Origin of the sequence: Exiguobacterium sp. s161 (assembly GCF_018619045.1) — a bacterium.
In the GTDB taxonomy this organism is placed as follows: domain Bacteria; phylum Bacillota; class Bacilli; order Exiguobacteriales; family Exiguobacteriaceae; genus Exiguobacterium_A; species Exiguobacterium_A indicum.
Genome location: NZ_JACSNH010000003.1, coordinates 172,728 through 230,398 on the forward strand (window position 1 = coordinate 172,728; position 57,671 = coordinate 230,398).

At 45.2% G+C, this 57,671-nt stretch carries 56 protein-coding genes and 2 tRNA genes (2 of these 58 cut by a window edge); 48 read left to right on the top strand and 10 right to left on the bottom strand.

The genetic code is table 11. The annotated features are described in order from the left end of the window. The 8 genes from glyS to KNQ14_RS10470 all read left to right on the top strand — a co-directional run. On the top strand, positions 1-960 hold the 3' end of the coding sequence (glyS, locus tag KNQ14_RS10435) for a glycine--tRNA ligase subunit beta (protein WP_214860966.1). Its footprint begins 1,101 nt before the window's first position; only the last 960 of its 2,061 coding nucleotides appear in the window; its start codon lies beyond the left edge, outside the window; its stop codon occupies positions 958-960. A gap of 21 nt (positions 961-981) precedes the next feature. Then, positions 982-1,611 (top strand): transcriptional regulator CcpN, encoded by a 630-nt coding sequence (ccpN, locus tag KNQ14_RS10440; protein WP_029341036.1) that lies wholly within the window; start codon positions 982-984, stop codon positions 1,609-1,611. Between the two features lie 12 nt (positions 1,612-1,623). Continuing rightward, positions 1,624-2,433, top strand: a complete 810-nt coding sequence (locus tag KNQ14_RS10445) for a pyruvate, water dikinase regulatory protein (RefSeq protein ID WP_047396410.1) — start codon at positions 1,624-1,626, stop codon at positions 2,431-2,433. 146 nt (positions 2,434-2,579) lie between these two features. After that, positions 2,580-4,376, top strand: a complete 1,797-nt coding sequence (dnaG, locus tag KNQ14_RS10450) for a DNA primase (protein WP_023467510.1) — start codon at positions 2,580-2,582, stop codon at positions 4,374-4,376. A 34-nt stretch (positions 4,377-4,410) separates the two neighbouring features. Continuing rightward, positions 4,411-5,496, top strand: a complete 1,086-nt coding sequence (gene rpoD / locus KNQ14_RS10455) for an RNA polymerase sigma factor RpoD (RefSeq protein WP_023467512.1) — start codon at positions 4,411-4,413, stop codon at positions 5,494-5,496. A gap of 153 nt (positions 5,497-5,649) precedes the next feature. Next, positions 5,650-5,991, top strand: a complete 342-nt coding sequence (gene cccA / locus KNQ14_RS10460) for a cytochrome c550 (RefSeq protein ID WP_023467513.1) — start codon at positions 5,650-5,652, stop codon at positions 5,989-5,991. A 117-nt stretch (positions 5,992-6,108) separates the two neighbouring features. Beyond that, positions 6,109-6,828, top strand: a complete 720-nt coding sequence (locus tag KNQ14_RS10465) for a tRNA (adenine(22)-N(1))-methyltransferase (RefSeq protein ID WP_326937793.1) — start codon at positions 6,109-6,111, stop codon at positions 6,826-6,828. Then, a complete protein-coding gene (locus KNQ14_RS10470) occupies positions 6,828-7,940 on the top strand; it encodes a Nif3-like dinuclear metal center hexameric protein (RefSeq protein WP_214860968.1) in 1,113 nt (370 codons plus the stop codon). The genes KNQ14_RS10465 and KNQ14_RS10470 overlap by 1 nt, the downstream gene beginning before the upstream one ends. 83 nt (positions 7,941-8,023) lie before the next feature. Here the strand turns inward: KNQ14_RS10470 and KNQ14_RS10475 are convergent, their stop codons facing one another. Further along, the gene (locus KNQ14_RS10475; protein WP_214747538.1) at positions 8,024-8,971 is read right to left on the bottom strand and encodes a 4-hydroxy-3-methylbut-2-enyl diphosphate reductase; all 948 of its coding nucleotides are present in this window, start codon (positions 8,969-8,971) and stop codon (positions 8,024-8,026) included. Positions 8,972-9,115: 144 nt separating this feature from the next. Between KNQ14_RS10475 and KNQ14_RS10480 the strand changes: the two genes are divergently transcribed. The 8 genes from KNQ14_RS10480 (at position 9,116) to KNQ14_RS10515 (ending at position 17,444) form a co-directional block, all read left to right on the top strand. Continuing rightward, positions 9,116-10,879 carry an ATP-binding protein gene (locus tag KNQ14_RS10480; protein WP_214747540.1) on the top strand — a complete coding sequence of 588 codons (1,764 nt, stop codon included), beginning with the start codon at positions 9,116-9,118 and terminating at the stop codon, positions 10,877-10,879. Further along, positions 10,876-11,829, top strand: a complete 954-nt coding sequence (locus KNQ14_RS10485; RefSeq protein ID WP_035398353.1) for a sugar ABC transporter substrate-binding protein — start codon at positions 10,876-10,878, stop codon at positions 11,827-11,829. The genes KNQ14_RS10480 and KNQ14_RS10485 overlap by 4 nt, the downstream gene beginning before the upstream one ends. 47 nt (positions 11,830-11,876) lie before the next feature. After that, positions 11,877-13,229, top strand: coding sequence for a DEAD/DEAH box helicase (locus KNQ14_RS10490; protein WP_023467520.1), 1,353 nt, complete (start codon positions 11,877-11,879; stop codon positions 13,227-13,229). Between the two features lie 98 nt (positions 13,230-13,327). Next, positions 13,328-14,230: a deoxyribonuclease IV gene (locus tag KNQ14_RS10495; RefSeq protein WP_214860971.1), complete on the top strand. Its 903-nt coding sequence runs from the start codon at positions 13,328-13,330 to the stop codon at positions 14,228-14,230. A 20-nt stretch (positions 14,231-14,250) separates the two neighbouring features. Beyond that, a complete protein-coding gene (locus tag KNQ14_RS10500; protein WP_214860972.1) occupies positions 14,251-14,868 on the top strand; it encodes a hypothetical protein in 618 nt (205 codons plus the stop codon). Between the two features lie 168 nt (positions 14,869-15,036). Continuing rightward, positions 15,037-15,273 carry a FeoA family protein gene (locus KNQ14_RS10505; RefSeq protein WP_214747546.1) on the top strand — a complete coding sequence of 79 codons (237 nt, stop codon included), beginning with the start codon at positions 15,037-15,039 and terminating at the stop codon, positions 15,271-15,273. Further along, positions 15,270-17,249, top strand: a complete 1,980-nt coding sequence (gene feoB, locus KNQ14_RS10510; protein ID WP_214747549.1) for a ferrous iron transport protein B — start codon at positions 15,270-15,272, stop codon at positions 17,247-17,249. Before KNQ14_RS10505 ends, feoB begins: the two co-directional genes overlap by 4 nt. Positions 17,250-17,261: 12 nt before the next feature. Beyond that, positions 17,262-17,444: a FeoB-associated Cys-rich membrane protein gene (locus KNQ14_RS10515; protein WP_087679837.1), complete on the top strand. Its 183-nt coding sequence runs from the start codon at positions 17,262-17,264 to the stop codon at positions 17,442-17,444. Positions 17,445-17,499: 55 nt separating this feature from the next. On the opposite strand, the gene KNQ14_RS10520 is transcribed toward KNQ14_RS10515, so the two are convergent. From KNQ14_RS10520 to KNQ14_RS10530, 3 genes are all read right to left on the bottom strand, one after another. Beyond that, on the bottom strand, positions 17,500-17,670 hold the full coding sequence (locus tag KNQ14_RS10520) for a XapX domain-containing protein (protein WP_087679838.1): 171 nt from the start codon (positions 17,668-17,670) through the stop codon (positions 17,500-17,502). A 65-nt stretch (positions 17,671-17,735) separates the two neighbouring features. Continuing rightward, positions 17,736-19,889 carry an RNA degradosome polyphosphate kinase gene (locus KNQ14_RS10525; RefSeq protein ID WP_214747555.1) on the bottom strand — a complete coding sequence of 718 codons (2,154 nt, stop codon included), beginning with the start codon at positions 19,887-19,889 and terminating at the stop codon, positions 17,736-17,738. Continuing rightward, positions 19,886-21,424: a Ppx/GppA phosphatase family protein gene (locus tag KNQ14_RS10530; RefSeq protein WP_023467525.1), complete on the bottom strand. Its 1,539-nt coding sequence runs from the start codon at positions 21,422-21,424 to the stop codon at positions 19,886-19,888. The genes KNQ14_RS10525 and KNQ14_RS10530 overlap by 4 nt, the downstream gene beginning before the upstream one ends. Before the next feature lie 215 nt (positions 21,425-21,639). On the opposite strand from KNQ14_RS10530, the gene KNQ14_RS10535 reads away from it, so the two are divergent. From KNQ14_RS10535 to KNQ14_RS10555, 5 genes are all read left to right on the top strand, one after another. Beyond that, positions 21,640-22,407 carry a metal ABC transporter ATP-binding protein gene (locus KNQ14_RS10535; RefSeq protein WP_023467526.1) on the top strand — a complete coding sequence of 256 codons (768 nt, stop codon included), beginning with the start codon at positions 21,640-21,642 and terminating at the stop codon, positions 22,405-22,407. After that, on the top strand, positions 22,404-23,273 hold the full coding sequence (locus KNQ14_RS10540; RefSeq protein WP_023467527.1) for a metal ABC transporter permease: 870 nt from the start codon (positions 22,404-22,406) through the stop codon (positions 23,271-23,273). The genes KNQ14_RS10535 and KNQ14_RS10540 overlap by 4 nt, the downstream gene beginning before the upstream one ends. Beyond that, on the top strand, positions 23,245-23,676 hold the full coding sequence (locus tag KNQ14_RS10545; RefSeq protein WP_023467528.1) for a Fur family transcriptional regulator: 432 nt from the start codon (positions 23,245-23,247) through the stop codon (positions 23,674-23,676). Before KNQ14_RS10540 ends, KNQ14_RS10545 begins: the two co-directional genes overlap by 29 nt. Before the next feature lie 94 nt (positions 23,677-23,770). Beyond that, complete coding sequence (locus KNQ14_RS10550; RefSeq protein ID WP_214860973.1) at positions 23,771-25,201, top strand: NAD(P)H-hydrate dehydratase; 1,431 nt, start codon at positions 23,771-23,773, stop codon at positions 25,199-25,201. 151 nt (positions 25,202-25,352) lie between these two features. Further along, on the top strand, positions 25,353-27,182 hold the full coding sequence (locus KNQ14_RS10555; RefSeq protein ID WP_214747564.1) for a GGDEF domain-containing phosphodiesterase: 1,830 nt from the start codon (positions 25,353-25,355) through the stop codon (positions 27,180-27,182). A gap of 59 nt (positions 27,183-27,241) precedes the next feature. On the opposite strand, the gene KNQ14_RS10560 is transcribed toward KNQ14_RS10555, so the two are convergent. The 4 genes from KNQ14_RS10560 to KNQ14_RS10575 all read right to left on the bottom strand — a co-directional run bounded on the left by KNQ14_RS10560 (position 27,242) and on the right by KNQ14_RS10575 (position 30,851). Further along, the gene (locus KNQ14_RS10560; RefSeq protein ID WP_214860974.1) at positions 27,242-28,321 is read right to left on the bottom strand and encodes a GGDEF domain-containing protein; all 1,080 of its coding nucleotides are present in this window, start codon (positions 28,319-28,321) and stop codon (positions 27,242-27,244) included. Between the two features lie 98 nt (positions 28,322-28,419). Continuing rightward, positions 28,420-28,989: a 5' nucleotidase, NT5C type gene (locus tag KNQ14_RS10565; RefSeq protein WP_023467532.1), complete on the bottom strand. Its 570-nt coding sequence runs from the start codon at positions 28,987-28,989 to the stop codon at positions 28,420-28,422. A 99-nt stretch (positions 28,990-29,088) separates the two neighbouring features. Further along, positions 29,089-30,198, bottom strand: coding sequence for a flavodoxin-dependent (E)-4-hydroxy-3-methylbut-2-enyl-diphosphate synthase (ispG, locus tag KNQ14_RS10570; RefSeq protein ID WP_023467533.1), 1,110 nt, complete (start codon positions 30,196-30,198; stop codon positions 29,089-29,091). Between the two features lie 167 nt (positions 30,199-30,365). Next, complete coding sequence (locus tag KNQ14_RS10575) at positions 30,366-30,851, bottom strand: hypothetical protein (RefSeq protein WP_214860975.1); 486 nt, start codon at positions 30,849-30,851, stop codon at positions 30,366-30,368. A 207-nt stretch (positions 30,852-31,058) separates the two neighbouring features. Between KNQ14_RS10575 and KNQ14_RS10580 the strand changes: the two genes are divergently transcribed. From KNQ14_RS10580 to KNQ14_RS10685, 22 genes are all read left to right on the top strand, one after another. Then, positions 31,059-32,702, top strand: a complete 1,644-nt coding sequence (locus tag KNQ14_RS10580; RefSeq protein ID WP_035398342.1) for a Na/Pi cotransporter family protein — start codon at positions 31,059-31,061, stop codon at positions 32,700-32,702. 128 nt (positions 32,703-32,830) lie between these two features. Continuing rightward, positions 32,831-32,904, top strand: a tRNA-Met gene (locus tag KNQ14_RS10585). 11 nt (positions 32,905-32,915) lie between these two features. Beyond that, positions 32,916-32,989 (top strand) — tRNA-Ile (locus tag KNQ14_RS10590). A gap of 116 nt (positions 32,990-33,105) precedes the next feature. Continuing rightward, positions 33,106-34,566, top strand: coding sequence for an alpha-amylase (locus KNQ14_RS10595; RefSeq protein ID WP_064300302.1), 1,461 nt, complete (start codon positions 33,106-33,108; stop codon positions 34,564-34,566). A 93-nt stretch (positions 34,567-34,659) separates the two neighbouring features. Then, positions 34,660-35,268 carry a superoxide dismutase gene (locus KNQ14_RS10600; RefSeq protein WP_214747577.1) on the top strand — a complete coding sequence of 203 codons (609 nt, stop codon included), beginning with the start codon at positions 34,660-34,662 and terminating at the stop codon, positions 35,266-35,268. A gap of 135 nt (positions 35,269-35,403) precedes the next feature. Next, positions 35,404-37,476 carry a peptidoglycan D,D-transpeptidase FtsI family protein gene (locus KNQ14_RS10605; RefSeq protein ID WP_214860976.1) on the top strand — a complete coding sequence of 691 codons (2,073 nt, stop codon included), beginning with the start codon at positions 35,404-35,406 and terminating at the stop codon, positions 37,474-37,476. A gap of 225 nt (positions 37,477-37,701) precedes the next feature. After that, positions 37,702-38,646, top strand: coding sequence for a PstS family phosphate ABC transporter substrate-binding protein (locus KNQ14_RS10610; RefSeq protein WP_214747583.1), 945 nt, complete (start codon positions 37,702-37,704; stop codon positions 38,644-38,646). A 90-nt stretch (positions 38,647-38,736) separates the two neighbouring features. Continuing rightward, positions 38,737-39,678 carry a phosphate ABC transporter permease subunit PstC gene (gene pstC / locus KNQ14_RS10615; protein WP_058265098.1) on the top strand — a complete coding sequence of 314 codons (942 nt, stop codon included), beginning with the start codon at positions 38,737-38,739 and terminating at the stop codon, positions 39,676-39,678. A 1-nt stretch (position 39,679) separates the two neighbouring features. Next, positions 39,680-40,588, top strand: coding sequence for a phosphate ABC transporter permease PstA (gene pstA, locus KNQ14_RS10620; protein ID WP_023467540.1), 909 nt, complete (start codon positions 39,680-39,682; stop codon positions 40,586-40,588). Between the two features lie 99 nt (positions 40,589-40,687). Continuing rightward, positions 40,688-41,464: a phosphate ABC transporter ATP-binding protein PstB gene (gene pstB / locus KNQ14_RS10625; protein WP_305798065.1), complete on the top strand. Its 777-nt coding sequence runs from the start codon at positions 40,688-40,690 to the stop codon at positions 41,462-41,464. 18 nt (positions 41,465-41,482) lie between these two features. Next, complete coding sequence (phoU, locus tag KNQ14_RS10630; RefSeq protein ID WP_023467542.1) at positions 41,483-42,145, top strand: phosphate signaling complex protein PhoU; 663 nt, start codon at positions 41,483-41,485, stop codon at positions 42,143-42,145. Positions 42,146-42,252: 107 nt separating this feature from the next. Further along, positions 42,253-42,975 (top strand): DUF4912 domain-containing protein, encoded by a 723-nt coding sequence (locus KNQ14_RS10635; RefSeq protein ID WP_214860979.1) that lies wholly within the window; start codon positions 42,253-42,255, stop codon positions 42,973-42,975. A 32-nt stretch (positions 42,976-43,007) separates the two neighbouring features. Continuing rightward, positions 43,008-45,191, top strand: a complete 2,184-nt coding sequence (locus KNQ14_RS10640; RefSeq protein WP_023467544.1) for a 1,4-alpha-glucan branching protein domain-containing protein — start codon at positions 43,008-43,010, stop codon at positions 45,189-45,191. Between the two features lie 104 nt (positions 45,192-45,295). Beyond that, positions 45,296-45,445, top strand: coding sequence for a 50S ribosomal protein L33 (gene rpmG, locus KNQ14_RS10645; RefSeq protein ID WP_012369771.1), 150 nt, complete (start codon positions 45,296-45,298; stop codon positions 45,443-45,445). Between the two features lie 57 nt (positions 45,446-45,502). After that, positions 45,503-46,048: a 5-formyltetrahydrofolate cyclo-ligase gene (locus KNQ14_RS10650; protein WP_214860981.1), complete on the top strand. Its 546-nt coding sequence runs from the start codon at positions 45,503-45,505 to the stop codon at positions 46,046-46,048. After that, positions 46,042-46,821: a DUF92 domain-containing protein gene (locus KNQ14_RS10655; RefSeq protein WP_035398327.1), complete on the top strand. Its 780-nt coding sequence runs from the start codon at positions 46,042-46,044 to the stop codon at positions 46,819-46,821. Before KNQ14_RS10650 ends, KNQ14_RS10655 begins: the two co-directional genes overlap by 7 nt. Positions 46,822-46,986: 165 nt before the next feature. Next, positions 46,987-47,943 (top strand): L-lactate dehydrogenase, encoded by a 957-nt coding sequence (locus tag KNQ14_RS10660; protein WP_023467547.1) that lies wholly within the window; start codon positions 46,987-46,989, stop codon positions 47,941-47,943. 257 nt (positions 47,944-48,200) lie between these two features. Further along, on the top strand, positions 48,201-48,710 hold the full coding sequence (locus KNQ14_RS10665) for a GNAT family N-acetyltransferase (RefSeq protein ID WP_023467548.1): 510 nt from the start codon (positions 48,201-48,203) through the stop codon (positions 48,708-48,710). A 161-nt stretch (positions 48,711-48,871) separates the two neighbouring features. Beyond that, the gene (locus tag KNQ14_RS10670) at positions 48,872-49,909 is read left to right on the top strand and encodes a M42 family metallopeptidase (protein WP_214860983.1); all 1,038 of its coding nucleotides are present in this window, start codon (positions 48,872-48,874) and stop codon (positions 49,907-49,909) included. Then, complete coding sequence (locus tag KNQ14_RS10675) at positions 49,893-50,096, top strand: YqgQ family protein (protein WP_023467550.1); 204 nt, start codon at positions 49,893-49,895, stop codon at positions 50,094-50,096. Before KNQ14_RS10670 ends, KNQ14_RS10675 begins: the two co-directional genes overlap by 17 nt. Before the next feature lie 83 nt (positions 50,097-50,179). Next, complete coding sequence (locus KNQ14_RS10680; RefSeq protein ID WP_023467551.1) at positions 50,180-51,130, top strand: ROK family glucokinase; 951 nt, start codon at positions 50,180-50,182, stop codon at positions 51,128-51,130. 216 nt (positions 51,131-51,346) lie between these two features. Then, on the top strand, positions 51,347-53,272 hold the full coding sequence (locus KNQ14_RS10685) for an LTA synthase family protein (protein WP_023467552.1): 1,926 nt from the start codon (positions 51,347-51,349) through the stop codon (positions 53,270-53,272). Positions 53,273-53,821: 549 nt separating this feature from the next. On the opposite strand, the gene KNQ14_RS10690 is transcribed toward KNQ14_RS10685, so the two are convergent. Further along, complete coding sequence (locus KNQ14_RS10690) at positions 53,822-54,001, bottom strand: DUF2759 domain-containing protein (protein WP_023467553.1); 180 nt, start codon at positions 53,999-54,001, stop codon at positions 53,822-53,824. A 168-nt stretch (positions 54,002-54,169) separates the two neighbouring features. Between KNQ14_RS10690 and KNQ14_RS10695 the strand changes: the two genes are divergently transcribed. Further along, positions 54,170-54,787, top strand: a complete 618-nt coding sequence (locus KNQ14_RS10695; RefSeq protein WP_023467554.1) for an MBL fold metallo-hydrolase — start codon at positions 54,170-54,172, stop codon at positions 54,785-54,787. A gap of 42 nt (positions 54,788-54,829) precedes the next feature. Here the strand turns inward: KNQ14_RS10695 and KNQ14_RS10700 are convergent, their stop codons facing one another. Beyond that, a complete protein-coding gene (locus tag KNQ14_RS10700; RefSeq protein WP_023467555.1) occupies positions 54,830-55,093 on the bottom strand; it encodes a DUF2626 family protein in 264 nt (87 codons plus the stop codon). 224 nt (positions 55,094-55,317) lie between these two features. On the opposite strand from KNQ14_RS10700, the gene KNQ14_RS10705 reads away from it, so the two are divergent. The 4 genes from KNQ14_RS10705 to KNQ14_RS10720 form a co-directional block, all read left to right on the top strand. Next, positions 55,318-55,704 carry a Spx/MgsR family RNA polymerase-binding regulatory protein gene (locus KNQ14_RS10705; RefSeq protein WP_023467556.1) on the top strand — a complete coding sequence of 129 codons (387 nt, stop codon included), beginning with the start codon at positions 55,318-55,320 and terminating at the stop codon, positions 55,702-55,704. Between the two features lie 62 nt (positions 55,705-55,766). Further along, positions 55,767-56,609 carry an ATPase, T2SS/T4P/T4SS family gene (locus tag KNQ14_RS10710; protein WP_023467557.1) on the top strand — a complete coding sequence of 281 codons (843 nt, stop codon included), beginning with the start codon at positions 55,767-55,769 and terminating at the stop codon, positions 56,607-56,609. Between the two features lie 14 nt (positions 56,610-56,623). Further along, positions 56,624-57,565 (top strand): type II secretion system F family protein, encoded by a 942-nt coding sequence (locus KNQ14_RS10715; protein WP_058265105.1) that lies wholly within the window; start codon positions 56,624-56,626, stop codon positions 57,563-57,565. A gap of 17 nt (positions 57,566-57,582) precedes the next feature. Continuing rightward, positions 57,583-57,671 carry the 5' end (the start) of a competence type IV pilus major pilin ComGC gene (locus KNQ14_RS10720; protein WP_023467559.1) on the top strand. 223 nt of this gene lie beyond the right edge of the window, so the window shows 89 of its 312 coding nt (coding positions 1-89); its start codon is at positions 57,583-57,585; its stop codon lies off the right edge, out of view.

The following is a 57,671-nucleotide window of genomic DNA, read 5'->3' on the forward strand; positions in this document are numbered from 1 at the left end:
GCACTTGCAGATCGTGTCGGTGCAGACAAAACACGTGTCGAACGTGCAGGACAGATCTATAAATTCGACCTCGTCAGTCAAATGGTCTATGAATTCACAGAATTACAAGGTCTGATGGGTGAGCGTTATGCGAACATGAAGAATGAGGATCCAGAAGTCGCGGCTGCGATTCGTGAACATTACATGCCACGCTTCGCGGGGGATGCAAGTCCGGAAACACCAACAGGAACACTCTATGCGATTCTCGATAAGATGGACAGCGTCGCTGGATTCTTTGGTGTCGGTATGATTCCAAGTGGATCAGCGGATCCGTACGCATTGCGTCGTCAAGCACAAGGGATTGTTCAGATTTTATCAGATCGTAAGTTGAATCTGACATTGACTGAATTGATTGCCTTCGTCGTTTCAGAACAGGTGGCAGCAGGTCTTTACGCGAAGGATGCCGAAGAAGTTCAAGCTGCATTACAAGACTTCTTTGCACAACGCTTGAAATACCGTCTATCGGAAATGAACTTCCGTCATGATGTCGTCGAAGCCGCTCTTGATCATACGTTGACAGTCGAAGCGAATGAGCAGCGTGCTGCGATGCTTGAAAGTGCGACGAAAAAAGAATCGTTCAAGAAAACGGTCGAACAACTCAGCCGTGTCTTAAACATCTCGAAAAAAGCAGAAGACGTCACAACTGTTAATCCAGCGCTCTTTGAAAATGATGCGGAACGCGCGTTACATGAGGCGATTGAGAAGACCTTACCAGAGGTCGATCAAGCGATCGCGTCACTTGATTATGAACGAGCGCTTGAGGCACTTGAGGCAACCGTTCCGTCGATCACAGCATACTTCGACGGTACGATGATCATGACGGACGACGAAACGGTCCGTACGAACCGTCTTAGCGAAATGAAACGATTTGCGCAAGCCATCGAATCAGTCGCCCGGTTCAATGCACTTACTTTAGCGTAAAGAAAAAGGACGGATGAGCCGATGAAGTTAAATGAACGGCAAAAAAAGATACTCCAAATCGTCAAAGAGAATGGTCCGATCACGGGAGAGCAGATTGCTGCAGCGCTCTCCCTGACACGGGCGACATTACGACCCGATTTGTCGATTTTAACGATGACCGGCATGCTAGAAGCGCGTCCACGTGTCGGCTATATGTACGTTGGAAAGAAAAATGCGTCCATGCTTCATGAGAAACTCGACACCTTGACCGTCGGCGAATTCATGTCGTCGGCAAAGGTCATTCATGAAGGGATGACCGTATACGATGCGATCGTTCACTTATTCCTTGAAGATGTGGGTTCGCTGTTCGTCGTCAGTAAGGACCATGCGTTAGTCGGTGTGTTGTCACGTAAGGATTTTCTACGTGCGGCAATCGGTAATCAAGAATTAGATTCGTTACCGGTCAACATCATCATGACACGGATGCCGAATTTGACGGTCTGTGAAAAATCGGAGACGTTGATTGGTGCCGGTATGAAACTGATCGAAAAACAGATTGATTCAATGCCAGTCGTCGAAGAGGAGAACGGCGTCTTGAAAGTCGTTGGTCGAATGACGAAGACGAACATGACGAAAGTGTTAGTAGCTTTAGCACGTGATGAAGAAATTTAAGGAGGGTTCCTGATGCGTCAACGGATTTATGTCGTGAGTGACTCTGTCGGAGAGACGTGTGAACTCGTCGTCCGCGCAGCTGCAATCCAATTCCCGGAACAAGCCATCGAAACGGTCCGCATTCCGTTCGTCGATGATGATCAAGTCATTTATGACTTGGTTCTTCATGCGAAAGAAGAACAAGCGACGATCGCTTTTACGATCGTTCATGCGACCCATCGTCGTCTGCTTGCAGACACAGCGCGTGCCCACGGTGTAAAAGCGATTGATCTACTTGGTCCATTGCTTGATACGATGGAAGATCGCTTGCAGATGCAACCGAAGGAAGAACCAGGATTAATCTATCGCTTAGATGAGGAATATTTCCGAAAAATCGAAGCGGTCGAATTTGCTGTCAAGTATGACGATGGACGTGATCCAAAAGGTATCAAACGTGCGGACATCGTCTTGATCGGGGTGTCGCGTACATCAAAGACACCACTTTCGCAGTATCTGGCCTTGAAGCGATATAAAGTAGCGAACGTACCACTCGTACCTGAATCGATCCCGCCAGCGGAGCTATTCGATATTCCAAAAGAAAAATGTTTTGGACTACTCATCTCACCGGAAAAGTTGATCGACATCCGAATGGAGCGCCTGCGTTCATTAGGACTCAAACCAGAAGCAGCATACGCGCAGATGGACCGAATCAACCGGGAACTCGAATACGCACGGAATTTATACGAACGAATCGGTTGCCAAGTCATCGACGTGACGAATAAAGCAGTCGAGGAAACGGCGAACCTGATTTTGACCGGAATTTCTGGGAAAGCGCATGACTAGTCAAGCAGTCAGGAACATAGTATACTTGTTTAGCTGATAAATGAGATAATGCCCTTTTTCTAATGAAACGGAACGAGTCATCGTTCCGTTTCATTGCGGGTATGGTCATGTAAGGATAAGTTCTCAAGGAAAGGGGAGAGGACGGAATGAAGCGAATTCCTGATGAAATCGTCGATCAGGTCCGCCAAGCAACGGACATCGTCGAATTGATTTCAGAACGTGTAGAATTAAAAAAACAAGGGAATCGATATTCAGGGCTTTGCCCGTTTCATTCTGAGAAATCACCTTCCTTTTCTGTTTCTCCTGATAAAGGGATGTACTACTGTTTTGGATGTGGTGCAGGTGGAAACGCGATCACTTTCGTCATGGAAACAGAAGGAATGAGTTTCAAGGAAGCCGTCTCTAAATTAGCGGATCGCAGTGATGTCACACTTCCGGAACTGGAGCCGGACCGATTCGAACAATCGGAATCGACACCTGAACAGGAAAAGAAGTTCCGGATGCGCGAAGCACATCGAATCGTCACCGAGTTGTATCATGAGGTGTTGATTCAAACGGAAGCAGGCGACGCGGGGCGGATCTATTTAGAGAATCGCGGTATCCGTGAAGGTGCAATGCGTGAGTTCCGACTCGGGTATGCACCGGATCAAGATCGTTTTACAGTGGATTCCTTGGCACGACGTGGGTTTGATTTAGATGAGATGGTCGAAGCGGGATTGATTTCAATCGGACGCGATGGCGATTATCGAGATCGATTCAACGGTCGAGTCGTATTCCCTATCTCCGATCGTGATGGCACGATCGTCGGATTTAGTGGACGTTCGATTGATGGTCGTGATCCGAAGTATGTCAATACAGCGGAAACACCTTTGTTCAATAAAAGTGAACTGTTATTCGGATTTGCTCAAGCACGAGGAGCGATGCGCAAAATTAAACAAGTCGTTCTCGTTGAGGGGAATCTTGATGTTGTGCGTGTCGCTCAAGCGGGTATACCTTATACGGTAGCTTCTTTAGGAACAGCCTTAACACCGGTTCATGCCCAAAACCTAGCACGTATCGTCGATGAAGTCATTATTTGTTATGACGGAGACAAGGCAGGACGCGCTGCGACGTTAAAAGCCCTACAGTTGCTTGAAGCCGTTGCCGTCGACTGTTCCGTCATCCGTTTACCGGATGGCGAAGACCCGGATTCCTTCATTGGTAATCAGGGCGAAGAGACGTTTTTACACTGGATCGAACAAGAACGGGTTTCAAGTCTTGAATTCAAATCTTTTTATTTTCGACAAGGAAAAAACTTGCGATTAGAAGGAGAACGCGTTCGATATATTGAAACTATGCTTGAAGAGATTGGTCGAACATCCAATCCGTTGTTACGGGACATTTATTTAGGAAAACTTTCTGAGGAGTTCAAACTCTCGAAAGACTCCTTGATCGCACAAGTGCGTCCAACCGTCCAACAACCGAAGAGAGAACAAATCGTTTCCGATCGCCCAGCTGCTCTACCGACAGCACCTCCTGACCGAACGTTCGCGAACTGGAAGAAGGCAGAACGCTTCTTGCTTGCCTACATGATCCGTTCAGAAGAAGTATGTCTTGAAGTGCGAGAGCAACTAGGTGTCCAATTCAATGATCCGGCACACCAATTGATTGCCGGCAAGCTATATGAATTTTACGGAGCAGGTACGCAAGGAAGTCCTGATCGTTTTTTGACGATGTTGCACGACGCCTCTTTGCAACGAATCGTAGCGGATTTAGAGTTCATGCTAATGCCTGAATATGATCCTGATTTACTCAGTCACTACATTCGTGCCGTCCAAAATGAACAGCAACGTCGGTTGTTAGAAGAAGAAAAGTCACGATTGAATCAACAAACAGATATCCGTGCTCAAGCGGAGCTGATGCAGGCGATCATAGAACGGAAGCGTCGTTTAAAAGATCGATGACCTGCTGCATGATGTGGAAGGAGTGTATGGTTCGATGGCAGAAAAAGCAAGATCAGAAGCTGAATTACTCCGTCTCGCGAAAGAGGAACTCATCGCGCTCGGACATAAAAATGGTGAATTGTCACACCAAAAGATCGAAGACAAACTAAGTTCGTTCGAATCAATGGATGCTCAGCAATTCGAGGAATTCCTTCAATTGCTTGAAACAGAAGGTATCAAGGTCAACAATGACGGTACAGGGGACGAAAAAGAAGAGGCGGATCTAAACGATTTGTCTGTTCCTCCTGGTGTCAAGATCAATGACCCTGTCCGGATGTATTTAAAAGAAATTGGTCGCGTTGATTTGTTAAATGCAGAAGATGAAGTCGAACTTGCTAAACGAATCGAACAAAACGATGAAGAAGCAAAAAAACGATTGGCGGAAGCAAACTTACGTCTCGTCGTTTCGATTGCGAAGCGTTATGTCGGACGCGGTATGTTGTTCCTTGATTTGATTCAAGAAGGCAACATGGGTCTGATTAAAGCGGTCGAGAAATTCGACTATACGAAGGGATATAAATTCTCGACGTATGCAACATGGTGGATTCGTCAGGCAATCACACGTGCGATTGCTGACCAAGCGCGGACAATCCGAATTCCGGTTCACATGGTTGAGACGATCAATAAATTGATTCGTGTCCAGCGTCAACTCTTGCAAGATCTCGGACGTGAACCATCACCGGAAGAGATTTCAAAAGAGATGGAAATCACGCCAGAAAAAGTCCGTGAAATCCTGAAGATTGCGCAAGAGCCGGTTTCTCTTGAAACTCCAATCGGGGAAGAGGATGATTCACATCTCGGAGATTTCATCGAGGACCAAGATGCGACAGCACCACAAGATGCTGCAGCATACGAACTCTTGAAAGAACAACTCGAAGATGTGTTAGATACACTGACGGATCGTGAAGAAAACGTCCTCCGTCTTCGTTTTGGTCTTGACGATGGTCGGACACGGACACTTGAAGAAGTCGGGAAAGTATTTGGTGTTACACGTGAACGAATTCGTCAAATCGAAGCAAAAGCACTTCGGAAATTACGTCATCCGAGTCGTTCGAAACGCCTGAAAGATTTCCTCGATTAATTCAAAGTGTGAAGAATATATGAAATTTTAGTGGGAAGGAAGAAAAAAGTTTCGTTTTTTTCTTCCTTCCCTGTTTTTTTTACAGTAGAATAGTAACGGGGAATACCATTCAGTCACCAACTTGGTTGGGTATAGAATATGGGGGGAATCCAAATGCGTAATCCATTAGTACCGTTCGCGGCGATCGCAGTCATCGCCATCATCGCTATGATTTCATTGTCTTACTTTGGGGTCGATCAGGTGAAGGAAGCTCGAAAAGGGCCGTCAACTGCAGAAATGAAGCCAGAAGACTTGTTTGCATCTAAAGGATGTACAGGATGTCACGGTGGAAACTTAGAAGGCGGAACAGGTCCGAACTTAACAAAGATCGGCGCGAAGCTGAAAGAAGATGAAATTAAGAACATCGCAATGAACGGTAAAGGGCAAATGCCTGGCGGTCTTGCGAATGACGAAGAAGCAGCTGTTCTAGCCAAATGGTTAGCTGCTAAGAAATAAGAACAAGGGCATCTATCTCGTTACGAGATGGATGTTTTTTTGTGGTGTATGGTATCTTTTTTAGCGTAAATCCGCTATTTTTAAAAGAGAGTTTTTCGGAAAATAGGAAGGATGAAGATGATGCAAATGAACGTCGTATTGGATCAACGACTCCAAAAAGTCGTGTCGTATATTCCACAAGGAGCTATCCTCGCAGATATTGGATCAGATCATGCATTCGTACCATGTTTTTGTATCCAGCAACAGAAAATCGAACGCGCGATCGCGGGAGAGGTAAACGAAGGACCGATGGAAGCGGCAAAAGGACAAGTGGCGCTTGTCGGGCTCGAGTCACAAATCGATGTCCGCCTTGGAAGTGGACTATCGGTTTTAAAGCCGGGCGAAGCAACAGCGATTACGATTGCAGGAATGGGCGGAACACTGATTGCCTCAATCCTTGAAGAAGGCAAAGATCGGCTGTCGGGGGAGGAACGTTTGATCCTTCAACCAAATGTTGATGCAGTCGATGTTCGGAAGTGGTTGCTGACGAATTCATATGCGTTATTGTCTGAAGCCATCGTCGAGGAGAACGGAAAGATCTATGAAATTCTCGTTGCAGAACGTGGAGATGAAACACTGTACTCAGAGGACGAAACAACACGTCAGTGGGAATTGTTCTTTGGACCACAGTTAATGCGGGAACGTGCACCAGAATTCATTGAAAAATGGCAGATTGAAAAACAAAAGCGAGAGTATATCCTAGCTCAGATGAAACAAGGACAAGCAACGGAGGTTTTATCTGAAAAAATCGAAGCCATCGAACGATTGATTCAAAAGATGGAAGAGGTGACGAACTAATGGCGAATGGGAACCATGTCATTGAGCAGTTTGAAACATTTGCTCCGAAAAAATTCGCACTCGAAGGTGATCCGATTGGTCTACAAATCGGAACATTGAACAAGGACGTCAAACGTGTGCTCGTGACACTTGATGTCTTGGAGTCTGTCGTCGATGAAGCGATTGAAAAGAAGGTCGATCTCATCATCGCGCATCATCCACCGATTTTTAGTAAATTAGCAAATGTGACGGATCGTTCTGCAACAGGACGGATCGTCACAAAATGTATCAAACACGATATTGCGGTGTATGCTGCACATACGAACCTTGACGTAACACCAGGCGGGGTCAATGACTGGATGGCAGATGCGCTTGGTCTTGAGTCTTGTGAAGTACTAGCACCGACGTTTGAAAACACGCAATATAAACTAAGTGTCTATGTACCGACCGAGGCTGTAGAGCGCGTTTCAACAGCCCTTGCACAAGCGGGAGCAGGAAAAGAAGGAGACTACAGTGATTGTCAATTCCACGTCGATGGAACAGGTCAATTCCGACCGTTGACGGAAGCTACCCCGTATATCGGTGAAGCAGGGCGACTCGAACGCGTTTCAGAAGTCCGAATCGAAACGATCGTCACGGAACTGAATCAGAAACAAGTCATTCGAGCGATGAAACAGGCTCATCCATATGAGGAAGTCGCCTATGATCTCATTCGCCAAGAACGCCCGGCAACATCACTTGGTCTTGGACGGATTGGTCGGTTACCGGAAGCAATGACGTTACGAGAATTTGCAGAACATGTTCGCGATGCGTTTGGTGTACAAAACTTACGCTTCGTCGGAGACGAATCGCGCCATATCCAAAAAGTAGCGGTCCTTGGTGGTGACGGCAATAAGTACGTCTCGACTGCAGCATTTGCAGGAGCAGATGTCCTTGTGACAGGAGATCTCTATTTCCATGTAGCGCATGATGCGATGGCACTTGGACTAGCAGTCGTCGATCCGGGACATCATGTGGAGTCGGTCATGAAAGAAGGCGTCGTCAACGAATTAAGCAAACGATTCAAAGAGAAGAAGATAGATGTGGAACTCATCGTCTCGACAGCCAATACGAATCCCTTTCATTTTTTGTGATATGTAAAGTAAAAAATGAGATAAAACACCGGACGGCGATGATTCGCTGTCCGGTGTTTGTTATTACTTCTATCATATTCAGGTTAAAGGACTTTTACTTTTGGTAAAATCCGTCGTAGTTCAAGGAATGGTGTCTTGTCATGTGTACTGATGTCTGATGGATCATATTGCTGTAAGAAATCAATGACCTTTTTCGTGATTGGTGTTGGTGTTGATGCACCTGATGTGACACCAACTTGCTGTACACCTTTAAGCCATGATAGATCGAGTTCTGTTAAATCACCAATCCGATGCGCTGGAGTTCCTGCGATATCGAATGATACTTGTGCCAATCGGTTCGAGTTGTTAGAACGTGGATCACCGACGACGATGACAAGGTCACAATCTCCTGCTTGATCAGCCACCGCTTCTTGCCGGACTTGTGTTGCGTTACAGATTTCATTGTGTACTTCTACATGCGGATACTTTTTACGCACGTGTTCCATCAAAGCTTGGACATCCCATTGGCTCATCGTCGTCTGATTCGTGACGATGATTTTTTTATGAGCGAGCTGAGGCGGGAGTTCATCGATATCTTCGACTTTTTCGATGAGGTGCACATGCTCTGGTGCTACACCGACTGCACCTTCAGGTTCCGGGTGTCCATGTTTGCCGACGTAGATGACTTCATAATCATCCGCGACGACTTGTCGAATCAAATCGTGTGTACGCGTCACGTCAGGACATGTTGCATCGACGACGTGCAGATTTTTTTCGGCGGCGCGTGCATAAACAGCAGGCGAAATACCATGCGCTGTAAAAATGACAGTTCCTTCTTGAATCGTCTCAAGTGCTTCGAGGCGATCGGGACCATCGACTGTGATGACACCCATACTTTCGAATTCACGTGTGACATGAGCATTGTGAACGATCATACCAAGAATATGAATCGGGCGTGGCAAGTCTTTATTCAATGCCGCTTGTTGTGCAAGTTTCATTGCATCGACGACACCGTAACAATAGCCGCGGGGGCTGATTTTTTTTACTAGCATAGTTGTAGATTCTCCCTTTGTGAAAAAGAATGATTAGTTAGAGTGTACCATTGTTTAGACGGGAATGAAAATAGAGGAGTCTGTTTCAGAAACAGAACATGGTATACTAATGAAGTTGCAATTATTTAATAAGGGGGCGAAAGGGTGGAGTCTAAGAAAATGATGCGGTCGTATTTTTTTCAAATCACCGCCATCTTATTCATCCTGTTATGTCTTGTCATTTCAGCGCTTGCCTTTACTGCGGATCGAGTCACGATTTCACGAGTCGAACAGCAAACGGAAAAGCAGAGTGAGAAAAGTGTCGAAGTTTCTGGAAACGCGATCCGTGATAACATTGGGAATTTACATGAGGAAATCATGAGTTTGCAGTTAAACGTCGAAAATCCTGATAAGCTAAGTCGAAAAATTGAAGAATCAAATCTTCTTGATATTGATACTGGATTTAAAAGTCTTTTTTATTTTGACAGAAAGACGAAACAGATTACTTGGTTCTCAAGTGAAGATCGTCGCGTACCAGATAGTACGATAGTAAAGGATGATGATTTTCTACAAACTCTGACAAGTACGGATTTTCATATGAGTAAGCTGTACTCAATGGAATCAGATGCCGTCACATATATGTTCGTGCCAGTTCGAGATGGTAACGAACGTGTAGGTGTGTTTGGTGGTGGACTAAGTGCGATGAATTCAATCATTTTCCGGAAATCATTAGAATCTTTTGATGATCAAACGATTGCCTATTTATTTAATAGTAAAAAAGAATTGCTAGCAACGTCGAGTAATCTTGTGACAGACGAAGAACGACTATTGTCGAGAAGTGTGATCGATCGTGCATTTCAATCCGTCGAACCATCTGAAATCTTTAGTACGAATCAAGATATGTATTACTTTGCAAAAGATTTAAAGGTGACGGATTGGAAAATTCTCGTTCGAACGCCGCGAAACGTTTTTTATGAACCTGTCTACACGACACGGCAGCAGTATTTGATCATCGCCGCTTTGACGCTCGTCCTTAGTCTGATTGTTGGCTATTTAATGTCACGACAATTGACATCTCCTTTACTTGAGCTTGTTCATAAAATTGAGAAAAGTAGTTCCCCGAAACCGATCGTCCTTGAACGTGCCGGATCAAACGAAGTGAAGACATTGGTCGCTGCTTATAATGAATACTCACAGCGAATGGAACATGCGCGACTTGAGCAGTTAAGTCAACAGCAAACCATGTTGCAGCAAGAGAAGCTAGCGTCACTTGGTCAATTAGCGGCGGGCATTGCTCATGAGATACGTAATCCATTAACACCAGTCAAAATGACCTTACAGTTATTAGCCGCAGAAAAGGATCGAGATACAGAGATGTTGATGTTAGCTTTATCTGAGCTTGATCGAGCGAACGGCATGATTCAGACGATGCTTGATTTATCCAAAGGCGAGAACAATGCGCTTCAAAAAACGACGATTGATATGAATGATTTAATGAAGAAGCTGACATATATCTTAGAAGCGGAAGCTCATCTTTACGAAGCGGATTGTAAAATTTATACACCTTCCTTTATGCCAAAGATTCATGCATCAGAAGAGGGGATTTTGCAGATTTTAGCAAACTGTGTTCGAAATGCCCTTCAAGCTGTCGCGTTTAAAGGGCCAGATGGGATTTGTCATTTGCATGTGCATATCTATCCGGAAGAGGTTGTCTTCATCATCCAAGATAATGGTGTCGGAATGGACGGTGATCAGATTGATCATGTTGGTCAAGCATTCAAGACGTCAAAAGTGGATGGAAATGGTCTTGGACTGTTCATGTCAAAACAAATCGTACGCGATCACAAAGGGAAGATGATTTTTGACAGTAAACCTGGAGTTGGCACAACGATTCAAGTTCACTTACCTCGAAAGGAGAAAACGGAATGAAATTCAATAAAGCGTGGCTATTCGTCTTAGTCATTTGGATATCATCCGTTCTTCTTATATCCAATATGTTCGTGAATACGGATTCGAATCCGCGTCGTCATCTCATCGGTTTTACGATCGTCAATGATAAACATGAATTTGCGCAGCGGCTCGTTGATGCGTTCAAGACACAAGCGAAACTGAATAAATATGAAGCAGTCGTCGCGACGTCGCATAATTCACGCATTAATGAAAGAGAGCAGATTGAAGAATTCATTCGAATGAAAGTGGATGCAATTTTCGTTACCACACTCGACGATGTTTACATCGCTGAATCTTTAGAAAAAGCTGCCAAAGAAGATATCCCTGTTTTTGCGATCGATCGATTGATTCGCTCCGATGCAGTCGTCAGTTCGATTACCTCAAATAATCAATTGATTGGTGAACAACTTGCATCATTCATCAAACACGAACGCATCAAGCAGACGGGACGAGCCACCGCTAATATCATTGAAGTCGCAGGTACGGCAAACGTCAACACGACGAATGAACGACACCGGGGATTTTTGACTGGTCTTGAGCGGGAGTCGGATCTGAAAATCGTCGAATCCGTGAATGGAGATTACGACCCCGTCACTTCAGAACAGGTCATGACACAGGTGATTGAGTCGGGAATTCCGTTTGATGCAGTCTATTGTCACAATGACGATATCGCGCTAGGTGTCCTCGAAGCATTGAAAAAAGCAGGGATCAAAGGAAAAATAATTGTCGGCATAGACGGGAATCGTGCTATATTAGAAGCTGTTGACATGAAATCGATGGATGCGACGGTCGTCCAGAGTGCTGATGAGATGATGAAAGTCGCCTTCAGTGCATTGAAGCTTCATACGAAAAACAAAAAGATTCCAACTCGTTTTTATACGTACTCCTATCTGTATGACGGTAGTAGACCCATAACCATGTTGAACTAATCGAGAGGCAGAAGCCTCAGCAAATAAGGAAAGGACGGTGTCAATTCATGAATGGATTCAGCCATTATCAATTACACCCGTTCGTCATCGAAGCACTCGATGACGCCCGCATCACAAAACCGACCGACATTCAGTCGCGGATCATCCCAGCTGCAGTAAAGGGACGCGATATCATCGGTCAATCACAAACAGGAACAGGAAAAACGTTATCGTTCCTTCTTCCAATCGTTCAAAACGTCGATCCAAAGCTTCAAGAATTACAAGCCATCATCGTTGCTCCAACGCGCGAACTTGCATGGCAAATTCATGAAGAACTGAAATCGTTACTCGTGAAGGAACCAGACTTCATCAAGACGAGTCTTATTACAGGTGGAATGGATCGCGAACGTCAAATCGGTCGTGTGAAAGTCTCGCCCCAAATCGTCATCGGAACACCAGGACGTATTTTAGACCTATTCAAAGAACAGGCTTTAAAACCGCATTTCGTGAAGCACTATGTCATCGATGAAGCGGATCAAATGCTCGACATGGGCTTCTTGCCAGAAGTTGACCGGATTGCGCAAGCTCTTCCAGAACAGCTTCAGATGATGGTCTTCTCAGCAACGATTCCTGAGAAATTGCAACCGTTCTTGAAAAAATATATGAATAACCCGCGTTATGCGCATGTGGATCCAAAACAACAGACAGCGAAGAAAATCGTTCATCATACGATTCCGGTCAAACATCGTGAGCGCTCACAATTGACGTTGAAAGTCGCGAAAGCGTTAAACCCTTATATCTGTTTAATTTTTACGAATACAAAAGCAGAAGCAATCGAAGTCGAAGCTTTGTTCCTAGAAGCAGGACTGAACGTTGGTTCTCTTCACGGAGATCTTCCAGCACGTCGCCGTAAGCAAGCCATCAAAGAAATCAACGATGCGAAGTATCAATATGTCATCGTGACGGATCTTGCTGCACGCGGAATTGATATTTCAGGTGTCTCGCACGTCATTAACCACGGCATTCCAAAAGATTTAGACTTCTACGTCCACCGTGTCGGTCGGACAGGTCGTGTCGATCAAGATGGATTGGCATATACACTGTTTGAAGATCACGAGAACGGCATGATCAATCGTTTAGAGGACCGTGGCATTCAATTCACAAACGTTGATGTCAAAGGAACTCAAATCGTCGAAGTCAAAGAACGTCGCCGTGCGAAGCCGCACATGAAGACTGCCGTCTCGAAGACAGCACATAGCCGTCTTTCGGGTGAAGCAGCAAAAGCGAAAAAACGTGTTAAACCAGGTTATAAGAAGAAACATCAATACAAGCTGAAAGAAACAGCAAAACGTGAACGCATCAAAGAACAACGTGGTGTCGGTCGCGCGCAACGTAAAGAAAACGCACGTAAATCAAAATAATTCCATTGATGACACCCGTGAAATGAAAAAACATTTTTCGGGTGTCTTGTCGTTTTCAAGATTTGGTACACTGTAAAAAGAGAAAGGTGGAAAAGAACATGAAAATAGGTTCACACGTCTCCGTTTCGGGGAAAAAAATGCTATTAGGTGCAAGTGAGGAAGCGGCATCTTACGGTGCAACGACGATGATGGTCTATACAGGAGCACCTCAAAATACACGCCGTAAGCCGATGGAAGAGTTACGGATTCAAGAAGCATTGCAACATATGAGCGCTAATGGAATAGAGGAAATCGTCGTGCATGCGCCGTATATCATCAACTTAGGGAATACGACGAAACCCGAGACATTCGAACTCGCCGTTTCGTTTTTAGCAGCAGAAATTAAACGAGCAGAAGCGCTTGAAAAGGCGCAACACATCGTATTACATCCTGGTGCGCATGTAGGTGCTGGGGAAGAAATCGGAATCAAACGGATCGTCGAAGGACTCAATGAAGTACTGACAGGTGACGAACAGGTCAAGATCGCGCTTGAGACGATGGCTGGAAAAGGATCGGAAATCGGAAAAACTTTTGAGGAACTTGCTCAAATCATCGAAGGCGTCACATATCATGATCGTCTGTCCGTCTGTCTCGATACATGTCACGTGCATGATGCAGGATACGATATCGTGCACGACTTAGATGGTGTCCTTGAACAATTCGACCGGATCGTTGGACTGGATCGTCTTGGTGTCATCCATGTGAATGACTCAAAGAATATCCGTGGTGCTCGAAAGGACCGTCATGAAAATATTGGTTTTGGTGAGATTGGATTTGATGCCTTACATCGTGTCGTGCATCATCCTGCTCTGGCACATTTACCGAAAATCTTAGAGACGCCATACATTGGTCTCGATCCAAAGAAAAAAGTGGCACCGTATAAACAAGAAATCGATATGTTACGTTCGGGTGCGTTTGATGCAGACTGGCGTCTACCGATTCTAGGAGCACCAGTCGAATAACTCATAAAGGGGTGTCTGTGATGTGTCATATACTCGTCGTCGATGAGACTAGTTTTGCGATACGACAAGCTGTTGTCCACTACTATGAAACAAAGGAACCGTTTTATTTGCCGGCAGAACTGGTAGAGGGAGAAGAAGTGTTTCTTGCGACGACTGACGGTATCCTGGCGTATGCTGAAGCCTTGTTCACCGAGTATACGACACGTCCAGAAGATCCATTTTGGTTGACGAATGCTGACGACTCAGAAGGGTCATATGTGTGCCTTGATCTCATCAGTGTGGATTTACGTCATCCCTTACTTGGACGACCACTCGATCAACTTGGTCTTAAAACTGGACCGGTCGAAGGAGTGTTTCGCACGCGTCTGCTTGATTCATGGCAGTATGGGTATTTCGAAACGGATGTACTGACACTCGAACAATCTAAACAACGTCGAATCGAGCGCTTCAAGGAGCGAAATCATCTGGAACAAGTCGCGCGTCAATGTATGCATTGTGAGGAGTCTAGGCAGTCGTTACTTGAATGGCATTTGACACCAGAAGGATATCAGACGGTTTGCCCGACCTGCCATCGATGGTTACATCAACAGATGCTTCATGCTGTAGATACGGCAGCAGCCACGGAAGAAAGAGAATGAAAGCTCTGCTTTTCCTGATCTTGGTCAGGAAAGCAGAGTTTTTTTATTAAGACGGACATATCTAGTTGATTCATTTGTTGAATTCCTATGTAACTAAGGAATCGATGGTGTTATAATCAGGAATGATAATTGTTATCAATGAATGAAAAGATAAATGGGGGAGCAGCTATGATGGATTTAGCTACGGTTCCAATGAACCAGCCTGTCGTGATGACGAACATGAATCACATCGATGATCGATTACGTCGGCGGTTACTTGCGCTTGGTTTTTATGAAGGGTGTCCGATCATCGTGCGACGAAAAGCGATATTTCAAGGTCCTATGACAATCGAACAGCAGGATCATCACCAAATGGTTGCCATCCGCCGCAGAGATGCAAAACGAATCGAGGTGTATGTCCCATGACGACGCAACGTATTGCCTTGCTCGGAAATCCGAACACTGGAAAAACGTCTTTGTTTAATCGGTTGACGAATTCCTATGCTCATGTTGGGAACTGGTCGGGAGTTACAGTAGATAAAAAAATTGGACAGTTGCGTGGCGATCGTGGGCAATTGATTGATTTACCGGGTGTATATGACTTAGATCCATTGTCTGCGGATGAAGCAGTCGTCGCCCGATTTTTAATGGAGGAGTCGTTTGACTCGATGATCAACATCATCGATGCGTCACAGCTCGAGCGAAATCTACAATTAACCGCCCAGTTGCTTGAAATCGGAAAACCGCTTCAAATTGGGCTGAACATGATGGATGTAGCCGATCATCGTGGAATGAAAGTTGATCCAATGCGTTTAGCAAACGTCTTACACGTTGACGTTTTCCCCATCGTTGCCCGCACGGGTGATGGGTGTGATGTATTATTATCTTCCTTAGAACAAAAACCACATCCTGTCCTTCGAATTGATTATGGTTCAGAGACCGAGCAGGCGATTGAGGATATCCTCGAAATCGTCGATATGCCGGAGATGGAACGGTGGATGGCTGTTCAATATTTAGCGGGGAATCGTGTTTTTGTTGACGTGTTAGAGCAACGGACACCACAGATCGCAACGATTCGTAAACAGCTAGAACAACAGCTAGGACGATTCGTTCATGCGCATATCACGGAATGTCGTCGACACTGGGCAGTGGCGACGAGGGCAGCTGTCGTAACGGAAGAACAGACGACAAGAACGAACTGGACAGAACGGATTGATGCCATCGTCACACATCCGATTTTAGGATTACCCATTTTCTTTGCGATTCTTTATCTTTTGTTCCATGTGACGTTCAACTGGATTGGATCGCCAATGTCGGATTTACTGGATGGATTCATCGCTGGACCACTCTCCAAAGGGCTCGTCAGTTTGTTGAGTACGCTTGGTGCCTCACAGTTCATTCAAGATTTACTTGTTGAAGGTGTCGTGGCTGGGGTTGGTGGGGTACTTGTATTCGTCCCGCAAATCTTCGTCCTCTTTTTCTTCATCTCATTTTTGGAGGATTCGGGTTACATGGCACGTGTCGCAATCGTCATGGATCGATTCATGCAGATGGTCGGATTAAACGGAAAAAGCTTCATTCCAATGATTATCGGCTTCGGTTGTAATGTGCCAGGAATCATGGCTGCTCGTTCTGTAGAAGAAGAACGGGAGCGCTTAGTGACGATTTTTATCTCGCCATTCATGTCTTGTTCTGCTCGTTTACCGATTTACGCTGTTTTTGCGGGAAGCTTCTTTGCGACGAATCAGGCACTCGTCGTTTTATCGCTCTATATCCTTGGAATCGTACTGGCGCTCATTGCAGCAAAAGTCTTTTCGAAAGTGTTAGCTGCAGAAGATGCGACGAGCTTATTTTTGGTCGAACAACCACCATACCGGATTCCGCAAGGGTTAACGCTATGGCGGAGTACATGGCAAAAAGGAAAAGGGTTTGTTCGAAAGGCGGGAACGTTCATCTTCGGTGGATCAGTCGTCATTTGGTTGCTCGCCTATACAGGACCTGGTGGACTGGACGTCAATATGAATGATAGTTTTCTTGCGATGATTGGCGGCGTCATTGCCACTGTGCTCGTACCGCTTGGATTCGGAACATGGCAGGCGGGTGCTGCCCTTATTACCGGATTTCTTGCGAAGGAAGTGGTTGTCTCAACGATGGCAATCATTTATGCTGTCAATGAATCGGAACTGGGACGTCATATCGCGCAACAGTTCACACCGCTCAGCGCGTATAGTTTCATGGTCTTCGTCTTGCTTTACGTCCCGTGCTTAGCAACGGTCGCTGTCATTCGTCGCGAAGTCGGAAGTGCGAAGTGGACGTGGATTGCTAGTTTATATGGCTTATTCGTTGCTTACGGGGTGGCGTTCATCATTTATCAAACAGGACATTGGTTGGGATTCGCTTAAGGGGGAGAACAGATGCATTTCATCGATATACTCATCGGACTCATCGTCTTTGGTTATGCTGGTTTTTCACTTGTTCGCTTTACGAAAAAAGCGAAAAAAGGGAAATGTGCGACATGTGAAGTAGAGCCGACATGTGAGACGGCATGTGATGAGGTCAACTGGGATCGTGTGATCGCTGAAGCCTTAAAAAAATAATCAAAAACCCGTTCTCTTTCTGCGCGAGGCAGTTAGAGAACGGGTTTTGTTTGGATTAGAAAAAGCGTTCTACTATAAATAAATAGATTTTCATCCCAAGGAAGACACCAAAGATTCCGACGACAGCTGGAAAGACGGGTGGAGCAGGAATCGGCAATTTCAGTGCGGTAAACACGACGCCGCAGATGACGCCGGCGAGAAGGGATAATAAGATTTGCTGAAGCATACATTTCGTCCTTTCTGCTTTAAATCAGCATTTGAAGTAGAGTACGTGGTAAAACATGACCAGAATCATGTAGCATTTTGATCAAGAATGACTTTGTCCTCTTTCTTTTCGATCGTAATCCACTTGTGTGTTAATGGAGTTGTAAAACTAGGTTTTTGTTTGAGTTTGCCGCTCGTATAGTCTTGAATCAGCAACTGGGATTCACAGCTCTGTTTTCCATCCTTCACGTAATGATAGGATCCATCGGCTGCCTGCTCACGCGACTTTACATTATCAGCAAGGGCGAGGGCAAGACAATCCTTTAAATACTCCTTATGTTCTTCGTCCATGATCGGGAACAAGATTTCAATCCGTTTTCGCATGTTGCGTGTCATCCAGTCCGCGCTTGACCCATACATCAAATCCTGACCGTTGTGATGGAAGTAGAAGATGCGTGAATGCTCCAAGTAACGGTCGACGATCGAGATGACGCGAATATTCTCCGAAACATCTGGAATTCCAGGACGTAGACAACAGACACCCCGAACGATGAGTTCGACTTGGACACCGGCGCGCGATGCCTTGTAAAGCCGTAAAATGATGTCTTTTTCCGTTAGACTATTCATCTTAGCAACGATTCGACCATTTCCGTGCTTTTTGTGATGATGAATCTCTTCATCAATTAATGACAGAAACTTCTCAAGCATCGCGTTCGGTGAAGTTTGGATGACGTTCCATTCCGGCTGTTCCCCGTATCCGGATAACCAATTGAAGAAGTTCGTCGCATCCTCGGCAATCTCTTCCCGAGCGGTCAATAATCCGACGTCCGTGTATAGTTTCGCTGTCGAATCATTATAGTTGCCGGTACCAAGATGGACGAAACGCTGAATCTTGCCTTCGTGGAGTCGGACGACGAGCGTGATCTTCGAGTGTGTCTTTAAGTCACTATATCCGTAAATGACATGAGCGCCAGCTTTCTCTAGTTGCTTTGCCCACTCGATGTTTTTCGCCTCATCGAATCGAGCCTTCAGTTCAACGAGGACGGTGACCTGTTTCCCGTTCTCCGCTGCCGTTTTTAAGGCCTTGATGATCGGAGAATCACCAGATACACGATAAAGTGTTTGTTTGATGGCAAGGACGTTCGGATCATTCGCCGCTTGGACGATGAACCGGACGATCGGATCAAACGTATGATACGGATGATGCAAGAGATAGTCGCGTTCGAGTAATTGATTAAACAGATTTTTTGAACTATCGAGTGCTGGTGGGTCGACTGGCATGATCGTCTGATAAATCAAATGATCATATTCAATACCGATTTGACTGTAAAAGGCAAAGGAGAACGTTAAATCAATCGGACCATCCACGGCAAAGATGTCGCGTTCCTGTAAATCAAGTACATCGCGCAACATGTTGAGCAGTTCGGTATTGATGGCAGCTTTTTGAACTTCGAGTCGAATCGCGACTCCCCAACGCCGCTTTTTTAATTCTTTCTCAATCAGCTTTAATAAGTCATGCGTACCTTCCTCGTGAAACGGAAGGTCGGCATTCCGCGTAATTCGAAACGGCATCGCAGACAACACACGATAGCCTTTGAATAGACTATCGATGAAGGCGATGATGACGTCTTCGAGTAAGATGACAGCGGTCGTCTCATCATCTTCTACCGGTAAATCGACGAATCGTGGCAAGACAGCAGGTACTTGTACGAGCGCCAAATTCCGTTTTGTCCCGTCTTCTGCCTCGAGTACCGTCGCGATGTTGAGTGACTTTGACGAGAGCATCGGGAATGGACGATAGGCATCGACGGCGACAGGCGTGAGTACCGGAAAGACTTGTTCACGAAAAAAGGATTTTACATAGGTCGTCTGATCCGAAGTCAGGGCATCATATTTTAAGAATGTAATGCCTTCATCGGATAACGTCTGATTGATTGATTGAAATGCTTCGTATTGCCGATCGACTAACTCCTTTGTTTTCGCTGCGATCGCACGTAACTGCTGTTTGGGTGTCATTTGTTGTTTATTTTCCGGTTTATTGAATCCGGCGAGTACTTCATCCTTTAAACCACCGACTCGTACCATATAGAACTCGTCTAGATTGGAACTAAAGATACCGAGAAACTTAAAACGTTCCATTAACGGATTGCGTGTGTCAAACGCTTCATCCAGTACACGTTTGTTGAATTGGAGCCAGCTAAGCTCACGATTATTGAAATGTTCCGGTATGTCGAGCTTCATGAAGGAAGATCTCCTTTCGTTTCGAAGGTAATCGTACAATCAATGATTCGTTCCAGGTGTTTCTTTTGTTTTTCCGCTTTTTCGACTTCGAATCCATAATCATGATCCCCTGTATCGAGGACGAATTGGAGTTGATCCTTTTGAAGGAATAGCTCTAAATGATCGACAGCTTTTCGCTCCGTCACGTCGAGCGCATGACTTAATTTGAGGAGAGAACCAAGTAGATCAAAGCGATCCAGCGATTTTTCCGTAAACCAGTCCTTGAAAGGTTTCGCAAGCTGGTTCATCCGTTTGGCAGAAGAATAGGAGCTGACAAGCGAGAGAGCAACGCGATCCTTGTGCGTCATGCCATTCAATTCGGTATTCGTCAACAGGTAGAACGTCTGGTCCGATCGTGTATCTGGATTAATGTATTGTCCACAATAAAATAAGCGACTTGCTGAATCGAGCAGTCGTAGATCAGACGCGCGTTCTGAAATCAAGTCGAGCGTGACGAGCTGCCGGTACATCGATTTGGCGAGAGTTCCAATATATGACGCACGATCTCGATTGACCTTATAGTCGCTTTCGAGCTGATAGAGACTTTGCTCACGTACGTTTTCAATCCGACGGTATGCTTCGTCCTGCACATCGAACTCGTAAACAAGACCTTCGCGAAGACCGAGATTACTCATGACGAATTCTTCCGCTTCGATGTGATGAGCTAACTCTTGAATCGCAATCAATGCCGGCAGGAAGATATCAATTCGATCCTTTGAGAGTCCTTCGATTTTCGATAGTTGTTTCGCCGACTTGCCTTCGAGATCGTCCACCATCTTCGCGAGTTCCTTCGCTTTGATTTGATATTGGTGAACACTTCGTAGGGGATAGTCCTGATTCGACTGATGGATCCGAACGAAATTTCGGGCAGAACCACCGACACCGATTAAAGGAAGCTTTTTATCACTCAGCCATGGAATCGATTCGAATTGCTCCCGTAGGAACTTCACCAATTTTTTCTTATCGCTGGTATTTAGTGTCTCGTCCGAAACGAATTGCCGTGTCAAAGTGACGGCACCAAATGGAAAGCTGTGATACGCCACCATTTCGCGATTTTCAATCAAGGTGACTTCCATGGAACCACCACCGATATCGACAGAAAAGCCATCAGTCAGGAAGGTCGAATTGATGATGGCAAAATAGCCATAGTATGCTTCTTGTTCATCTGTCAGAACCTGAATGGAAAAAGGCGTGTTTTCTGTAACGGATTCAACGATGGCATCTCGGTTCGTTGCATTACGGATGGCTGCTGTCGCGACACAGATCGTTTCTTCGACTTCATGGGTGACACCAACTTCATAAAAACGATGTAACGTTTCTTCGAGTAAGGCGATGCCTTCATCATCGAGTGCTCCATCCTCGTTGATGTGAGCAGATAACCGGGCGACGACTTTAATATTAATCTTCTCGATATAGCGACCAGAAGCGATCGGATGGAAGATGACATAACGAATCGAGTTGGAACCGATATCGATGACTGCAAGTTCTTGTTTCAAATGACTCCGACTCCTCTCTGCGATGCGTGCACTAAAAGAATTCCCTCTCTGAACAAGCCGGAAACAGCTAGCTTCTTTCTTTATTGTACCTTGAATGTTTTCTAAGGAGGATAGGAAGTTGCTAGAGTTGCACCAATAATTGGCGGGCGCTATAATAAGACAGTTGATTAAGGCGTAATTATTCCGTTTTACGAAAACGGAAGGAGTGAAAATACATGGAAACACCAATCATCGAGATTGATCAAGTCAGCTATGATTACCCGGATCGTCGGGTGTTGAATCAAGTCTCGTTTCAGGTCGAGCAAGGGCAATTTTTAGCCATCGTCGGTGAAAATGGATCCGGAAAATCGACGCTGATCAAATGTATATTAGGGTTATTGCAACCGAAAGGAACGATTCGTTTATTTGGACAATCCCAATCACAATTCAATGAATGGTGGCGGATCAGCTATGTTTCGCAAAAAGCGGCAGCGTTCAACTCCGGTTTTCCGGTGACTGTCGCAGAAGTCGTTGAGATGGGACTGTACGCTAAAAAAGGACTCTTTCGTCGCTTGTCTCGCGACGATCGAGACAAAGTACGAACGGCCCTCGAAACGGTCGGCATGTGGGAGCGACGCGATTCAAAAGTCGGCGACCTATCCGGTGGTCAACAACAACGTGTCTTCATCGCACGTGCGCTCGTCAACGATCCTGATTTAATGATCTTGGATGAACCAACCGTTGGTGTCGATCAGCGATACGTGAAAGAATTTTATGAGATCTTAGAAGAACTTCGTCGAGATAAGCGCCGGACATTCGTTCTTGTCACACATGATATTCATTTCGTTAGTAAACTTGTCACGGATGTGATTCATCTGGTCGATGGACGTTTAGGATGTAACTGTGGCATCAAGGAATACTGGGAACTAGATGAACAGACGATCCGCTCCCTCTATCCGGTTCCGGGACGTGTCCTCGTTCATGAAGGGAAGAGTGTCCAATGATTGAAGCGTTCATGACGTTAAAGTTTTTACAGTACGCTTTGGTGGCTGCCATTCTGATCGGATTCACGGCACCATTGATCGGTTCGTTCGTCGTCGTCCGGCGGATGAGCTTAATCGCAGATGCACTATCACACGTCACGCTAGCTGGGATTGCGCTCAGTCTCTTGATTTCTGGAATGGTCGCACAATTAGCGGACTTGAATCCACTGTATTTAGGAATCGTGACGTCGGTCATCGCGGCACTTACGATCGATTGGTTGCGTGCGAAGTACAAGCACTTCCAAGAACTCGCAATCCCGATCATCATGGCGACGGGAATGGGGCTTGGGGCAACATTCATCAGTCTCGCGAACGGCTTTTCAATGGATCTCGTCTCCTTCTTATTTGGAACGGTTTCGGCTGTCGCCTTGACGGATGTGTACACGATTCTTATCGTGACGATCGTCGTCGTCATCTTCGTCTTTGCTTTTTACAAGGAATTGTTGTTCCTCTCCTTTGACGAGGAGCAGGCGCGCGTTTCCGGGATTCGCCTTCGCTTAGTGCATATTCTCTTTATGATCGTCGTTGCGCTTGTCATTGCGATCAGTATGCGAATCGTTGGGATTTTGCTTGTCTCAAGCTTAATCACGTTACCGGTTGCGGCAGCACTTCGAATTGCGAAGAGTTTTAAGATGACAATCTTTTTAGCAATCATCTTCGGCGAAATCGCTACAGTACTTGGACTCATCCTGGCTTATCAGTTCGATTTGGCACCCGGCGGAATGATCGTCTTGATTGCGGTACTTGAGCTGATCATCGTGATGCTGTTGGAACGTTTTTGGATAGGAGGGAAAACACATGAAGACGAACATCGAACAAGCGCGTGAACGCATGAAGGCTTCTGGGTTTAAAATGACACCGAAGCGTCTCGATTTGCTATCGTATCTGTTTGAAGTGAATCGTTATGTCAGTGCGCGGGAAGTAGCAGAAGCTCTTCGAACGTCTCATCCTTCGTTAAGTTATGATACAATCTATCGAAACTTGAATGACTTTTCGGAAATCGACTTATTAGAAGTGACGGAATTAGACGGTGAGATGAAATACCGAGCAGCTTGTGCTTCAGGACACCATCATCATCATTTGATATGCCGAATCTGCGGCAAGACGGAAACATTGAATGTCTGTCCGATGGAATGGGTTTCTCCGGTCCAAGAGACTGGCTTTGAAGTCGAGGATCATAAGTTCGAAATTTATGGACGCTGTGCGAATTGTCAACGCATGACATCTTAAATGAAAGAGGATGCCCGGTCGGGCGTCCTCTTTTTGCGTTTTAAAAGACTAGTCCTGTTCAAAACGGGAATAGTCGAACAGAGGTGATGAGAAGATGATTTATGATACACAAGAAGCGCGACAAATCGATGAGTGGGCACGGACATCCGGACTGCCACTTGAAGTGCTGATGGAACGAGCTGGAAGTCACATCGCAACACGTATCAAAGAGCGTCATAGGAAGACGGAGCGAATCTTGATTTTATGTGGGACAGGCAATAACGGTGGGGATGGGTATGTCATTGGACGCGAATTGATACGCGACGGATTTGATGTCACACTACATGCACCAATTGGAGAAAATCGTTCGGATACATCCATCGTTCATGTTCATTATGCAGAAGCGTTTGGACTCGTGACCGAACAACCGTGTGGTCAATATGATGTCATTCTAGATGCCTTATATGGAACGGGATTTGATCCAAAGCGGATGAATCAGGTGTTCGAAGCGCAATGTGAATTCGTATCGGAACAAAAGCGACAAGGGGCACGTATCTATGCAGTGGATGTACCGAGCGGAGTACCGACGGATCATGCAACGGAATTTAAGGAGACAGCGATTCGCGCAGACGTGACATTCCAATTACATGCAATGAAACGATCTGCCTTTTTAATACGAACAGCACCGTTTTATGGCGAATTAGAAACGATTGATATCGGATTACCGACATTCGGTGAATGGCGCGTATCACCTAAGGGTGTGACCGCCTTGTTCAAGCGGGAACCATACGGTCATAAAGGAACGTACGGGACGGCGCTATTGATTGGTGGAAGTGAGACGATGCCGGGTTCCATCCAACTCGCTACACGGGCAGCCTTACGAACAGGAGTCGGTAAACTACAAGTGGCAACGACGGCACTTGCGAAACATGGAATCATCGCCCAAGCGCCGGAAGCGATGGTCATTGATCAGACGTTACTAGCAATTCAGGAGATGATTCCCTCCGTCTCAGCAGTTGGAATCGGTCCCGGATTATCGCAAGAGGCAGTCGAAACATGGGTGGACTATCTGCTTGAGAGTGATTTGCCGGTTGTACTAGATGCTGCAGCTCTAGTAAAAGAAAGTTATCCCGAACGAACCGCGCCAATCATCGTCACACCGCATATCGGTGAATTCGCCCGAATGACGAATCAGAGTGTCGAAAGTATTCAAGATGATCTTTTTGGTCAGGCAACCGACTATGCCATCTTGCATCAAGTAACTGTCGTCTTGAAGTCTCATGTCATCTTAATCGCGAAACCAGATGGAGGCGGATTCGTCGTCTCTGGTGCATCAAGTGGTCTCGCCAAAGGAGGAAGTGGGGATACGCTGTTTGGCATATTAACCAGCCTTCTTGCACAACATCCAACAGGAGATATCGAAAGAACACTAGCGCAAGGAGCGGAGTGGTATGCACGTGCTTCAAAACAAGTTGAACGACGGTTACATCCCAGTAGTTTGTTAGCAACGGATGTCATCGAAGAGTTAGGACGACTTGAGTTATAGAACACTGGATGTGAGAGAAAAGTCTTCCGCAGCAAGTATAAGGGAAGACTTTTCTTTTTAAGGAATAATTGACACATTCTATATGACAGGAGTATCATCAAGCGATGTCGAAACCTATATACGGAAAATCTACTGGAAAGGAGGGGGATACATGGAGGACATTGTCCGGAAACAACAATGGTGGATTGGAAACTTTGCTCTTTTCATGATGCTTGTTGGTGCTCTAATCATTTATACGACGACGGAAGAGACAATCAAGAATGCATATTTGAGTCGTTCTGTCATTATTTCATTTTTAGTCATCATGGGAATTTTTATTTTTTATATCAGTCGTCGTAAGATGGAAATCGTTTTGCAAACGCACTTATTGTCCTTGATGTTGCTCGTCGTTCCGATTACATCGATTAGCTTTTTACCTTACGCGGCAGTTACCGTTTGGGCAAGTAGCTTTTTGTTTTTGATGATCGCTTTAATCTCCTATCAACGCATCATGATGTGGTACGCCATCATTGTTACCATCGCAACTAGTTTGTACGTCATGGGGAATGTCGATACCGTAACGGTGGAAATTGATCCGACCGACCATTATGGGCGGATTGGTATGATTGTGATTGGCGTATCGATTGCACTTGTCATCAATCACTTGCATATTCGCAATTTAAATCGTTTGAATGACCTTGCGATACAATTACACGATACGGCGCGACGTGATGAAGAAACAGGTGTCTTGAATCGCCAAGGATTAAACGAAATTGATTTTCCAAGATCCGAACAACAGCTCATTTTTGTCGGGATTCATTTAGAAAACTACTATGAGCTGGCACGTTATTTTGGAGAAGATATTCAGTTACAAGTACTACGCGCCTGTATCGAGCGACTCAAGAGACAACTACCTCCTTATCAAGCGTTTGCTCGGATTGAAGCAGGGACGTTATTGATCGTCATGGAAAAGCCGGACGAGGTGGCATGTAAGGAAGCGATGGAAGAATTGAGCCAAGAAATTTCCGTACCATACGAAATCGAGGGGCATCATGTCTATGTCAACATATCCATCGTCATTGATAATGGCGATGGGGCGACCGACAATCGAAAGCGTCGGGTGCAGCAATTATTGACTGCCTTACAAGAAGCAGCGCAACAAAACGAACGTGTGATGTGTATTGACCAAGAATGGCGTAAGGATCAAGAATTACGAGTCAAAGCAGCACAATCGTTAGCACAGGCTAATATTGAAACGGATTTTCACCTCGTCTATCAACTGCAATACGATGTTCGATCAGAGCAATTCATCGGTCTCGAAGCATTGGTTCGATGGAAGACCCCGCTACAGGGAGCCGATCGACCATCCGTGTTCATCCCGATTGCTGAAAAAAGTGACTTGATCATTCGTCTAGGTGAGTGGATCTTTGAGGAAGGATGTAAGACGCGTAAAGCATTGGTCGGTCTGGTTCCGGATGAGTTTACGTTGTCAGTCAATGTATCACCACGACAGTTGACGAGTGAGTCGTTCATGCCATTCATTGAACGAACGTTACTCAAGTATGCATTAAAGCCGCAACAGATTAAGATTGAGATTACGGAAAGTCAGTCGCTCGATTTTGAGAGTCAGTCGATTCATCGAGCGCTCAAGCGCATCAAAACGCTTGATTTCCCAGTTTCGCTTGATGATTTCGGTACTGGTCATGCGTCTTATCACGTCCTCGAACGTTTATTACCGTTACGTCAATTAAAGATTCCGAAGCAATTCATTGAACAAATTGGAGCATCGGATAAACGACAATCGATTCTTGAGTCGATTTTTCAATTGAGTGAGTCGATGCATGTCGAATGTATCGTTGAAGGAGTAGAGACAGGAGAGGAAGTACGCATTGCCAAAGAAATCGGGATTCATTTGTTCCAAGGCTATTTCTTCGCTAAACCCGTACCACTTAAAGAAATCATCTGTCTGCTACAAAAAACGAATGAAGGAACGATTCATTAATCAAAAAAAGCCACTTCAGTCCGAATTTTTCGGAGAGAAGTGGCTTTTTCATACAATACTTATGATTGGTACAGTCGATATTGATTTCGACCTTGCGTTTTTGCCTCATATAAAGCGGCATCTGCTTGCTTAAAGACCATTTCAGCAGGCAGATGATGAGCGTAAGCAATTCCAGCGGATACGGTGATTGATACGGCATGATCCTGCATCACGAACGGTGTTTGCTGAACGGCTGTTACGATCGTTTCCGCTATGATAACAGGAGTATATTGTTCGCTATCCGGAATGATGATGATGAATTCTTCACCTCCATATCGGCCGACCGTGACTGGTACAGGACAATATTCATTCAATATAATCGAAAAATGGCGTAAGACGGCGTCACCGATGGCGTGACCGTGTGTATCGTTCACAGTCTTGAAATGATCCAAATCGAATAGAATCACACTCCAAGAGGCGTTACTTTTTTCGAGCGTCGTTACTTTTTCTAAAATGACATGTCGATTCGCAAGCCGTGTCAACTGATCGGTCGATGCGAGGTAGGATTGATAGGAGTACAGAACAAAGTGCTGTTGAAGGAGCGAGGATAACCGATAAAACAAAATCGCTCCACCAATCGTTAGGATAAAATAGGGAATATAGATCGTTTCCCATGCATCGACAGGAGAATTGCTTATGATCAGTCGCCAAAGAACAAGTAATGAACCGACCGTGACGATGGCGGAAAAGAAGTACCCTTGTCGTGTGATAAATCGGCGACAAATAAACGAAAGAATTAAAAAACCAAGTAGTGTGATGACAGAACTAAGTAGAACATTCAGTGAAGCGCCGTCATGAATCAAGAACCGATAAAATAGAAGCATCGTTCCTGTCACTGCGATACTGACGTTACCGCCAAATAGGGCGGATAAAGCGAGAGGTAACAATCGTAAATCGATCAGTGCCCCATTTAAATCGATGGCGTGGTGCATAAGGAGAATTCCTGTTACTCCATTCGAGAGTCCGAAATACAGGCGAGTGGACATCATCGAGTCTGGTTGAATCGGTAAGCGATCACGCAACAGATAAAAAGTGAATGTAGAGACAAGAAAGATAATACAGATATTGACGAAAAAGATATTCACTGTCGTAAGCATCATGAAACCCTTTCTATTAGAAAACCTAAATCTAATGCCATTGTATGCTATCTCATCGGATAATGGCATAGAAAATGGAAAAAACAGCCTAATCGGCTGTTTTAACGAATTGGTGCAAATTTTTGAATCTCTTGAACGGCCTCATTCCAGGAAGCGACACGAATGACATTATTCGGTACGGCTTTACGGTTATAAGGTGCATCGAACAAGATTACAGGAATAGAGGTGTCTTCTGCGATTTGTACAGCATTCTCTAATCGATCTTCCATGAATAAATCGAGTGATAAATCACGGACGACTTGTACTTTGTCGTGTGATCCCGTCATGATCAAGGAATCAAGAGGAAGTTCGTGTTGTTTGATCCACTCTTCTGTTACAGGACGAACGAGCTCCGATCGTGCTGTTACGTAATGGAGATCATATTGCTTCCGCAAATTCCATAAGTGATGACGAACATGTTCTTGAGGGATGGATTCACGATAAATGCCTGTCTCGTGACCAGAGTTCACCATGTAGTCCCAAAATTCGATTTGATTCATATCGGTATACGTATGCAATTCATACTCGGACGCCTGATTGAAGTCAATCGACGTTCCGAGATGTTTATTCATGTAAGTGAAGCAAGAGGATGGATGTGTGATCGTTCCATCAATGTCGATTCCAATTTTCATTTACAGTCACCCACGTTCTAAAAATTTTTCTTCACTTAGTATAACATAGTCGAAATCGAGATAGGAAAAAAGACTCCTCGCGAGGGAGGAGTCTTCCACTTATGCGTGATTTGCTTTCTCGGCTTCTTTTTCAGCCTGTTTCTCGAGAACGATTGCATCGATCTCTTTCTTCAATTCTTCGACCATCGTTGCTTCCGGTACTTTACGGATGATTTCTCCGTGACGGAACAATAATCCTTCGTTACGTGCACCAGCGATACCGATATCAGCTTCACGTGCTTCACCAGGACCGTTGACCGCACATCCGAGAACCGCAACTTTGATGTTCGCTTGGATGTTTTCGATATAGTCTTCGATTTCTGCAGCGATCGACATTAAATCGATTTCGATCCGACCACATGTAGGGCATGAGATCAATGTCGCCGCGTTCGCCGCGAGACCAAATGATTTCAAGACTTCTTTTGCGACTTTTACTTCTTCGACAGGGTCCGCTGAAAGAGATACACGAACCGTGTTTCCGATTCCGCGTGACAAGATCGCGCCAAGTCCCGCTGCTGATTTTAATGAACCAGAACGAAGTGGTCCTGATTCCGTGATCCCGACGTGAAGTGGATAGTCGAACGATTCAGAAGCAAGTTGATACGCTTCAAGCGCCAACTGTACGTCTGATGCCTTAAGCGAGACGATGATGTCATGGAAGTCGAGATCTTCAAGAATCTTGATGTGGTGCAACGCACTCTCGACCATACCACGTGCTGTCGGGTAGCCGTATTTTTCAAGAATGTGCTTTTCAAGTGAACCGGCGTTTACCCCGATCCGGATTGGGATGTTTTTCGCTTTTGCAGCTGTAACGACAGCTTCGACCTTTTCGCGGCGACCGATGTTACCCGGGTTGATCCGGATTTTATCAACGCCAGCTTCGATTGCCATGAGCGCAAGTTTATAGTTGAAGTGGATGTCTACGACAAGCGGAATGTTGATTCGGCTTTTGATTTCTGCAAGTGCGAGCGCATCACGTTCTTCTGGACAAGCGACGCGGACGATTTGGCAACCAGCTTCTTCAAGGCGTAGGATTTCAGCGACTGTCGCTTCGACGTCGTGTGTTTTAGTTGTCGTCATACTTTGAATGATGACTTCATTATTTCCACCAATGACAAGGTCCCCTACACGAACAGGACGAGTCTTAGAGCGATGGACCATTTTCGGCATATCGAAAATCTCCTTTTGTGGCATACCGCCATATTGTTTATGTTTACCTTTTCTATCATATCGAACTATTCCCTAAAAATCGAGAAACAAGAACGAAAATCGAACATTTACAATTGTTTAATGAAAGAAGGGCGTCCGTCAATCCGTCGGACGCCTGATTTTAATACTCATTGAGGTTTACGTGAAGAACGTGGCTTCGAGGAACGGGCGATCCATAATGGAACTAATGTGTAGATGAAATGTCCGATTACGAGTATCCCGATTCCGAAGCGAGGATAATCGAGTTGGTATAGAAGCATACCGATTGGGAAAGACCAGAGATTCGTTGCGACTGTGTAAGGAAACGTTTGGCGATACGCCCACGGACGGGGAAGTAACAATCGGACAAACCCTTTCGTTATATACGCCATAATTAATACGTAAAGTAATACAGCGATTGCGATAAAGATGAAATGAAGGATGAACCAGACGACGATCGGGATGTTTTTTTGTAAAAAGAAGGAATCAATAACCGTCGTCCAAAATGAAATCCAAGCTAATCCACAAAAATAAAGGGAAACATCTGCCAAACGAAGACGCAAAAACGGACGATTTGGAATTAAGGAAGTTTGTAAGTAATTAATCAGTTGACGTAAAAATGACAAGTGAATCACTCTTTCTACTGTTTTATAACAGATTTTAATAGTTTGATTTTTGTTGGTAATAAATGAATTTTGTGTAGTGATACAGATTAATAAAACCTTAACAAACGGATATAGTAAAAACTGTTTACAAGTTCATTAGACCTTTACATAATAGGGGAGTCGAAAAAATAAACTTTACAAACACATCAATCCACATCAAATAAAGGAGCTGGCAAGATGAATTATGATTTGCAGGAAATGATTTTCACCTTCATCGGTGGACTTGGGATTTTCCTATTCGGTATTAAGTATATGGGAGATGGGCTCCAAAAAACAGCAGGGGACCGATTACGTTATATCCTCGATAAATATACGACGAATCCACTATTAGGTATCTTAGCAGGTATTGTCGTCACGATATTGATTCAGTCGTCGTCAGGGACGACCGTCATCGTTGTCGGACTCGTTAGTGCAGGCCTGATGAATTTACGACAAGCGATCGGTGTCGTCATGGGGGCAAACATTGGAACAACGATCACGGCCTTCATCATTGGCTTCAACGTCAAGGAAGCTGCGCTTCCGGCAATCGCCATTGGTGCTTTCTTGATCTTCTTCTTCAATAAAGAACGGGTTCAATACATCGGACAGATTTTCTTTGGCTTCGGTGCATTATTCTATGGTCTCACATTGATGGGCGACGGAATGGCTCCACTCGAGTCAAGTGTCTGGTTCCGTGAGTTGACGGTCTCGATGTCGGATAACCCATTGCTTGGTGTATTCGTCGGAACGATCTTTACCGTTCTTGTTCAGTCGTCGTCAGCAACGATCGGTATCTTACAAGAGCTATACGCTGGTGGCATGATCGATATCAAAGCGGCACTTCCCGTCTTGTTCGGTGATAACATCGGAACGACGATCACAGCAGTACTCGCAGCACTTGGTGCGTCGATCGCAGCTAAACGAACAGCAGCGGCACACGTCATCTTCAACATTATCGGGACGATTTTATTCTTGATTGCTTTACCGATTTTCTCGAATTTCATTACTTGGATCACGGGCGCGCTTGATTTAGGTCCAAAGATGCAAATCGCCTTTGCACATGGAACATTCAACGTCGTCAATACGTTGATTCAGTGTTGGTTCATTGCGCAAATCGCATGGCTTGTACAAAAAATCGTACCGGGTACGGATACGACGATTGATTCAAAACCGCGTCATCTGGATCAAAATATCTTGAACCAATCTTCAGCACTCGCATTAAACCAAGCAAAGCTCGAAGTATTGCGTATGGGTGAATTCTCGAAAGACGCACTTGCAAAAGCACAGCGTTACACACAATCGCATGATAAGAAAGATGTATCGGAATCACAACAGATTGAATATGCGATCAACCATTTAAATACAGAAGTCACGAGTTATCTCGTTAAAGTAGCGGCACACGATTTATCAGAACGTGAATCAAATGAGCACTCGTTACTGATGCATGCCGTCAATGATTTTGAACGGATTGGTGACCACGTTGAAAACATCGTCGAATTGGTTGACTTCCAAATCGTCAACCGGATTCAGTTCACATCATCAGCGAAGCAAGAACTTGATGACATGTATGCCTTAACGCAAGAAATCGTCGATTGTGCTGTTCGCGCTGTCGAAGAGGACGATGTTACACGAGCTCGTAAGGTTCTGGAACTCGAAGGAAAACTCGATGCGCTCGAACGTTCATTCCGGAAGCATCATGTCCTTCGCGTGAACGCTGGCGAATGTACGGGACAAGCAGGGATGATTTTCGTCGATCTCTTGTCGAACCTCGAACGAATTGGCGATCACGCTGTCAACATCACGGATCTCGTCCTTGAACAGCGGACGGCATTAACGAACTAAGTGAAATACGATTTTCTTATGACAGCTGATTTCAAAAAAATGAAATCAGCTGTTTATTTTTTTGAAATAGCATATTGACAAGTTTCGCCACATCTCGTAATCTAGTAAGAGTAAGAAACATACATCATGGCGGTGTAGCTCAGCTGGCTAGAGCGTACGGTTCATACCCGTGAGGTCGTGGGTTCGACTCCCTCCGCCGCTACTATTACTTAAGGACCCTTAGCTCAGCTGGTCAGAGCAGACGGCTCATAACCGTCCGGTCGCAGGTTCGAGCCCTGCAGGGTCCATTCAGTAGAACGCTTCTCGTTGAAAAACGAGGAGCGTTTATTTTTGTTCCCCCGGGGAATAGTAAAGATATTGTAATAATATTCATACTATAGTAACTAAGGGAGAGCGAAGAGAGATGGAACGTAACCATACGATGATGCAGTTTTTTGAGTGGCATGTAGAGAATGATGGGAAGCACTGGCAACGCTTGAAAGAGCGGGCGCCTGAATTACGTGCTGCCGGCATCACGTCCGTGTGGATTCCACCGGCGTCAAAAGGTCAATCGGATGAAGATACAGGATATGGCATCTATGACGTCTATGATTTAGGCGAATTTGATCAAAAAGGAACGGTCCGTACGAAATACGGTACGAAAGATGAACTCGTCGAAGCGATCCAGGTTGCTCGTGAGAACGATATCGCTGTTTACGCGGATGTCGTCATGAACCATAAAGCAGCAGCCGATGAACTCGAGACGATCAATGTCGTCGAAGTCCATCCGGAAGATCGTTCGAAAGAAATTTCAGAAGAGTTTGAAATCGAAGCTTGGACGAAGTTTACGTTCCCGGGACGTAACGGAAAATATTCAGATTTCATCTGGACACATGAATTTTTCAATGGAACGGATTTTGATGCCCGTGAAGAAAAGACGGGTGTCTTTAAAATTTCCGGTAAAAATAAAGATTGGAATGATCAAGTCGATGATGAATTCGGAAACTATGACTATTTGATGTTCGCGAACATCGATTATAATCACCCGGAAGTACGTGAGGAGATGATCCGTTGGGGGCACTGGTTCCAAGAAACAATTGATTGCCAAGGTTTCCGACTCGATGCCATCAAACATATCAACTATGAATTCGTTCATGAATTCGCAAAATCAATGATTGAAAAAAGTGAAGGTGACTTCTATATGGTCGGTGAGTTCTGGAAATCAGATCTCGATGATTGTCGTCATTTCCTCGATAGCGTCGACTATACGATCGATTTGTTCGATGTTCCGCTTCATTATAAGTTCCATGAAGCTTCGAAGCAGGGACAGGACTTTGATATGACGACGTTGTTTGCAGATACCCTTGTCGAATCACACCCGACGAATGCCGTCACGTTCGTCGACAATCACGATTCCCAACCAGGTGAATCGCTTGAGTCGTGGGTAGATGACTGGTTCAAACAACATGCTTACGCAGCGATTTTACTTCGTAAAGACGGTTATCCATGTGTCTTCTACGGTGACTATTATGGTGTACAAGGACCGCATCCGGTAGAAGGAAAAAAAGAAATGATCGATGCCTTACTCTATGCACGATATCACAAAGCGTACGGTGAACAAGAAGATTATCTCGATGACCCACATTGTGTCGGTTGGGTTCGCCGAGGAGTGGAGGAAATTGAGAACTCTGGCTGTGCGGTCTTATTGTCGAATGCCGACATGTGTGAAAAACGAATGTTCGTAGGCGTTGAGCGTGCGGGTCAAGAATGGTTCGACTATACGAACCATCAAGATCATCCTGTCGTGATCGACGATGAAGGATTTGGTGTCTTCCCGGTTCCGGGTGGTGGTGTCTCAGTTTTTGCTCCACGAGAAGTCGAGTAAATCCGAGGGTCTTGACTTGCGTCAACACAGGTTCTTTTGCTAGTCTTAAAGGGTATTGAAGTTTTCGAAAATAGTACAAAGGGGGACATGAACATGTCAAAATTTGAATTACCAGAACTCGGCTACGCTTATGATGCGCTTGAGCCACATATCGATGCTCGTACGATGGAGATTCACCACACGAAACACCACAACACGTATGTCACGAACGTGAATGCGGCGCTTGAGGGTACAGAACATGAAGGAAAGTCACTTGAAGAACTTCTTCAAAACTTGGATGCTCTCCCAGCAAACATTCAAACTGCAGTCCGTAACAACGGTGGCGGTCACTGGAACCACTCATTCTTCTGGAAACTGTTGAAGAAGAACGATGGTGCTGCTCCAACAGGGGAACTCGCGGTAGCGATCGACGAAGCATTCGGATCATTCGATGCATTCAAAGATGCATTCGCGAAAGCAGCAACAACTCGTTTTGGTTCAGGTTGGGCTTGGTTAATCGTTGATGGTGGAAAATTGGCAGTCGTTTCGACACCGAACCAAGATACACCAGTCATGGAAGGCAAAACACCAATCCTCGGTCTTGATGTTTGGGAACATGCATACTATCTCAACTACCAAAACCGTCGTCCTGATTACATCAATGCGTTCTTCAACGTCGTTGATTGGGATCACGTAGCGAAGCTTTACGCTGACGCGAAGTAATGTGAAAACGAGCGTATCGTTCAATTGTGAACGATACGCTTTTTTTAATGCGGAAAATGATGGGATAGGTTGTTATGGAAAGTTTCCTTCTATATAATGAAACAAGATGACTTTTGAACGATAGGGGAGTACGCCATGGCTAAACGAATCACCGTACGAGGAAGACGGCGTAATCATCTGCCGCTTCGTCTGAATTTAATGTTCTTCGTCGTTTTTTTATTGTTTGCGATTTTGATTTTCCGTTTAGGAGTCGTGCAAATCGTCAATGGTGAGAAAATTTCGCGGGAAGTTCAAAAAACAGAAATGATCGCATCAAAATATGAAGTGCCACGCGGAAAGATTTATGACCGGGATGGTCGTCTTTTGGTTGATACGATTTCTAAATACTCCATCGTCTACCGTCGCGCACAAACGACGAAAGTCGATGAACGCATTGAGATTGCACAGCGTCTTGCGGCAATCATTGATCTACCGAAAAAAGATTGGAAAGTCACAGAACGTGATATTAAGGATTTCTGGATCGCGACGAACACGAAAGAGTCTGATCGTCGTTATCAAGAAGCCGTCAAACAGAAATATCCTTCAGCAGAAGCACAAAGTAAACTATCAATCGCAGAACAGGATCAAATCCGATTAGATGCGATTACGAAAGACGATATTGATTATGACGATCAAACAATGGAAGTCATTGCGATCAAACACAACATGGAAGTCGGTTACGCGCTTGATCCACAACTCGTCAAACTCGGTGCTTCCGCAAAAGAGATGGCAATCATCGATGAAAATCTAGAAGATTTAAAGGGTGTATCGGTGGAACCGTTCTACGAGCGATCTTATCCATATGAAGGAACACTTCGGAATATCTTCGGGAAGTATTCGAAGATTCCAGCAGAACAACAAGCGGAGTTCAAAGCAAAAGGCTACAGCTTGAATGACCGTGTCGGAACATCATTCCTTGAACAACAGTATGAAGATCTACTGCGAGGGAAACCCGCATACGATGTGTATGAGACGTTTAACGGAGAGCCGGTCGGTGATCCAAAACGCGAGGAAGGCGAGTCCGGTAAAGATCTCGTTCTGACCGTGGATGCGGAATACAACAAACAAGTCGACCAAATCATGCAACAAGCCATTAAAATGGGACGTGGCATGGGTAGTCGTTATCTAAAAGAAGGTTACGCCGTCGTCATGAATCCACAGACAGGTGAGATTCTTGCGATGTCTGGTCAAAAGTTGGATCCAGCAACCGGTAAGTTCTCAGATGTCGCAATCAATAACGTCTTAACGTCGCTTCAAATCGGTTCGACGATCAAAGGTGCAACGGTTGCGATGGGGCTCGAGGAGGGCGTCATCCGTCAAAACGAAGTCATCAATGATGCTCCGATCACGATTGGTGGTACGAAAAAAGCATCGTACGTCAACATGGGAGCAATCACGGATTTGACGGCACTTGAGCGTTCATCAAACGTTTATATGTTCAATATTGCGATGCGGATGGCGAAATATCATAGTAATGGTATCGCTGGAGCAAGTGTAGATGCAGCGGCTGCGATCATGCAGAATTACTACAGTCAGTTCGGGCTCGGAGTGACGACCGGTGTCGATTTACCTTACGAAGCGAAAGGAGTTCAAGGGACACCGGACCGTGTCACGTTACTGATGGACCGAGTCATCGGACAGTATGATGCCTTTACGCCGCTACAAGTTGCACAGTATATTTCAACACTTGCCAACGGTGGCTATCGTGTTCAACCTCACTTTTTAAAAGAAGTTCTCGCGTCGAATTCGATTGAAAAAGGAACGAAACAAGTGGATTATAGCTTCAAGACGAATTACCTGAATCGGATTGAGGTCAGTCAAGATAACATCGATCATGTCCGTGAAGGATTACATCGTGTTGTCAAGGGAGAGCGTGGTACAGCAAAAATCATTGCCCAAACCGGTATTGATGCAGCTGCGAAAACAGGTACAGCGCAGGTCAGTGTCTATGGTGATGATGGAATTGCCTTACGTGACGGCAGTGGTCAACCGGTTCGTTCATTGAACTCGAACCTTGTCGGCTGGGCACCGTATGATAATCCAGAGATGGCATGGGCCGTGTTCCTTCCTTATATGGAACAAGAAACCGTCAACTCAAAAATCGGTCATGATCTTGTCAAAGCGTATTTCAATGTGAAGGACGTCCCATGGCAAACTAAGCCAAATTAACTAGAAATAAAGCGAGAGTGAGCAATCACTCTCGTTTTTTTGTTTGTATTGACCTTTTTTTCTAATGGATTTCGAATTGTAAACACTAAAAAACACGCCTTTACAATTCTTTTACGTTGGATTCATTTCGTTTTAATAGTTCATCCGTAGTATAAGTCTTGTAAGGAAAACGGATAAAAAGTCGTGACATCGTCAGCGACATACTTTCGAGGAGGAAAATTAATCATGTCTTGGATGAAAAAAACAGCACTCATCACAACGGTAGCATCAATCGCAGTAGTGGGGGCAGCATGTGGTAACGATAAAGGCGGTTCTGCTAGTTCATCTGATTTAAAAGGAAAAATCGCAATCGACGGTTCTTCTACAGTCTTCCCGATCATGGAAGCTGTCGGTGAAGAATATTCGATGGAACAACCTGACGTAGATGTCACAGTCGGTGTCTCTGGTACAGGCGGTGGATTCAAACGCTTCGTCGTTGGGGAAACAGATCTTTCAAACGCATCGCGTGAAATTAAAGAAGAAGAAGCAGCTGAAGCGAAAAAGAACAACATTGAATATACAAAACTTTCACTCGCATATGATGGTTTGACTGTCGCAGTCAGCAAAGAAAATACATGGGTAAAAGAACTCTCAATGGAGCAACTCGAGAAAATCTGGCTCGATCCTAACGTCAAAACATGGAAAGATGTCGATTCTTCTTACCCAGCTGAACCATTGAAATTCTTCAGCCCAGGGAAAGATTCAGGAACATTCGACTTCTTCTCTGAAAAAGTACTTGAGAAAAAAGATATGCGTAAAGATGTTCAATTATCAGAAGACGATAACGTTCTCGTCAAAGGTGTTGAAGGAACGAAAGGCGCAATCGGCTACTTCGGTTACGCGTACTACGCAGAGAATAAAGATAAGTTGAAGGAAGTACCACTTTCAGCTGAAGGAAAAGACGCAGTTGATCCAACACCTGAAACGATCAAAGATTTATCTTACCCGCTTTCACGTGAAATTTACACGTATGTCAACAACAAATCAATGAAAGATAAAAAACAAGTCGCTGATTTCGTTCAGTTCACGAACGAAAACGCTGGTGATCTCGCTGAAGAAGTTGGATACATTAAAATGCCACAAGATCGTTATGATGAAAACGCAAAAGCAATTGAAGACGCAATGAAATAAATCATCGAGTCATGAGGATGGCCCAACCGGGGAAGTCTGTACCGGTTGGGTCCCGTTCTCATGTCAAGAAGGAGTAGGGAGTGAAGAAGGATGAGTTCAACACAAAATAAATCGGTTCGCGAGCTGATTCAACAGAACCGACAACAAAAATACAGTATGAAAAACGTCATGGAACGCGTCATGCCGATCGTGTTATTCCTTTGTGCGTTCGTCTCGGTCGTTACGACCATCGGCATCATTCTCACGTTAGTCATTGAAACAGAGCACTTCTTCGAAGTCGTTCCGTTCAAGGAATTCTTCGGCAGTACGAGCTGGTATCCACTCAACTCACAACCAGAGTATGGAATTTGGCCGCTTGTCGTCGGGACGCTTGAGATTACCGTGATTGCGATGCTAGTTGCCGTGCCGATCGGTCTCACATCAGCGATTTATTTAAGTGAGTACGCGTCAGACCGCGCACGCCGTATCTTAAAACCAATTCTTGAAGTCTTAGCTGGTGTTCCGACAATCGTTTTCGGATTCTTCGCGTTGACGTTCGTCACACCAGTACTCGTAAAATTGATTCCAGGAATTCAAATTTACAATGCGCTTAGCCCAGGGATTGTCGTCGGGATCATGATCATTCCAATGATCGCTTCGATTTCTGAGGATGCGATGAGCTCTGTCCCGAAAAAAATTCGTGATGGTGCGCTTGCGCTAGGTTCGACACGTCTTGAAGTCGCTTTGAAAGTCGTCGTTCCAGCTGCTTTATCAGGTATCATTGCGTCGATCGTACTCGGGATGTCTCGTGCGATCGGTGAGACGATGATCGTTACAATCGCTGGTGGTTCGAATCCAACAGCTGCTGTTGATCCACTCGAACCAGTTCAAACGATGACAGCTTACATCGTTCAGGTTGCCTTAGGTGATGCTGGATTTGGAACTGTCGAATATTACAGTATCTATGCGGTTGGTACGCTCTTGTTCGTCTTCACATTAGTGATGAACTTACTTGCGAACTGGATCACACGCCGCTTCAGAGAGGAGTACTAAGATGGCCTTACCAGAAAAGCAACCTGTCTCAAAAAAATTCATTGATCCTGTCGCGGTGAAGAAATCCATTAGCCAGCGACTCATCGTCAACAACGTCACAAAAGTCATTTTCCTTGCTGGACTGTTCTTCGGTCTCGTCGTCTTAGGTATTCTCTTGTTCGGCGTCATCCGTGACGGTGCGTCATGGTTATCACTTGAGTTTCTACAAAATGCACCATCACGCCGTTCGGAACGTGCCGGGATCTATCCGGCGTTAATGGGCTCCATCTTCTTGATGCTCCTCATCATCCCGATGATTTTCATCATTGGTGTCGGGGCAGCGATTTACCTAGAAGAGTACGCGAAGAAGAGTCGGATGACTTCATTCATCGAAGTCAACATCTCAAACCTTGCAGGTGTACCATCGATCGTCTTCGGTTTACTTGGTTTGACGTTCTTCGTACGTAACATGGGCTTCGGTTCAACATTGATTGCAGGAGCATTGACACTCGCGTTGATGAGTCTTCCGGTCGTCATCGTCTCGTCCCAAGAGGCAATCCGTGCCGTTCCACAAGCGATGCGTCATGCATCACTTGCACTCGGTGCGTCAAAATGGCAAACGACGTTCAAAGTCGTTCTTCCGGCATCACTTCCGGGTGTCATTACTGGGATCATCTTGGCTGTATCTCGAGCGATTGGTGAGACAGCACCACTCATCATGGTCGGAGCTGCGATTTTCATTGCTCGTGCGCCTGAAAGCATTTTCTCAGAATTCACAGCATTACCGATTCAAATCTACAACTGGACAAGTCGTCCGCAAGCGGACTTCCAAGGACTTGCAGCGGCAGGTATCATCGTCTTAATGGTCATTCTCTTGACGATGAACTCACTTGCGATCTGGATCCGGAACCGTTTCTCAAAACGTTATTAATCGAACGAGATAGATAGAAGGGATTTCTTTTAAGGAGGAAGACAGATGATGGATACGAAGCTGAATACGAAATCAGTCGTTACAGAAGGGACAGAGCGTATGAACCAACCAGTAGCAGCACGTGAGAGCGTCTATAACGTCAAAGACTTAAACTTATGGTACGGTGACGATCATGCGTTAAAAGATGTCAATCTCGACATTAAGAAAAATGAAGTCACGGCAATCATTGGACCGTCTGGCTGCGGGAAGTCGACATTCATCAAAACATTGAATCGAATGGTCGAACTCGTTCCGATCGTACGGACGAATGGTGTAATCGAGTATCACGGACGTAATATCTTTGATAAAGAATACGGTGTCGAAGAATTACGGACATCGGTCGGAATGGTCTTCCAGCAACCGAATCCATTCCCAAAATCAATTTATGATAACATCGCTTACGGTCCCCGTGTCCACGGTGTTAAAAACAAAAAAATCCTCGACGAGATCGTCGAACGCAGTTTACGCCGTGCGGCGATCTGGGATGAAGTCAAAGATCGTTTGAACGAAAATGCCTACGGTCTTTCTGGTGGTCAGCAACAACGTCTTTGTATCGCACGTTGCCTTGCAATCGAGCCGGATGTCATCTTGATGGATGAGCCGACATCGGCACTTGACCCGATTTCTACATTAAAAGTAGAAGAACTCGTCCAAGAATTAAAATCAGACTACTCGATCATCATCGTGACACACAACATGCAACAGGCTGCACGTGTTTCGGACAAAACAGCGTTCTTCTTGAATGGTGAAGTCGTCGAGTTCGATCAAACAGACCGGATCTTTGGAAATCCGAGTGACAAACGGACGGAAGATTACATTTCAGGACGATTCGGATAAGAAGGGGAGACGAGACGAATGGCAGCGAACCGTACGATTTTTGGAGAAAATTTGGCAATACTCGATCAAAAGGTCTTTTTACTGGCTCGCAAGACGATGCAACAGATCGCAACAACGGCTGAAGCACTCGAAAAATATGATCAAGATATCGCGCGTAGTGTCATTGAAAACGATAATGAACTCGATGATCTTGAACTTGAAATCAACGATGATGCTATTTTATTAATCGCGAAGCAACAACCCGTTGCGACGGATTTACGACGAATCATCACCGCGATGAAAATTTCGTCGGATCTCGAACGGATTGCAGATTATGCGGGGAATATCTCAAAAGCGGTTCTTCGTGTTGAAACATTCCCGTATGTCATCGATATCTCTTTGTTGAAGGAAGCATTCGAGACATTACTGGATATGACGGAAACTGCGATCGTCGCCTATCGTGACGGAGATGTCGAGAAAGCAAAAGCCTTGTCTGATCTCGATAACGTCATTGATGAGACGACATATAAGGCACTTCGCCAGTACATGCGTCATATGTCACTTCAGCCGATTGTTGTCGATGAAGTGATGCAATTCACGAACATTTGCCGCTACATCGAGCGGATGGGTGATCACTTGACGAACGTCGGGGAGCATCTGATCTATCTCGAAAAAGGAAAACATTATGATTTAAACGGATGAATCAAGTAGGCAGGAGGAATTTCCTCTGCCTACTTTTTTTGCAAAGGGATTCGAAACACGTTTGTAGAATAGGAAAGAAGTGAATAATGACAGAGAGGTGATTGGGAATGCTTGAGCAAATCATTAAATTGAAAGAACAAGGGCTGACAACAAAACAAATCGCAGCTCAATTGGATACGACTGAAGGAAAAATCAAATATGCTTGGACTAAATATCGTAAATCGTTAACAGAACAACCTGCAGCAGCGCCGAAAGTAGAATCAAAAACGGTCAAGCAGACGAAAAAGTCGACTGCACCGGTATTAGACGTCGTACCGTCTGTGCAAGTGGTACCTTCGCTCGAACGCGACGCGTTTGGAATGGCGACACATTACGAGGATGACATCCTCCACGCCATCGTTCAGTCACCGACAGCGTTATACGTCTACTGGGAATTGTCTGAACTGTCGAAACAGTTGCTAGAGACGCACTATCACACGACGTTTGATTCGTTCCGTAAAGAATTACGCATTATTGATGTCACGCTTGTTGAATATGAACAAGGACAGGCAAATCGGACGTATCAATTCGAGCTACCAGAAATGACGAATGCTTGGTTCGTTCGACCAGTCGCCCCGAATACTACATACATCATTGAATGGGGCATTCAAACGATCGACGGGGACTTTGTTCCAGTACTGCGTTCAAAACCAGTCGAAACGCCACGTGACGAGCCAGTTACGGACGGACGGTTCGCGGAAGTCGTGCATCATTGGCAATACGGAGAGGTCGAACAACCGGAATGGGTCGAAGTATTACGTCCTTACTCCTATTTCGATCGCGTCCGATAATGGAATTAGAGAGAGGGAAAGGAAGAGAAGCTATGCGAAAAGGATATTTTTCACTCGTCTTACATGCACATTTACCATATATCCGTCATGAAGAGGCGCATCGTCTAGAAGAACGGTGGATGTATGAAGCGATTTCAGAAACCTACATCCCATTATTGTGGGAGGTCGATCGCTTGTCACGTCCGCTCGGCTGGACGGTCAGCATTTCACCACCCGTCATCGAGATGCTTGCCGACCCATTGATTCAAGAGCGGTATATCGAGCATATCGAGGATACGTTACGTTTGATTCGCCAGGAACTAGAGCGAGAGCTTGCTCAAAAGGAACGAGATGCGCTTCTATTCTATCAAGACCGCTATCAAGATTTATTGAATACGTTCCTTCACTGGGAAAAAGATTTGAACCGCGCATTCCGTCATTACAAGGAGCAAGGTTATCTCGATTTGATTACGTGTACGGCGACGCACGGATTCAGTCCGCACATGTTGTCTGAACAAGCGGCACGTTCTGAAATTCAGACGGGATTGAACTGTTTCGAACGTCATTACGGATTCCGTCCATCTGGTCTTTGGATGCCAGAGTGTGCGTATACGCCCGGACTTGATCGTATTTTGTATGAAGAGGGCATTCGTTATACATTCGTTGACGAACATTCAATCTTAAACGCGGATCCGTCACCGAAACACGGAATCGGAGCACCTGTCTATTCGCCGCACGGTGTGGCACTGTTCCCGCGTGATCAAATCATTTCCGGGAAGATTTGGAGCTCTGTCATCGGATACCCGGGTCATCCGGATTACCGCGAGTTTTATCGTGACCTTGCGTACGATCGAGAGTGGGATCAAATCGCTGAGTTCATGCACCCGGAAGGCTTACGTTATGATACAGGATTGAAATTGCATCGTGTAACAGGAGAAACGGATCAAAAAGACTATTACGTTCGTGATTGGGCATGGCAACGGACAAGTGAGCACGCAGCAGACTTCGCACAAGCACTTGGTGAACATTTAGATGCGCATCAAGGACAAGACTTCCCACCGTTCCTTGTCACAGCACCATTTGATGCCGAATTGTTCGGTCACTGGTGGTTTGAAGGTCCCGACTTCCTCGGTAAAGCGATGGAACGTTTAGAAGATCAAGGAATTGAGTCGATTTCACCGGCGATCTTCCTCGAACGTCACTTCCAAGACATTGACACGGCGCACGTCGCGATGGGAACATGGGGACGAAAAGGCTACGCGGAAGTCTGGATCAATGAACGGAATGACTGGATGATTCGTCATCTCCATCAGCTTGAGAAGAGACTAGCAGGAATCGTAGCTCGAAATCGTCATCAAGATGCGTTGACTGTCAAAGCGAAGCGTCAACTCATTCGAGAATACCTCCTCGCTGTCTCGAGCGACTGGCCGTTCATCCTTGATGGACAGACGACAGCGCAGTATGCTGCGAATCGTTTCCGGGAGCATATCTTACGTTTTGAAGAAACCGAGCGTCGACTGGATGCTGAGGAGCTGACGGTGGAATGGTTGGATGCTCGATATCGCGAATATCCTTTTCTTCAAGATTCAGATATTGAACCGGATGTCTTCTTGACGGCACATGATTACTACGTGGCAGTGAAGCGTGAGAAATCTTGGAATACAGACGCCATCTTATTGTTCGTCCGACAATATGATGCGTCAGACCGACCAGCTTCGGAGCTCGCTCGACGGCTCGCTGCTGCTGGTGAGAACGTCTATGTCGTCACGGAACATCCGGAAGCGTATCGATTTGAAGAAGGTGTTCACGTTTACGGAGTGCAAGTGACAGGTCTACCGCTCGTTCAGACCTATAACCAACTGGCGGCACTAAATTTAGCCTTCTTACGCCAAGCGCAAGCTTTGAGTAAGATCGTTGATTTCGCAGTCATCCACAACTTCAACATGGAGACCGCATCAGCTGCCCAAGCTATCGCGAAGATCAAAGAGTTGCCACTCGTCAGTAACGTCTACGATGTCGAAAGTGAGCGTTCTCCTGATCGTTCAGGTGGTCTGGTCGTTGCCTTAAAACGACTTGAAGGAGATGCGTTGCGCCAATCAGCGGTTGTTTATCTAGAACGAGAAGAGTCACGTCACGGGGTGGAACAAGAGTATCACGTCGAAAAGAAGCCACTGCGTTTTGAAGAGAACCTTGAAAAACCATATCAACACGTGACGAATCCGAAAAAGAACGGATGAACAGTTGCAATTCCTTTCCTTTCTTGGTACGATACTTGAGTATGCTTAACCTTATGTAAAGCAAAATCACTTGATACATCGAGAGCTAGATAGGAGGGAATCCCATGCGCGTTAAAATCACATTAGCTTGCACTGAAACTGGTGACCGTACTTATATCACTAAAAAGAACAAGCGTAACAACCCAGAGCGTCTTGAGTTGAAGAAATACAACCCACGTCTCCGTAAGCACACACTTCACCGTGAAGTGAAATAATTGAGATGGAAGCCGTCACTTCGTGTGATGGCTTTTTTTGTGGAAAGGAAGACATTCATGAATAAACAAGAAGTACGCCGTCTGATCAAAGAACGACTCGATATGATGGAGAACCGTGCGGAGAAGGAACGGTTGATTCACGAACATGTATTATTATTACCTGAATGGCAACAAGCGACTTGTGTCGCGATCACATTAGCTTTTCGAAATGAATGTGATACAAGAATGCTGATTGAACAGGCGTGGCAAGAGGGCAAGACGGTCTTGATACCAAAAGTAGTCGGAGACGAGATGATCTTTTATGAACATGGACCAGAAGATCAACTGCAAGTAAATCAGATGGGGATTGCTGAACCGATCGCTTCAGCACGTCGCGCCTCACTTGATCAAGCAGAGCTTTGCCTCGTTCCAGGTCGCGCCTATCGTCGGGACGGCTATCGTTTAGGATGGGGAGGAGGCTATTACGATCGTGCACTCGTGCCATATATAGGATGTAAAGTATCGATTGCCTTTTCTGAACAACTTCTTCCAGATTTCGAAGTGGAAGCCTTTGATATCCCCGTTGACTTGATCGTCACTGAATTAGAGGTCATCCGATGCTAAGCGCGACCATTTTGTTTTGTCTATTGCTTGCTTGGACCGGACGATCTTTTCGTTTATTGACGACAAGTGGTGCGATCATGACCCTGCTCGTCGGTAGTGGTGTCTCATTCGGATTCGGTTGGCAAGGATTAGTAGTACTCTTACTCTTCTTTGGTAGCTCGAGTCTGTTATCGAAGGTCGGACGATCTAGAAAACAATCGGTCGACTCCATCGTTGAGAAAGACGGCGCGCGTGACGGATGGCAAGTCCTTGCGAATGGAGGGGTAGCGTTCGTTGCTGCCTTAGCGTATGCCATGACGATGGATTTTGCGTATCTCTTGTTGTTTCTATTCGTCATCGCAGCATCGAATGCTGATACGTGGGCATCCGAAATCGGACCGCTCTCAAGACGTGATCCATGGTCGCTCAAAACGTTACGACGGGTACCAGCAGGAACAAGTGGAGCGATGTCGCTGATTGGAACGGTCGGTACGATCGCAGGAGCTGCGTTCATCGCGATAGCAGCGCATTGGATATTTTCTCTTTCTTTAAGAGACGTCTTACTCGTAACAAGCATCGGTGTACTCGGGAGCCTGCTGGATACACTATTTGGAGCAGTAGGGCAACGCGTTTACCGATGTACAGTTTGTGGGGAATACACAGAAAAGCGAAAGCACCATGGGCAACCGACAGCTTATGTTTCAGGTATTCGATTTTTAGGGAATGATGCTGTCAATGTCTTAACGAGTGGTTTGGCAAGTGGAATCGGGTTTATCATCGTTCGATTCTGGTAACTGGAAAGTATATGAGTATGTAATTCCTTATGTTAGGATATCAATGACACAAAACGGACAAATGTGATTAATTTCACATGGTACAAATAATGTGAAAGATGTTACAATTTATTTGTGAGATAGTTAACAAACTCTTAGGATGAATGAAAGGGTGGACATAACGATATGGAATTACATGCGAAAGTGACACGGGTAGCCCTCATTGGAGCTGGTGCAGTCGGCTCAAGCTTTGCCTATCAGATGTCAACAGCTGGGCTTTGTGAAGAACTTGTCATCATTGATGTCAACAAAGCCAAAGCAGAGGGCGAGGCAATGGACTTAAACCATGGAACACCATTTAGCTCTTCACCGATGCGAATATGGGCTGGCGACTACGCGGACTGCCGCGAAGCGGAAGTCGTCGTCATCACGGCAGGCGCTCCACAAAAACCAGGTGAGACAAGACTCGATCTCGTTGCAAAGAATGCGTTGATCATGAAAGAAATGATTCGTCAAATCATGGATTCTGGTTTTGATGGGATCATCGTCGTGGCTTCTAATCCGGTTGATATCATGGCTCATCTTGCCTGGAAATATTCCGGTCTTCCGAAATCCCGCGTATTTGGATCAGGAACGGTGCTTGATACAGCACGTCTGCGTCAAATGCTTGGAGAATACTTTCACATTGACTCCCGAAATGCCCATGCCTATATTCTTGGAGAACATGGTGATACGGAATTCGCTGCCTGGAGTAACAGCCGTATTTATGGAAAAACGATTGATGAACTACTTGCTGAAGACGATCGTTATTCTCAAGCAGATCTTGATCAAATTTACATCAACGTCCGAGATGCTGCTTATCATATCATCGAGCGCAAAGGGGCAACCTACTATGCGATCGGGCTTGGGCTTGTTCGGATCGTTCGTGCCATCCTCGGAAATGAGAACTGTCTATTAACGGTCGGTGCGCATGTCGATGGGCAGTATGGCATTTCCGGTATCCACATTGGAGTTCCCGCCATCATTAATCGTCAAGGTGTGCGTGAAATCATTGAAGTCTCATTGACGGAAGAAGAGTTGAAGAAATTCCATCATTCTGCTGATGTATTGCGTCAGACGCTTGAACCCGTCTTGCAAGGATAAGCGTACGCATCATGCTGAAGGTATTACCGAAATAAAGTAGTAAAAAAACTCAAGTGTCGGACTTGCTTTATATTGTCCACACTTGAGTTTTTTTGATGTAAAGAACGAATACATAAAAAATCACATCTATTCGTCCAGTAGTAAAAAGAGAAAAATCTAGGTTTTATTTTACTAGAAAAGGGTTAAGTAAGAGATAGAAGCATTTTTACGTCATTTTTTGTACGTCATGATACCCAAAAAGGAGAGAACCGACAGTCATGTATACTTTTCGAAAACTTACTAAAGAGGATGCAGAACAATACTGGAATCTACGCCTTGAGGGATTAAAAAATCATCCAGATGCATTCGGTCATTCGTTTGATGATGAACAGCAAACCCCGCTCCGCGAAGTACAAGAAGGACTTGAGGGAGAACCCGACTCCGATGAGGTTTGGCTTGGTATGTTCGACGGTGATACGTTGTTTGGGTTTGGTCAGGTCAAACCATATGAATTGTCACGTGAATCGCATAAAGCGATGATTTCTGGAGTATACGTATCACCTGAATATCGCGGGGGTACTGGTCGCGCTTTAATGGAAGCCTTAATCGAGGAAGCGAAAAAGTTACCGGACGTCGAGCAAGTCATTCTTGCCGTTTTATCAGGAAACGAAGCCGCACAAAATCTTTATGAGTCGCTCGGTTTTGAAGTATATGCCGAAGATCCAGATTCCGTAAAATTAGAAGACGGCACATATCGTGATGATATTTGGATGAAGAAGTACGTCTAAGTTCTTCAGAGGATGTAGATTAGAAGCTGTAGCAAAAAAAGTGCTACAGCTTTTTTGCATGGTATCCGTAGGATATCAGTATCGGCAAAGAATGAATATTTGTTATCATGAGAACAAAGCGGATGTCACATCGTAGTCCGATTGAAAGGGAGCGAATGAACATGAAAGAAGTCATACGTACGATTGAAGAGCTTGTCTCGATTCCGAGTCCAACAGGTTCGACAAAAGAAGCGATTACATATGTAGAAAAGCGATTGGTATCAGAAGGAATCATGTATCGAAAACTTGAGAAAGGAGCGATTTTAGCGATACTACCTGGTGCTTCAACGCGTACACGGTTACTGACGGCACACGTCGACACACTAGGAGCGATGGTGAAAGAGATTTTACCAACAGGACGACTTCGTTTATCACAACTGGGGGGATATGCTTGGACAGCAATTGAAGGTGAGAACTGTCTCATTCACAAGATGGACGGTCAAACGATTTCAGGTACGATCGTGTTCCACCATTCGAGTGTTCATACGTCGCGCGAGACGAATAAGACGGAACGCTCCGCTGATAATATCGAAGTACGGCTCGATATCCGTTCAACGACAGCAGAAGAGACGCGCGTTGCGGGGATTGAAGTAGGAGACATCGTAACATTTGATCCGCGATTCCTCTACACGGAAACGGGATTCGTGAAGTCGCGCCATCTCGACGATAAAGCATCCGTTGCTTTGTTGCTTGAATTGATCAAGGAATGGAAAACAATCGAGCTGCCACACACGGTCCAGATTCTGATTTCAAATTACGAAGAAGTTGGATTCGGTGGAAATGCTGGATTCACGGAAGAAGTCGCAGAATACATCGCGGTCGACATGGGGGCACTAGGAGACGGTCAACACTCCGATGAATTCACGGTCTCGATCTGTGCGAAAGATGGTTCGGGTCCATATGACTTGGCTTTACGCCACCAGTTAACGCGTTTAGCACAACGTAACAGTATTCCATATAAGGTTGATATCTATCCATTCTATAGCTCGGATGCCTCAGCGGCAGTAAGTGCGGGACACGACGTCCGGCACGGATTGTTCGGTCCGGGAATCGAATCGAGTCATTCGTACGAACGTACACATGAGACGTCGTTACAAGCGACATATGATTTGTTGCATGCCTATGTAAAGGAGCCGATGGTTGATGAAGACACTGTATGACGTACAGCAGTTACTCAAGACATACGGAACATTCATCTATCTTGGGGACCGAGCGTCCGATATCGCGATGATGATGCTTGAACTCGATGAATTACAAGAAGCAGGCGTTTTGGAACAACGTCAGTACGATTCAGCGAAACTAATCTTACGACATGAATTAAAGCGTTCACAATCCGATAACATTTAAGATTGTGCAACCCTTTGCGCAAACGGGTTATGTCCGGTAAAATGAGGAAGCAGACATTATATGAGTATAGGGGAGACGAAGCAATGAAATGGTTACTCGGCATTGATATCGGCGGCACGACAGTCAAAATGGCAATTTTGGATTTGCAAGGGATCATTGTAGAAAAGTGGGAAATCGAGACGGTCGTTTTGAATGATGGCGTACAAATTCCTGGAGATATCGCAAAATCCTTCTTTGAGAAGTGTCAAGAGAGCAATAAACGACCAGAAGATTTCGTCGGAGCGGGCATCGGTGCGCCGGGATTCATTGATTTCAATACAGGTGTCGTTGAGAAAGCAGTCAATATCGGTTGGACTAACTTTGAACTCATCGGTGAATTCGAACGTTTGACGGGTTTACCGGCTGTGCTTGAAAATGATGCGAACGCAGCGGCAATCGGTGAGATGTGGAAAGGTGCCGGTAGTGGGGCAACCGAACTCCTTGCTGTCACACTCGGTACGGGCGTCGGTGGTGGTCTGATCACGAACGGACAAATCGTGCATGGTACAGTCGGAATGGCTGGAGAAATCGGTCATATCACGATGTTGCCTGAAGGTGGCGTCCTATGTGGATGTGGTCGCAAAGGATGTCTTGAGACGATCGCGTCAGCAACAGGGATCGCTCGTCTTGGTCTTGAGAAGCGTAAAGGGAAAGAAACGTTACTCAACGACATCAAGGCAGTGACAGCAAAAGACGTATTCGAAGCGTATGAGAAAGGAGACCGGATTGCAACGGAAGTCGTAGAAGAAGTGACGTTCCATCTCGGTCTTGCCATCTCCAACTTAGCGAACAGTATTAACCCGGAAATCATCGTTATCGGTGGTGGTGTGTCAAAAGCGGGCGAGACATTGCTTGCACCACTCCGTCAACAGTTCGAACGCTTCGCTTTACCACGGGTTTTCGGATCAACGACGTTCAAGATTGCCGAGCTTGGAAACGATGCAGGAGTCATCGGCTGTGCATGGCTTGCGAAGCAGATGTTTCTCAAAAAATGATAATATTCAATTTCAGTAAAAGGTTCGCTTCGGCGAATCTTTTTTTTGTTTACAAACGTACAGTAATTATGTGATTGTTAAGTATCTTCCGGATTCCAGTTGCATTTTTGTAAAACTAAGCGTAAAATTTTCACGTGATATGGGTATATGTAAATTATGAGGTAAGTTGTGTGAACTGAAATCAGAAAGCACATGTAAATTAGGAGGCAGGTTTTTATGCAGCAAGACGCAAACATCTGGTCGCGAATGCGCCTAAAGATGGGTCAAGGCGTTCGCAGCACCTATAAAGAGCACAAGCTCTTTTGGATTGCGACCTTATTGATTTGGTTAAAAACGTATTTAGCGTATACACTTTTCTTCAACGTTCCCGTAACAAACTCTGCGCAAGCATTCATTCTACTAATTAACCCAATTAGTTCAGCGCTCTTCATGTTCGGGTTCAGCTTCTTCTTCCGAGGAAATGTTCAAAAATGGTTCATCTACGGCACACTGTTCGTCGCGACACTCATTTTATATGCGGACATCATTTTCTTCCGCTTCTTTAATGACTATCTGACGTTGCCGGTATTGTTCCAAACATCGAATGCGGAAACTGTTTCTGCATCGCTCGGGTCACTTTTGAATTGGTCCGATTTATTGATCGTCGGTGACTTGATCATCTTACCGTTCTTCTTACGGAAAATGGACATGTCAAAAAATGTTGCGTCACGTGGACGCGCGATTCTCGCATTCGTTGCAGCAGTTGTCGTTTTCCTTGGAAACTTGACGCTCGCTGAGACAGAACGTCCAGAATTGCTCACACGTGCCTTCGACCGAGAATTGCTCGTTAAAAACATCGGAACATTTAACTTCCATATGTATGATGCTCTCATTCAGTCTAAGACATCTGCGCAAAAAGCACTCGCGGACAGTTCTGAACTGTCGGAAGTTCAAAGTTTCATTGATTCAAAACATGCTGAACCGAACCCAGCTATGTTCGGAAAGTACAAAGGAAAGAACGTCATCGTCGTTTCCTTTGAGTCGGCACAATCCTTTGCAGTTGGATTAAAAGCACCAAACGGACAAGAGATTACACCGAACCTGAATAAGTTGATCAAGGAATCGCATTCATGGGATAACTTCTATCACAACACAGGACAAGGGAAAACGGCAGATGCTGAGTTCATTCTCGAAAACTCGATCTATCCACTTGGACGCGGTGCAGCATTCTTTACGAACGGAGAAAATGAATTCCGGGCAACTCCTGAAATGCTGAAAGAAGACGGCTATTATTCAGCTGTTTTCCATGCAAACAACAAATCGTTCTGGAACCGAGACATCGTCTACAATAGCTTTGGCGTCGATCGTTTCTTCTCAGAGACGGATTATGACCTAGGTGATCCAGCAGATTTGACGGAGTGGGGCTTGCTTGACGATAAATTCTTTGAACAGTCATTGCCGATGTTGAAAGATTTACCACGTCCGTTCTATTCGAAGTTCATCACATTGACGAACCACTATCCATTTGAGATGCCAAAACCAGAAGATGAACTTGTACCACCGCTTGAGACAAGTTCTACGACGCTGAACCACTACGTTCAGGCACTAGCGTATCAAGATATGGCACTCGGTAAATTCATCGAGGGTCTGAAAAAAGATGGTACGTGGGATGATACGATCTTCATGGTCTATGGTGACCACTATGGTATCTCGACGAACCACAATGCTGCGATGGCAGAACTCATGAACAAAGATGAGTTGACGCCGTATGATGTCGCGCAATTGCAACGTGTACCATTCGTGATCCATTTACCGGGTCAAACGAAAGGTGTAAAACATGAAGACGTCGCGAGCCAAATCGACATTAAACCGACATTGCTTCATCTGTTAGGACAAGACTTCAAGAATGAAGTATTGTTCGGTACTGATCTCTTCTCGAAACAGCACAAGGATTATGCGCTGTTCCGCGATGGTTCCGTCATAACAGACAAAACGGTTTATACGCAGGAAACATGTTATGATCGTCAGACAGGTGAAGAGGTAAAAGATGGAGAGTTAGCAGAGATGTGTAAACAATCTACGAAACAATCCGAGAAGGAGTTAGGACTTTCGGATAAAGTCATCTATGGTGACTTGCTCCGTTTCCTTCAAACTTCAAAATAAGATGAAGAAAACGAATCTACTTTCGAGTGGATTCGTTTTTTTGTAGAAAGGCAAATAAAAAGAGAGATGCGCGAGGTATCTCTCTTCAGATTTTAGACAAAAGGGCTGACACCAAAAAATGACGCATCTTTTCACGCCCTTTCCTTAGGCGAGACACACGCCCGTTTGTCTCTGACAGCGCAAAATTGCGCTTTTTCCTGTAAGAGTGGCGTGTAACGCGTCATTCTTTTGATACTCGGAAGAAGGATCAGGGAAGCGTTTTGTTCACTCGACATCGCTTCCTAGGGAATAACAAGCAAGAGCGACCCTGCAGCGAATTGAAGCGGCGCGATGCTTGTCTCAGGAAAACGATTCGAAACGAACAAAAAAGTGCAATCCTTCTCGTTAGAGAAAAATTGCACTTTGTCTTTAGTCTCAAGGGGCTGACTCAAAAAAAAGAATGACGCGTCATTCTTTTTATTACGAGATAAGGGAGGCAGATCATCAATCTGCCTCCCTTATCTTTGTAGATACTGACTTTTGAGTCAGCCTCTTTTTAGCGTATCTTGATTACGATGGAATACCGCCGTAAATCAATGTCGCAATCCCGAACCAGCCGAATAAGACGACAGTCAGACCTGCGAATACGAGTGGAAACATTTGGCGTTTCTTAAGTGAACGAACGACGGCCCAAACGCCGACGAGTGCGACGAAGAAGAAAAGCCAACCGATTGGTTGATCCAAATGCATGACGTACTCCCCCTTAAACAATCACGTTATGAATTTCACGAAGATTTCACTTAAATCTCACTTTTTAGTTTATCCGACTCGCGGGATAAAGTCGAGAGGGCGTTGCAGGAACTTTCGACAATTTCGTGTATAGTAGGAGAAGAGTCTATTGTAAAGGGGTTTTATAGAATGGAAATCGTAATGATCACTTCCGGTATGGCATCTGAGAATGGTTATTTGTTATTTAAAGATAAGGAATGTCTCGTCATTGATCCGGGTACAGAAGATATGCGGTTTTTCGATGAGATTGAAAGTCGGGGAGCAACATTAAAAGCGATTTTGTTGACGCATGCGCATTTTGACCACATTGGTGGTGTGGATATGTTACGACGCTTCACGGAAGCCCCTGTCTACGTGCATCCGGAAGAAGCAGGATGGCTCGGTAATCCAGAATGGAATGGTTCAGCAAAATTCGGAATGCCACCGATGCGGATGAAACCAGCGGATCATTTGTTGCAACCAGGACGATTGACGATCGGTAGCTTTTCGATGCATGTACTTGAGACGCCAGGACACTCACCAGGAAGTGTGACGTTCTACTTTAAAGGAGAACGGATCGCGTTCGGTGGAGATCTCCTGTTCCAGCAAGGCGTCGGACGAACGGATCTACACGGTGGGGATCAAGACGTATTGATGCGTTCACTGGATCGACTCATCGCGGAACTACCGGCAGATACGACGGTTTATCCAGGGCATGGTCCGAGTACGACGATTCGTCAAGAAATGAAATCGAATCCATTCCTCTGACTAAAAAAACTCGCCATCCAAAAGGATGACGAGTTTTTTTCATTACATCTGGAAGTTCGACCAGTACGTAAAGACGATGAAAAATACAGTTAAGTAAGCTCCAAAGATATAGACATACGTTTTTTCAGTTAAGCGCAAGTAACCGAGCGCTGCAAAAAAGACAGTTTGTGCTAAGAAGACGAAGCCCATGACTAAAAATGAATCCGTATGCTCACTTGAGCTTGCATCGCCACCCAATGCGCCGATAAATGCCATGACTGCGATGATACCAGTCCAGAAACCGAGTACGCGGTACATTCTCCCCATTCCTATAACCCCCTAAATCCGACAGATAGTCAATATACGTACTTATTTTACCAAGCAAACAATCATCCGTCCATCCTGTTCTAGTGATTGTTAAGGAATAACTGTGAACAAAAGATGAAGTTTCAAAAAAAGTTGTACAATAGTTGTACAAAAGGTGTACAAAGTCAAATTGACGTGCTATAGTAACTGTAACGAAACCCCACACTTTGAGAGGAGGAGCAAAAATGACGAATGAGTTAGTCTTTTTCACATACCCAAGCTGTACATCATGTCGTAAAACGAAATCATGGTTAAAAGAGGAACATGTTGATGTAGAGGAACGTCATCTGTTCAGAAATGCTCCAACAGTTGATGAACTCATGGAACTGTTGAAATTATCGACGGATGGGATTGAAAGTTTGCTCGCAACACGCAGTCAAGCCTTCAAGGATCTCGGCATTGATATTGAAGACATGAAACTCAGTGAGTTATTACGCCTCATGAGTGACAATCCGAAATTATTACGCCGCCCAATCATCACTGATGGAAAACAACTTGTTATCGGATACGATAAACCAGGTCTTGAGACATTGGCGAAGCGTAAACATCGGACAATCGCACACGTATCGTAAAGAAGCCGGTTTGGTCGGCTTCTTTTTTTTGTGTATTGTTTGCGGTAGGGAGGTGAAGAGAAATGAAGGAATGGACGACACAACTCATGGAACGATTCGAATCACTTGGTGCAACAGATGTTCATTTCGTACCGAATGAAGCTTGCGTCCGAATAGTTTGTCGAACGGGTGATGGTTTGTGTGAACAAGAAGAGGTGGAACTGACACGTTACCGGACACTTGTCAGTCATGTCCGCTATGAGGCGAACTTAAAGGAACAGAATGAGCGGATTCCGCAAAGTGGTTTGTATCCGCACGGGAAAAAGGGCATGCGTGTCTCGTTGTTGCCGAGTCGACAAGGGGATGCGATGTCGTGGCGATTTTATCGATCAACGGTCTCTCAAGAAACAGCTTTACGAACGTTACACAATCAATTGGACTTCGCTTGGTTAGCTGAACAACGACACGGGTGTATCGTCATTTCTGGATCGACAGGTGCAGGAAAGACGACGATGTTATATTCCTTGATGAGTGCAATGGAAGAAAAGCGAATCATCTCGATTGAAGATCCGGTGGAATGTACGGTACCAAACGTCTTACAACTGGAACTAAATGAAAAGGCAGGCTTCACTGCTACGCGATGTTTTGAGGAAATATTGCGAGCGGATCCGGATTGGATTGCTTTTGGTGAGGTGCGGACGAGAGAGGCAGCACGTTTGACGATGAATGCCGCACTTAGTGGTCACGTCGTGTTATTTACGTTACACGCTGGAAGTATTGATGAGGCGCGATTGCGATTGCGTAGTTTAGGGATCGAAGAGTCAGAACTAGCTGTCTGTCAACGCATCATTCATCTCGAGCGAAAAGGAGAGGATGTCCGCTGTACCGTCAGAAACTTACAAGCCGCGATCAAAGTCGGTTCTTAAAACGATATCAACGTTTGTTATCAAAAGGCATTTCCGCGAAAGAGACGTTACTCATTTTAAAACGATTCGAGCGTCAGCCGTTCGCGGAAGTAGTCGGAGAAATGGAACAACGTCTTGAGAAAGGAGACTCCTTTGCAGCATCGCTTGAACCGCTTGCGTTAACGAATACCTTAAAACGACTTCTTTTCGTTGGAGAAAGGACAGAGCGACCATTGCTCGTTCTTCGCCAAATCGTGAAACTGCTCGACCTCGAAACAGAAATGCGATCGAAGTTTTGGAAGATGATTCGGTATCCGCTTGTTCTAGCGACCAGTCTATTCCTTCTGTTCTTCTTTTACGCCCTCTACGTATTTCCGTCTCTCCTCGAGATGTCGGACCCGAAGACTCTCCCCTCATTTCTGCATCTCCTTCTTCACCCCTCTGCGAAATATCTGCTCGCAAGTATTCCCGTTATTTTGTTGACCTCCGGGTACCTCTTTTTTCGCTTCTTTCCGTTAAACCGTATTTTACGACTGAAACCGCTACAGCGTTTGATTCGCCTCTACTACAGCTATTTATTCACGATCGAAGTAGGATCGTTCATCGATGCTGGCTTCTCGCTCGAAGAGACCTTTCGCCATCTAGAGCAAGGACAAGCGAATAAAAAAGGGCATCTCTATGCTCGTCTACATGCTAAACAACAGGCAGGGGAACCACTTGCAGAAGCGCTTGGCGAAGATGAGATCATCGAAGCCGAGACGATTGGAATCGTCCATTTGGCGCGGGAAAGTGGCGATCTTGGACCGTTATTGCTTGAACAAGCGACACTTTTGCATGAGTCGATGGAAGAGGAACTAGAGAAAAAGTTGTTATGGATCGAGCCGATTTTGTACGGTGGATTGACGATCATGACGGGAACGTTGTTTCTCATCTTGTATTATCCGATACAGCTAGCGATACAGCAGCTTCCATTCTAAACAGAGGAGACGATACGATGAAACAATTCTTAAAGCGACAGGATGGATTCACCTTACTTGAGATGGCAGCCGTCTTATTGATCATTTCGTTATTACTGCTCGTTTT

Excerpts from the sequence above, each read along its gene's own strand:
- ccpN (WP_029341036.1), top strand. The coding sequence starts at position 982 with ATGAAGTTAAATGAACGGCAAAAAAAGATACTCCAAATCGTCAAAGAG.
- KNQ14_RS10445 (WP_047396410.1), top strand. The coding sequence starts at position 1,624 with ATGCGTCAACGGATTTATGTCGTGAGTGACTCTGTCGGAGAGACGTGT.
- dnaG (WP_023467510.1), top strand. The coding sequence starts at position 2,580 with ATGAAGCGAATTCCTGATGAAATCGTCGATCAGGTCCGCCAAGCAACG.
- rpoD (WP_023467512.1), top strand. The coding sequence starts at position 4,411 with ATGGCAGAAAAAGCAAGATCAGAAGCTGAATTACTCCGTCTCGCGAAA.
- cccA (WP_023467513.1), top strand. The coding sequence starts at position 5,650 with ATGCGTAATCCATTAGTACCGTTCGCGGCGATCGCAGTCATCGCCATC.
- KNQ14_RS10465 (WP_326937793.1), top strand. The coding sequence starts at position 6,109 with ATGATGCAAATGAACGTCGTATTGGATCAACGACTCCAAAAAGTCGTG.
- KNQ14_RS10470 (WP_214860968.1), top strand. The coding sequence starts at position 6,828 with ATGGCGAATGGGAACCATGTCATTGAGCAGTTTGAAACATTTGCTCCG.
- KNQ14_RS10475 (WP_214747538.1), bottom strand. The coding sequence starts at position 8,971 with ATGCTAGTAAAAAAAATCAGCCCCCGCGGCTATTGTTACGGTGTCGTC.
- KNQ14_RS10485 (WP_035398353.1), top strand. The coding sequence starts at position 10,876 with ATGAAATTCAATAAAGCGTGGCTATTCGTCTTAGTCATTTGGATATCA.
- KNQ14_RS10490 (WP_023467520.1), top strand. The coding sequence starts at position 11,877 with ATGAATGGATTCAGCCATTATCAATTACACCCGTTCGTCATCGAAGCA.
- KNQ14_RS10495 (WP_214860971.1), top strand. The coding sequence starts at position 13,328 with ATGAAAATAGGTTCACACGTCTCCGTTTCGGGGAAAAAAATGCTATTA.
- KNQ14_RS10500 (WP_214860972.1), top strand. The coding sequence starts at position 14,251 with ATGTGTCATATACTCGTCGTCGATGAGACTAGTTTTGCGATACGACAA.
- KNQ14_RS10505 (WP_214747546.1), top strand. The coding sequence starts at position 15,037 with ATGATGGATTTAGCTACGGTTCCAATGAACCAGCCTGTCGTGATGACG.
- feoB (WP_214747549.1), top strand. The coding sequence starts at position 15,270 with ATGACGACGCAACGTATTGCCTTGCTCGGAAATCCGAACACTGGAAAA.
- KNQ14_RS10515 (WP_087679837.1), top strand. The coding sequence starts at position 17,262 with ATGCATTTCATCGATATACTCATCGGACTCATCGTCTTTGGTTATGCT.
- KNQ14_RS10520 (WP_087679838.1), bottom strand. The coding sequence starts at position 17,670 with ATGCTTCAGCAAATCTTATTATCCCTTCTCGCCGGCGTCATCTGCGGC.
- KNQ14_RS10525 (WP_214747555.1), bottom strand. The coding sequence starts at position 19,889 with ATGAAGCTCGACATACCGGAACATTTCAATAATCGTGAGCTTAGCTGG.
- KNQ14_RS10535 (WP_023467526.1), top strand. The coding sequence starts at position 21,640 with ATGGAAACACCAATCATCGAGATTGATCAAGTCAGCTATGATTACCCG.
- KNQ14_RS10540 (WP_023467527.1), top strand. The coding sequence starts at position 22,404 with ATGATTGAAGCGTTCATGACGTTAAAGTTTTTACAGTACGCTTTGGTG.
- KNQ14_RS10545 (WP_023467528.1), top strand. The coding sequence starts at position 23,245 with ATGAAGACGAACATCGAACAAGCGCGTGAACGCATGAAGGCTTCTGGG.
- KNQ14_RS10550 (WP_214860973.1), top strand. The coding sequence starts at position 23,771 with ATGATTTATGATACACAAGAAGCGCGACAAATCGATGAGTGGGCACGG.
- KNQ14_RS10555 (WP_214747564.1), top strand. The coding sequence starts at position 25,353 with ATGGAGGACATTGTCCGGAAACAACAATGGTGGATTGGAAACTTTGCT.
- KNQ14_RS10560 (WP_214860974.1), bottom strand. The coding sequence starts at position 28,321 with ATGATGCTTACGACAGTGAATATCTTTTTCGTCAATATCTGTATTATC.
- KNQ14_RS10565 (WP_023467532.1), bottom strand. The coding sequence starts at position 28,989 with ATGAAAATTGGAATCGACATTGATGGAACGATCACACATCCATCCTCT.
- ispG (WP_023467533.1), bottom strand. The coding sequence starts at position 30,198 with ATGCCGAAAATGGTCCATCGCTCTAAGACTCGTCCTGTTCGTGTAGGG.
- KNQ14_RS10580 (WP_035398342.1), top strand. The coding sequence starts at position 31,059 with ATGAATTATGATTTGCAGGAAATGATTTTCACCTTCATCGGTGGACTT.
- KNQ14_RS10595 (WP_064300302.1), top strand. The coding sequence starts at position 33,106 with ATGGAACGTAACCATACGATGATGCAGTTTTTTGAGTGGCATGTAGAG.
- KNQ14_RS10600 (WP_214747577.1), top strand. The coding sequence starts at position 34,660 with ATGTCAAAATTTGAATTACCAGAACTCGGCTACGCTTATGATGCGCTT.
- KNQ14_RS10605 (WP_214860976.1), top strand. The coding sequence starts at position 35,404 with ATGGCTAAACGAATCACCGTACGAGGAAGACGGCGTAATCATCTGCCG.
- KNQ14_RS10610 (WP_214747583.1), top strand. The coding sequence starts at position 37,702 with ATGTCTTGGATGAAAAAAACAGCACTCATCACAACGGTAGCATCAATC.
- pstC (WP_058265098.1), top strand. The coding sequence starts at position 38,737 with ATGAGTTCAACACAAAATAAATCGGTTCGCGAGCTGATTCAACAGAAC.
- pstA (WP_023467540.1), top strand. The coding sequence starts at position 39,680 with ATGGCCTTACCAGAAAAGCAACCTGTCTCAAAAAAATTCATTGATCCT.
- pstB (WP_305798065.1), top strand. The coding sequence starts at position 40,688 with ATGAACCAACCAGTAGCAGCACGTGAGAGCGTCTATAACGTCAAAGAC.
- phoU (WP_023467542.1), top strand. The coding sequence starts at position 41,483 with ATGGCAGCGAACCGTACGATTTTTGGAGAAAATTTGGCAATACTCGAT.
- KNQ14_RS10635 (WP_214860979.1), top strand. The coding sequence starts at position 42,253 with ATGCTTGAGCAAATCATTAAATTGAAAGAACAAGGGCTGACAACAAAA.
- KNQ14_RS10640 (WP_023467544.1), top strand. The coding sequence starts at position 43,008 with ATGCGAAAAGGATATTTTTCACTCGTCTTACATGCACATTTACCATAT.
- rpmG (WP_012369771.1), top strand. The coding sequence starts at position 45,296 with ATGCGCGTTAAAATCACATTAGCTTGCACTGAAACTGGTGACCGTACT.
- KNQ14_RS10650 (WP_214860981.1), top strand. The coding sequence starts at position 45,503 with ATGAATAAACAAGAAGTACGCCGTCTGATCAAAGAACGACTCGATATG.
- KNQ14_RS10655 (WP_035398327.1), top strand. The coding sequence starts at position 46,042 with ATGCTAAGCGCGACCATTTTGTTTTGTCTATTGCTTGCTTGGACCGGA.
- KNQ14_RS10660 (WP_023467547.1), top strand. The coding sequence starts at position 46,987 with ATGGAATTACATGCGAAAGTGACACGGGTAGCCCTCATTGGAGCTGGT.
- KNQ14_RS10665 (WP_023467548.1), top strand. The coding sequence starts at position 48,201 with ATGTATACTTTTCGAAAACTTACTAAAGAGGATGCAGAACAATACTGG.
- KNQ14_RS10670 (WP_214860983.1), top strand. The coding sequence starts at position 48,872 with ATGAAAGAAGTCATACGTACGATTGAAGAGCTTGTCTCGATTCCGAGT.
- KNQ14_RS10675 (WP_023467550.1), top strand. The coding sequence starts at position 49,893 with ATGAAGACACTGTATGACGTACAGCAGTTACTCAAGACATACGGAACA.
- KNQ14_RS10680 (WP_023467551.1), top strand. The coding sequence starts at position 50,180 with ATGAAATGGTTACTCGGCATTGATATCGGCGGCACGACAGTCAAAATG.
- KNQ14_RS10685 (WP_023467552.1), top strand. The coding sequence starts at position 51,347 with ATGCAGCAAGACGCAAACATCTGGTCGCGAATGCGCCTAAAGATGGGT.
- KNQ14_RS10690 (WP_023467553.1), bottom strand. The coding sequence starts at position 54,001 with ATGCATTTGGATCAACCAATCGGTTGGCTTTTCTTCTTCGTCGCACTC.
- KNQ14_RS10695 (WP_023467554.1), top strand. The coding sequence starts at position 54,170 with ATGGAAATCGTAATGATCACTTCCGGTATGGCATCTGAGAATGGTTAT.
- KNQ14_RS10700 (WP_023467555.1), bottom strand. The coding sequence starts at position 55,093 with ATGGGGAGAATGTACCGCGTACTCGGTTTCTGGACTGGTATCATCGCA.
- KNQ14_RS10705 (WP_023467556.1), top strand. The coding sequence starts at position 55,318 with ATGACGAATGAGTTAGTCTTTTTCACATACCCAAGCTGTACATCATGT.
- KNQ14_RS10710 (WP_023467557.1), top strand. The coding sequence starts at position 55,767 with ATGAAGGAATGGACGACACAACTCATGGAACGATTCGAATCACTTGGT.